Annotated in this window: 54 protein-coding genes, 1 pseudogene and 1 riboswitch; of the genes and pseudogenes, 40 read left to right on the top strand and 15 right to left on the bottom strand. The window is 42.8% G+C overall.

Annotation, left to right across the window (positions count from 1 at the left end; genetic code table 11):
- Window positions 1-274: 274 nt before the first annotated feature.
- From OCV47_RS13275 to OCV47_RS13240, 8 genes are all read right to left on the bottom strand, one after another.
- A complete protein-coding gene (locus OCV47_RS13275; RefSeq protein ID WP_317244421.1) occupies window positions 275-958 on the bottom strand; it encodes a M15 family metallopeptidase in 684 nt (227 codons plus the stop codon).
- Window positions 959-2,170 carry an ABC transporter permease gene (locus tag OCV47_RS13270; RefSeq protein WP_262655561.1) on the bottom strand — a complete coding sequence of 404 codons (1,212 nt, stop codon included), beginning with the start codon at window positions 2,168-2,170 and terminating at the stop codon, window positions 959-961.
- A complete protein-coding gene (locus OCV47_RS13265) occupies window positions 2,157-3,044 on the bottom strand; it encodes an ABC transporter ATP-binding protein (protein ID WP_235250896.1) in 888 nt (295 codons plus the stop codon). The genes OCV47_RS13270 and OCV47_RS13265 overlap by 14 nt, the downstream gene beginning before the upstream one ends.
- Window positions 3,028-3,789: a hypothetical protein gene (locus tag OCV47_RS13260; protein WP_235250895.1), complete on the bottom strand. Its 762-nt coding sequence runs from the start codon at window positions 3,787-3,789 to the stop codon at window positions 3,028-3,030. The genes OCV47_RS13265 and OCV47_RS13260 overlap by 17 nt, the downstream gene beginning before the upstream one ends.
- A 4-nt stretch (window positions 3,790-3,793) precedes the next feature.
- On the bottom strand, window positions 3,794-4,318 hold the full coding sequence (locus OCV47_RS13255) for an RNA polymerase sigma factor (protein ID WP_262655559.1): 525 nt from the start codon (window positions 4,316-4,318) through the stop codon (window positions 3,794-3,796).
- 188 nt (window positions 4,319-4,506) lie between these two features.
- Entirely contained in the window at window positions 4,507-5,409 is a 903-nt protein-coding gene (locus OCV47_RS13250) for a BRO-N domain-containing protein (protein ID WP_235250478.1), read from the bottom strand.
- Between the two features lie 30 nt (window positions 5,410-5,439).
- Window positions 5,440-6,342: a recombination protein NinG gene (locus tag OCV47_RS13245; protein WP_262655557.1), complete on the bottom strand. Its 903-nt coding sequence runs from the start codon at window positions 6,340-6,342 to the stop codon at window positions 5,440-5,442.
- Between the two features lie 90 nt (window positions 6,343-6,432).
- Complete coding sequence (locus OCV47_RS13240) at window positions 6,433-7,179, bottom strand: sigma-70 family RNA polymerase sigma factor (protein ID WP_227078340.1); 747 nt, start codon at window positions 7,177-7,179, stop codon at window positions 6,433-6,435.
- Window positions 7,180-7,419: 240 nt separating this feature from the next.
- On the opposite strand from OCV47_RS13240, the gene OCV47_RS13235 reads away from it, so the two are divergent.
- The 5 genes from OCV47_RS13235 to OCV47_RS13215 are packed head-to-tail and all read left to right on the top strand — an operon-like array spanning window position 7,420 to window position 10,441.
- A complete protein-coding gene (locus OCV47_RS13235) occupies window positions 7,420-7,614 on the top strand; it encodes a transposon-encoded TnpW family protein (RefSeq protein ID WP_235250476.1) in 195 nt (64 codons plus the stop codon).
- Window positions 7,615-7,630: 16 nt separating this feature from the next.
- Window positions 7,631-7,960 (top strand): DUF3847 domain-containing protein, encoded by a 330-nt coding sequence (locus OCV47_RS13230; protein WP_235250475.1) that lies wholly within the window; start codon window positions 7,631-7,633, stop codon window positions 7,958-7,960.
- Window positions 7,884-8,327, top strand: coding sequence for a hypothetical protein (locus OCV47_RS13225; RefSeq protein WP_235250473.1), 444 nt, complete (start codon window positions 7,884-7,886; stop codon window positions 8,325-8,327). Before OCV47_RS13230 ends, OCV47_RS13225 begins: the two co-directional genes overlap by 77 nt.
- Entirely contained in the window at window positions 8,302-9,771 is a 1,470-nt protein-coding gene (mobQ, locus tag OCV47_RS13220; RefSeq protein ID WP_262655549.1) for a MobQ family relaxase, read from the top strand. Before OCV47_RS13225 ends, mobQ begins: the two co-directional genes overlap by 26 nt.
- 13 nt (window positions 9,772-9,784) lie before the next feature.
- Window positions 9,785-10,441 (top strand): DUF6040 family protein, encoded by a 657-nt coding sequence (locus tag OCV47_RS13215; protein ID WP_262655547.1) that lies wholly within the window; start codon window positions 9,785-9,787, stop codon window positions 10,439-10,441.
- 97 nt (window positions 10,442-10,538) lie between these two features.
- Here the strand turns inward: OCV47_RS13215 and OCV47_RS13210 are convergent, their stop codons facing one another.
- Both OCV47_RS13210 and OCV47_RS13205 read right to left on the bottom strand, forming a co-directional pair.
- On the bottom strand, window positions 10,539-11,396 hold the full coding sequence (locus tag OCV47_RS13210) for a MerR family transcriptional regulator (protein WP_235250470.1): 858 nt from the start codon (window positions 11,394-11,396) through the stop codon (window positions 10,539-10,541).
- Window positions 11,397-11,522: 126 nt separating this feature from the next.
- Complete coding sequence (locus OCV47_RS13205; RefSeq protein WP_262655545.1) at window positions 11,523-11,735, bottom strand: DUF6061 family protein; 213 nt, start codon at window positions 11,733-11,735, stop codon at window positions 11,523-11,525.
- Here OCV47_RS13205 and OCV47_RS13200 point away from each other — a divergent pair.
- The 13 genes from OCV47_RS13200 to OCV47_RS13140 all read left to right on the top strand — a co-directional run bounded on the left by OCV47_RS13200 (window position 11,727) and on the right by OCV47_RS13140 (window position 23,203).
- Window positions 11,727-12,986 carry an IS110 family RNA-guided transposase gene (locus tag OCV47_RS13200; RefSeq protein ID WP_262655544.1) on the top strand — a complete coding sequence of 420 codons (1,260 nt, stop codon included), beginning with the start codon at window positions 11,727-11,729 and terminating at the stop codon, window positions 12,984-12,986. The genes OCV47_RS13205 and OCV47_RS13200 overlap by 9 nt on opposite strands.
- A gap of 260 nt (window positions 12,987-13,246) precedes the next feature.
- The gene (locus OCV47_RS13195) at window positions 13,247-14,029 is read left to right on the top strand and encodes an arylamine N-acetyltransferase family protein (RefSeq protein ID WP_262655543.1); all 783 of its coding nucleotides are present in this window, start codon (window positions 13,247-13,249) and stop codon (window positions 14,027-14,029) included.
- Window positions 14,030-14,057: 28 nt separating this feature from the next.
- Complete coding sequence (locus OCV47_RS13190) at window positions 14,058-15,881, top strand: glycerophosphodiester phosphodiesterase family protein (protein WP_262655542.1); 1,824 nt, start codon at window positions 14,058-14,060, stop codon at window positions 15,879-15,881.
- A gap of 25 nt (window positions 15,882-15,906) precedes the next feature.
- Window positions 15,907-16,737, top strand: a complete 831-nt coding sequence (locus OCV47_RS13185) for an HAD family hydrolase (protein ID WP_262655540.1) — start codon at window positions 15,907-15,909, stop codon at window positions 16,735-16,737.
- Window positions 16,738-16,752: 15 nt separating this feature from the next.
- Window positions 16,753-17,184 carry a hypothetical protein gene (locus OCV47_RS13180; RefSeq protein WP_262655539.1) on the top strand — a complete coding sequence of 144 codons (432 nt, stop codon included), beginning with the start codon at window positions 16,753-16,755 and terminating at the stop codon, window positions 17,182-17,184.
- Entirely contained in the window at window positions 17,184-18,443 is a 1,260-nt protein-coding gene (locus OCV47_RS13175; RefSeq protein WP_262655538.1) for a vWA domain-containing protein, read from the top strand. The genes OCV47_RS13180 and OCV47_RS13175 overlap by 1 nt, the downstream gene beginning before the upstream one ends.
- A 12-nt stretch (window positions 18,444-18,455) precedes the next feature.
- Entirely contained in the window at window positions 18,456-19,982 is a 1,527-nt protein-coding gene (locus OCV47_RS13170) for an AAA family ATPase (protein WP_262655537.1), read from the top strand.
- Window positions 19,983-20,042: 60 nt separating this feature from the next.
- Entirely contained in the window at window positions 20,043-20,561 is a 519-nt protein-coding gene (locus OCV47_RS13165) for a cysteine hydrolase family protein (protein WP_262655536.1), read from the top strand.
- A 21-nt stretch (window positions 20,562-20,582) separates the two neighbouring features.
- Window positions 20,583-21,482 carry an NAD(P)/FAD-dependent oxidoreductase gene (locus tag OCV47_RS13160; protein ID WP_262655534.1) on the top strand — a complete coding sequence of 300 codons (900 nt, stop codon included), beginning with the start codon at window positions 20,583-20,585 and terminating at the stop codon, window positions 21,480-21,482.
- 34 nt (window positions 21,483-21,516) lie between these two features.
- Window positions 21,517-21,828: a thioredoxin gene (trxA, locus tag OCV47_RS13155; RefSeq protein WP_256300469.1), complete on the top strand. Its 312-nt coding sequence runs from the start codon at window positions 21,517-21,519 to the stop codon at window positions 21,826-21,828.
- Entirely contained in the window at window positions 21,828-22,076 is a 249-nt protein-coding gene (locus OCV47_RS13150) for a hypothetical protein (RefSeq protein WP_117448386.1), read from the top strand. The genes trxA and OCV47_RS13150 overlap by 1 nt, the downstream gene beginning before the upstream one ends.
- 37 nt (window positions 22,077-22,113) lie before the next feature.
- Complete coding sequence (locus tag OCV47_RS13145) at window positions 22,114-22,836, top strand: HAD family hydrolase (RefSeq protein WP_262655532.1); 723 nt, start codon at window positions 22,114-22,116, stop codon at window positions 22,834-22,836.
- Window positions 22,826-23,203, top strand: a complete 378-nt coding sequence (locus OCV47_RS13140; protein WP_117448388.1) for a DUF3783 domain-containing protein — start codon at window positions 22,826-22,828, stop codon at window positions 23,201-23,203. The genes OCV47_RS13145 and OCV47_RS13140 overlap by 11 nt, the downstream gene beginning before the upstream one ends.
- Before the next feature lie 59 nt (window positions 23,204-23,262).
- On the opposite strand, the gene OCV47_RS13135 is transcribed toward OCV47_RS13140, so the two are convergent.
- Window positions 23,263-24,165 carry a cation diffusion facilitator family transporter gene (locus OCV47_RS13135; RefSeq protein ID WP_262655531.1) on the bottom strand — a complete coding sequence of 301 codons (903 nt, stop codon included), beginning with the start codon at window positions 24,163-24,165 and terminating at the stop codon, window positions 23,263-23,265.
- A 139-nt stretch (window positions 24,166-24,304) separates the two neighbouring features.
- Window positions 24,305-24,417: riboswitch (NiCo riboswitch) on the bottom strand.
- Between the two features lie 356 nt (window positions 24,418-24,773).
- On the opposite strand from OCV47_RS13135, the gene OCV47_RS13130 reads away from it, so the two are divergent.
- The 7 genes from OCV47_RS13130 to trpA all read left to right on the top strand — a co-directional run bounded on the left by OCV47_RS13130 (window position 24,774) and on the right by trpA (window position 31,952).
- A complete protein-coding gene (locus tag OCV47_RS13130) occupies window positions 24,774-25,442 on the top strand; it encodes an HAD family hydrolase (protein ID WP_416888020.1) in 669 nt (222 codons plus the stop codon).
- Window positions 25,443-25,968: 526 nt separating this feature from the next.
- Window positions 25,969-27,480, top strand: a complete 1,512-nt coding sequence (gene trpE / locus OCV47_RS13125) for an anthranilate synthase component I (protein ID WP_262655529.1) — start codon at window positions 25,969-25,971, stop codon at window positions 27,478-27,480.
- Window positions 27,477-28,052 carry an anthranilate synthase component II gene (locus OCV47_RS13120; RefSeq protein ID WP_256300484.1) on the top strand — a complete coding sequence of 192 codons (576 nt, stop codon included), beginning with the start codon at window positions 27,477-27,479 and terminating at the stop codon, window positions 28,050-28,052. The genes trpE and OCV47_RS13120 overlap by 4 nt, the downstream gene beginning before the upstream one ends.
- A gap of 18 nt (window positions 28,053-28,070) precedes the next feature.
- Window positions 28,071-29,081: an anthranilate phosphoribosyltransferase gene (gene trpD, locus OCV47_RS13115; protein WP_262655528.1), complete on the top strand. Its 1,011-nt coding sequence runs from the start codon at window positions 28,071-28,073 to the stop codon at window positions 29,079-29,081.
- A 14-nt stretch (window positions 29,082-29,095) separates the two neighbouring features.
- Window positions 29,096-29,911, top strand: coding sequence for an indole-3-glycerol phosphate synthase TrpC (trpC, locus tag OCV47_RS13110; RefSeq protein WP_262655527.1), 816 nt, complete (start codon window positions 29,096-29,098; stop codon window positions 29,909-29,911).
- 84 nt (window positions 29,912-29,995) lie between these two features.
- Complete coding sequence (gene trpB / locus OCV47_RS13105; RefSeq protein WP_262655526.1) at window positions 29,996-31,183, top strand: tryptophan synthase subunit beta; 1,188 nt, start codon at window positions 29,996-29,998, stop codon at window positions 31,181-31,183.
- Window positions 31,176-31,952: a tryptophan synthase subunit alpha gene (gene trpA / locus OCV47_RS13100; RefSeq protein ID WP_262655524.1), complete on the top strand. Its 777-nt coding sequence runs from the start codon at window positions 31,176-31,178 to the stop codon at window positions 31,950-31,952. The genes trpB and trpA overlap by 8 nt, the downstream gene beginning before the upstream one ends.
- 221 nt (window positions 31,953-32,173) lie before the next feature.
- On the opposite strand, the gene OCV47_RS13095 is transcribed toward trpA, so the two are convergent.
- Window positions 32,174-32,911 carry a hypothetical protein gene (locus tag OCV47_RS13095; RefSeq protein ID WP_262655523.1) on the bottom strand — a complete coding sequence of 246 codons (738 nt, stop codon included), beginning with the start codon at window positions 32,909-32,911 and terminating at the stop codon, window positions 32,174-32,176.
- A 223-nt stretch (window positions 32,912-33,134) separates the two neighbouring features.
- Between OCV47_RS13095 and OCV47_RS13090 the strand changes: the two genes are divergently transcribed.
- Window positions 33,135-33,572 (top strand): GatB/YqeY domain-containing protein, encoded by a 438-nt coding sequence (locus OCV47_RS13090; protein ID WP_262655522.1) that lies wholly within the window; start codon window positions 33,135-33,137, stop codon window positions 33,570-33,572.
- A gap of 78 nt (window positions 33,573-33,650) precedes the next feature.
- Here OCV47_RS13090 and OCV47_RS13085 read toward each other — a convergent pair whose 3' ends face one another.
- Both OCV47_RS13085 and OCV47_RS13080 read right to left on the bottom strand, forming a co-directional pair.
- Window positions 33,651-34,691 carry a uroporphyrinogen decarboxylase family protein gene (locus OCV47_RS13085; protein ID WP_262655521.1) on the bottom strand — a complete coding sequence of 347 codons (1,041 nt, stop codon included), beginning with the start codon at window positions 34,689-34,691 and terminating at the stop codon, window positions 33,651-33,653.
- A gap of 55 nt (window positions 34,692-34,746) precedes the next feature.
- Window positions 34,747-36,147, bottom strand: coding sequence for an MFS transporter (locus OCV47_RS13080; RefSeq protein WP_262655520.1), 1,401 nt, complete (start codon window positions 36,145-36,147; stop codon window positions 34,747-34,749).
- Between the two features lie 348 nt (window positions 36,148-36,495).
- Here OCV47_RS13080 and OCV47_RS13075 point away from each other — a divergent pair, with 348 nt between their 5' ends.
- Window positions 36,496-37,866: an MATE family efflux transporter gene (locus OCV47_RS13075; protein ID WP_262655518.1), complete on the top strand. Its 1,371-nt coding sequence runs from the start codon at window positions 36,496-36,498 to the stop codon at window positions 37,864-37,866.
- Window positions 37,867-37,892: 26 nt separating this feature from the next.
- Here the strand turns inward: OCV47_RS13075 and OCV47_RS13070 are convergent, their stop codons facing one another.
- On the bottom strand, window positions 37,893-39,389 hold the full coding sequence (locus OCV47_RS13070; RefSeq protein WP_262655517.1) for a PucR family transcriptional regulator: 1,497 nt from the start codon (window positions 39,387-39,389) through the stop codon (window positions 37,893-37,895).
- 156 nt (window positions 39,390-39,545) lie between these two features.
- On the opposite strand from OCV47_RS13070, the gene araA reads away from it, so the two are divergent.
- From araA to OCV47_RS13005, 13 genes and pseudogenes are all read left to right on the top strand, one after another.
- On the top strand, window positions 39,546-41,042 hold the full coding sequence (gene araA / locus OCV47_RS13065; protein ID WP_262655516.1) for an L-arabinose isomerase: 1,497 nt from the start codon (window positions 39,546-39,548) through the stop codon (window positions 41,040-41,042).
- A gap of 125 nt (window positions 41,043-41,167) precedes the next feature.
- Complete coding sequence (locus tag OCV47_RS13060; RefSeq protein WP_262655514.1) at window positions 41,168-42,769, top strand: xylulokinase; 1,602 nt, start codon at window positions 41,168-41,170, stop codon at window positions 42,767-42,769.
- 14 nt (window positions 42,770-42,783) lie between these two features.
- Window positions 42,784-43,470: an L-ribulose-5-phosphate 4-epimerase gene (locus OCV47_RS13055; RefSeq protein ID WP_262655513.1), complete on the top strand. Its 687-nt coding sequence runs from the start codon at window positions 42,784-42,786 to the stop codon at window positions 43,468-43,470.
- Between the two features lie 10 nt (window positions 43,471-43,480).
- Window positions 43,481-45,097: a response regulator gene (locus OCV47_RS13050; protein ID WP_262655512.1), complete on the top strand. Its 1,617-nt coding sequence runs from the start codon at window positions 43,481-43,483 to the stop codon at window positions 45,095-45,097.
- 18 nt (window positions 45,098-45,115) lie between these two features.
- Window positions 45,116-46,570 (top strand): sensor histidine kinase, encoded by a 1,455-nt coding sequence (locus OCV47_RS13045; protein ID WP_262655511.1) that lies wholly within the window; start codon window positions 45,116-45,118, stop codon window positions 46,568-46,570.
- Window positions 46,571-46,738: 168 nt separating this feature from the next.
- Window positions 46,739-47,725 (top strand): ABC transporter substrate-binding protein, encoded by a 987-nt coding sequence (locus OCV47_RS13040; protein WP_262655510.1) that lies wholly within the window; start codon window positions 46,739-46,741, stop codon window positions 47,723-47,725.
- 171 nt (window positions 47,726-47,896) lie between these two features.
- Complete coding sequence (locus OCV47_RS13035) at window positions 47,897-49,414, top strand: sugar ABC transporter ATP-binding protein (protein ID WP_262655509.1); 1,518 nt, start codon at window positions 47,897-47,899, stop codon at window positions 49,412-49,414.
- A complete protein-coding gene (locus tag OCV47_RS13030) occupies window positions 49,407-50,468 on the top strand; it encodes an ABC transporter permease (RefSeq protein WP_117448412.1) in 1,062 nt (353 codons plus the stop codon). The genes OCV47_RS13035 and OCV47_RS13030 overlap by 8 nt, the downstream gene beginning before the upstream one ends.
- A 1-nt stretch (window position 50,469) precedes the next feature.
- Window positions 50,470-51,486 carry an ABC transporter permease subunit gene (locus tag OCV47_RS13025; RefSeq protein ID WP_117448413.1) on the top strand — a complete coding sequence of 339 codons (1,017 nt, stop codon included), beginning with the start codon at window positions 50,470-50,472 and terminating at the stop codon, window positions 51,484-51,486.
- Between the two features lie 49 nt (window positions 51,487-51,535).
- Window positions 51,536-52,573: an ABC transporter substrate-binding protein gene (locus OCV47_RS13020; protein WP_262655507.1), complete on the top strand. Its 1,038-nt coding sequence runs from the start codon at window positions 51,536-51,538 to the stop codon at window positions 52,571-52,573.
- 104 nt (window positions 52,574-52,677) lie between these two features.
- Window positions 52,678-53,409, top strand: a pseudogene (locus tag OCV47_RS13015) (transposase); the annotation flags it as partial.
- A 427-nt stretch (window positions 53,410-53,836) separates the two neighbouring features.
- Entirely contained in the window at window positions 53,837-54,823 is a 987-nt protein-coding gene (locus OCV47_RS13010; RefSeq protein ID WP_262655504.1) for a diaminopimelate dehydrogenase, read from the top strand.
- A 78-nt stretch (window positions 54,824-54,901) separates the two neighbouring features.
- The coding region (locus tag OCV47_RS13005) for a helix-turn-helix domain-containing protein (protein WP_262655503.1) at window positions 54,902-55,268 on the top strand (367 nt) is incomplete at its 3' end.

The raw sequence follows: 55,268 nt of genomic DNA, 5'->3' as shown, positions 1-55,268 counted from the left end.
TTCTATTTTCAGGGAATTCCCTTTCTGATAACAGGGAATTTTGTTTCCGATTTCAGGTACTTTTATTATACGCTACACATATAATCTTGTGATTCGGGAACAGATTTTCTAAAAATGACCATAAAAATGACAGGGTATGTAACCCTGTCATAAAGTCAGAAATTGTTCCTTCACTTATAGGAGAAATTCGAGGGGATAAACGGAACTGTTTTTTATAGCTTTTAGAATTGTTGTCAGCATTTATACAACACTAATCAGCCTTAAACAGCTACATTTATTTATTGCGGTCTAATTCATCAATATACTCTTCAAGACATATACCCTGTGAATATATTTCTTTTGCTGCTTCTTTTCCAACATACCGATAGTGCCAGGGTTCGTTAATCACTCCGGTTATATCCGTTTTGTCAGATGGATAACGCTTGATAAAACCATATTTGTGTGCGTTTTCAGCAAGCCATGTATAGACAGCATCACTGGAATTAATTGTTTTATCAGCATTTATATCAACAGCAATGCCAATCTGATGCTCGCTTGTTCCCGGTATTGCCACCCATTGCTCTGCAAGTCGTTTTGCCTCTGAACTGCTATGACCCTCATTTTTATATGCGTCTATTTTCTCATCCATCAGTTGCTGTTGCTTTTCTGTTGTACGATAGCCAGCGGCAACAAACAGCCCATATCCTTGCGCCCTTGCATCATCAAACATATCCTGCAAGTCCGGATAGATTCGAGAATCAACTTTTTCGCCATTAGATAGTTCGGTCAGCTCCACCTTATAATTATGGGGAATGTAGTTTTCATGATTAACAAGCAATAAATTCCAGCCATAATCATTATTTGCAGCATGATGTGTAATTCCAATTCCCTTTACAGCCAGCACATAAAGTATAATAATCAAAGCAGAGAGAAGTAGTACCCATTTTCGCATTCTCTTTTTATGTTCATGCCGTTTCACTTATTTAATCTCCGTTCTCTTATAAACACGATATAATATAGGTTGAAGGATCAGACAAACTACGGCATAAACAGGCACAATTACCGTTGCAGAGGTCATAATTTTTCCTCCAATTTCAATCAAAGCTGATTCTTTTAAGTCATTATAAATATCCAACAATTGATCCGGGAAAAAGGAACAGAAACCCGGCAGCGTAATAATTCGACTTAAAAAAGGAAACACACACAAAACAATAAAAGGTACAATAATTGCGGTAGCAGTGGAGTGACTAAATGCAGATACTAACATAGCAAGTGTAGCTGCAAATAATGTACCGATATAACCGCCTGCTACAATAAAAAGATAAGCCCTGAAAAAAGTAATATTGTAAACAGACCGCCACATATCTAATTGAAGCGGACAACCTGCGCCATCTGCACCGAGTACGCAAATGATAGTCAGCGTATAAAGCACTACAAAGACTATATAGAAAACTGAGGTAATCAGAAAACCCGCACCTACTTTTGATACAATAGCCTTGTTCCTTCCCATCTTAGCAGAAAAAAAGATGGAATCTGCTTTTGTCTGAAACTCGTCTGAAAAAATACCTGAGACCAAAAAACCAATCATCAAAGCTAACATCAAAATAAATGTTGATATGTTTTGCAGCAATGCTGCCCAACCATCCGTATATTCATAGTAAAATGGAGTGTCCAACGCTTCATATCGTTGAATCAAAAAATCCTTTTCTTTCTGCGTATAATATTCCTTACCGGAATCCAACCAATTTTTCAACGTAGAAATCCGCTTTTCATACAGCTTATTTACATCGTCCTCGGACACGCTGTCAGCGGCAAAATAATTGTAGTCTCTGTAATCGCTCCATGCGGAATTGATAACATCAAGAATACCCAAAATGCCTTGTTTCTCTGAAAATGCCTGATCCTGTTTTGCAATGTCATCAGACTGTGCTTCATCGGAATTGTTAATTCTCCTGTTTTCGGCAATCACTTTTTTCAGCACATCATCGGTAAGATAGCCTGCCCATTCGTTCCTTGCGTTTCTTAGATTCTTAGCAGCCGTAAACCCAACCGAATGATTCCCGTTTTCATCCACATATTCCACTCTGTTAATAGTCAAAATGCTGGTAATTATCGTAATCACAACCATAAGCAAAATTACAATTTTGTTCCTGGATTTAGAAAACACTTTCTTCAACTCAAAATTCAGCATTTTTATCACCTGCCTTTTCTCCGAAATAATACAAAAATACATCCTCTAAAGATGCTTCCACGCATTTTGCTTCGGGAACCGGCTTTTCTTTAGAGATAATTCTTAATTCCACGCCATCGGACTCTGCTTTCATATTTGAAATCTTATATTTTTCAGCCATAGAAGAGACCGCACTTTTTCTTACAAAACATTTCCATACATCTACCGGCATGGTACGAATGAGTTCATCCGATGTTCCGCTGCGCACTAGTTTTCCGTCTTTCATCAACCAGATTTGGTTTGCGATATATTCAATATCTGATACGATATGAGTAGACAATAGTACCAATCTTTCTTCTGACAATTCACTAATCAAATTACGAAAACGAATCCTCTCATTTGGATCAAGCCCTGCTGTCGGTTCGTCTAATACCAGGATTGCAGGATTATTTAACATTGCCTGTGCGATTCCTGCTCTACGTTTCATGCCGCCTGACAATTTTTTCATCTTTCTGTTGGTAACTTTGGAAAGACCAACTTTAGAAATTAGCTCTTTCACCCGTTTCTTAGCAACAGCAGGGCGTACTCCTTTTAGAGATGCAATGTACATCAAATAGTCCTGCACCGTAAATTCGGGGTAAAACCCAAAATCCTGTGGCAAATATCCCAGTAAATTTCGATATTCACTATCCATTTCAAAAATGTCTTTTCCATTACAGGTAATACTTCCGCTTGTAGGTTTCAGCAATGTGCAAAGCATTCGCATCATCGTTGTTTTTCCCGCTCCGTTTACCCCCAGCAGCCCATATACGCCATTTGTCATAGTCATGGTCAGATGGTCTACAGCCGTAAAGTTTCCGAATTTCTTCGTTAAATCATTAAATTTCACTTCCATTTTGTAACACCTCCAAATAATGATTGCAATGATTCAATAAGCGATAGATTGCAAGAAACATATAAATAGCTGCGAATCCAATCAACAGTATCCAGACTGGAACAGCAATCTTTTCATAGATATTTTCATTTAGGACGATAAACAGCCATATAGCACTCCATAAGACGCATAAGATAATCGCAGATCCTTCGCTGAAAGAATATTTACTGCATAGCGTGCCAAAACAGATGCAGGCTGTTACACTTAACGGAAGCAAAAATTGAACCATCAGTTGAAGCAGCTCAAAATGCAGACCAACGGTTGCGGCACCGCAGAACACAGTCAATAAAAGAGTATCTGCAATGCCAAACAATAGTGTTCTTGCTGCATACACCTGTTTTAAGGAAAAATAGGAAACAGCTTCGATTTCCATAGATTTGTTTGAACTGTTTTTCCAAAATTCCGGGATAACTAAAATAACGAATAATGATGCAATTACTCCCAGACTTCTTTGGATATAAAAATCATCCTCCGCATTTTTCAAGATAAACCACAAACAAAAAAGAAGCAGAAATTGAAACAGCCACCATTTCTTTTCAATTACTTTTAACTGTGTCCATAGGAACTCATGATATGACAGTATTTTTTTCTCTTCCGCAGCATAGAAAGCTTCCAATGATTTCTTTACCGTCAATCTGATTTTCTGTTCATCAGAAATGACTGTATTATCGCTCTTATTCTCATTAGATTGCTTATTTGCGTTCATAAAATCAATCCTCCTTCAACAAATTCTTTAATAACAACCTCGCCCTTTGGATTCGATATTTCACAAGCGGTAATCCAACTTGCAGAAGCTCTGCTATTTCAGATAATTTCAAATCTCTAAAATAGTGGAAAATAATGACCTCCTGCAATTCATCAGGCAATTTTTTCAAAGCATCTTCGATTGCAATTTTATCAAAGATACCATCCAATTCCAAAATATCAGACATATCCCCTATCTCATTTGATGCACCATCCCACAAGTCATCCCTTGCCTTTTTATAATAATCACGACAAAGATTCCCGGCTATGGTATACATATAGTTTAGGGTTTTACCCATATAATGGTAATTGGAGAGTTTTTCAAAAAAGTGTACAAAGACCTCTTGCGTAAGATCCTCGGCGTATGATGTATCGGGACAGTGGTAGCAGCAGTAAGTTAATATAGATTCATAATATTTATGAACAAAAATATCAAAAGCTGCTTCATCGCCCCGCTTCATTCTCCTTATTAGTAAAAAATCTGCGTCCACTTACACCCTCCTTTCCCATTAGTGAAATCAAATTATCTTTCTATTATGTATAACGAATCAAATAAAGAAAAAGATAGGACAAAATAAAAAAAAGTTTGGTGCTGCCTGTCAAATCTTATCAATATGATACAAAAATAAGGGGCAGACCGTTAGCCTGCACCCTGTTTTAAGTTATTTTACGGTAATTATTATTTATTGTTTTCAGTATCATCTAACAATTCTGGTGTAGTTGCATTGGTTTCTGACAAAACACTGTGTCCAAGCTGTTCTTCAAGTGCCTTGCGTGCATCCCCGGCGATTTTGCCACCTGCAATCGTAACTTCTTTTGTCTGTGAAAAACCTTCTGGCTGTCTACTTCGTGATATTTCAGTTGCAGAAACTTCGGCTAGGAGGTTGAGAGCAAGTTCCGTGTTTGTCATATTGTCACGCAGATTCTCTTTCTTTAATCCCTTTAATTTTTTATATTCCTGAACGGATTTCCCAGACCATGCGATGGTAAGAATATTGGTAAGTGTTGCGAATTCTTTTGATTCCTTTATACCTGCATTTTGCCATTCATCTGTCAATTCTTTTCTAATCTCAATGGTTCTGAGACGTTGTGAAATCCATTTATCTGAATACCCTTTTGCTTTATATGTAGCAACCGCACGTTCCATTGCTTTCTCTGGATCAGCAATTTCTTCCAATCTTTCTGCACCGACTTTTGCCAGCCATGTTTTAAATGGCTCAGCTTTTGGTGAAGGAATTGACTGAATGATTCTAAGAATTCCTTCTGTGTTGGCGGCCTGTGTTTTTCGCATCTTCCCATCAGGTGCTAACATTTGAAGTGGGGTACAAATTGTACCCCACTTGGATTCAAGTGCTTTGTCACGGGCACGCATCTTCTTGATATATTGTTTGGGGTCAGAACTATCAGTCAGTACCTGTACGACATCAACAATCGAAAGATACCATTCTTCTTCGCCGGAGTGCCAAACTTTTCGGATACTGTGGTCATTAAAAAATTCCAAATCTTCATCCACCATGTTTTTTTTGTCTATGGAAATGGCATTTGTTTTTCCTTCTTTGTCATCATAAATATATACTATCATTATGTTCCTCCCTTGATATTTCTATGTTGTTTATTCCTCATCCTTTTTCGCCCGACACTTATATACATTATACTGATTTTTACATTGCGGAGAACAGAACTGCACATTGGAGCGGCTGGCTACAAATATCTTTCCACAGTGCTTGCACAGTTTCAGCGTAGAGTTTTCATCCGTTATCATAAAGGAAAACATCATCTGAATGGCAAGCATCAGGGAATTGAAATCCCATACGATGGCAGGCTTATCCAAAAGTTCTATGTGGTAAGTCGGGGCAATGCCGCCAAAACATTCCATTCCTTTTCGGTATACATTCCGTTCTGCTTCCTCCAACGTATCATAATCCTGATAATACAGAAAGCTGGTAACAAAGGTAAAAGCCCAGTCAGAGAATACCGTGGTAATCCATTCATAGCTTTCAGCATATTCCTTTTGAAAGCTCATAAGCACTGCTTGTGGCTTATCTTGTAAAGTCATAATTACCGCAAACATTTCCCGGCTATCTGTATTCCACGTAGATTCCCGACCTTTTTTTACAAAAGAGATCTTGTCAAAAGGAAAGAAGTAGGCGAGGTAATCTTCCGTAGAAAGCGTTTCCTGTTTGATGAAATGATTCTTGGGAAGATAGACTGCATCATAGGTGATAAATTCCGGTGTGGTTGGAAGTGCGGTCATCAGTCCAAGAAGTCCAAAATGTTCTGCAAAGCTCTGAATCCTCTGTTTCAATTCTTCCATAGAAGCTTTTTTCTGCATAACATCAAGACCAATTCCAAGAGCGGTCAGTACCAGCTCCTTATACTCCTTGATGGGATTGTAAAGTGACATTACGGCATCTTTTGCCGGAGTAAGGTACAAAACGCCGTCAGTCGATTCTTTCCATTCATATTTATCATAACGTACCCAGTGAGCACTGGTGCGTTTAAAAATGTTATCCATATTTCTGATACCTCTGTTTCGTCATAAATGTCTATTTTTATTGTGAGTAATTGCTATAAACAAAATTCGATTACATTCCAATCATATCATCTATCCATCCGTACTGCAATGTCTTTCTAAAAAGTTTCGTTCCTTCATAGTTGTTGACAGTCCGTTATCACATTTATACTGCAAAACCGGAATCAGCTTTTTGTGAATCTTCCTTAAAATGGTTGCTCTCACCTTACGGATATTCCGGTCAGACTGCTCATACATTTTCGCAAGACAGCATGTACTGTAATCCCTGATATATAAAAAATAGAAAAGTGCTTTGTGCTTTTCACTTAATTCACTTAGTATCTGTGAGATATTGCTGTCGCATACAAGCTCCTGCAATTCATAAGGACAGTCAAATATTACATCTAAAAATTCGCCCTTCATCATTTGCTGCCAGTACACACTTTGAATGGGTGCCGGAATAACAATCTCATCCGGAGACATGTTGTACTCAAACGGAACCTCGGCATCATCCCGGCAGACCTCGTGATAACGCTCACGTCTTTCACGGTTTTTATCCTCTTTGTCCCATGCGTCAATGACATCTTCAAAATCTCCCTGTGTTCTGGCAGCAGCTTCCATTCTTGCAATGGCAGCTTTTCGCAGGTCTCTTTTTAATATCAGCCGTTCGGCAACCTCAGGTTCTGCCTGTTCCAGTAAATCCTCTTCCGGGATGAAAGCATCTTCTTTAGTTTCCTCTTCCAGTGAAATCGTCCATTTATAATGCTCTTCTTTTTCTATCGTATCATCTGATTCTGGATTATCCGAATTATCAAAATAAAAATCTTCTCTGCTCTCCATATAAAAATCCTTTTTCAAAAAATCTTTTCAAAACAGTTCCGTTTTGCATCGGAATTTTCTCCTTTAGGTGAAGAAGTAATTGTTTTGATTGAAACAGATTACTCGAATTCAAGAAAGGAGAAAACGGAAAATGAAAAAAGGAACGATTCACATTGCCATTCGTGCCCCAACTGCTATGCATTTATTATAACAAACAAATGTTCGATTATCAATTGTTTATTGAAGGAATGGAGGGTTTTTATGGAGAAGAAACAGAATGGTGAAAAGTGTACCAGTACTTTTACAAAAAGAATTGGAAACACCACCTATCGTGTCAATGTGCATTTCGCAGAAAACACAACGGATACCGTAGAGGATAAGCTGCTACACCTGATGGGTACAGTGGCGCTTACAGATGAAATTTCATCAGCTACTGATGAAGCAGAAGCAGTTTAAAAGGAGGAACAATCTTATGGTTAGAACACAGAGAAGTATTGAGGAACGCATTTCTGAAAAGGAAATACAGTATGAGCAGGTAATGGAAAAGGCGAAACAGTATCAGGCGCAGATGAAGCGGCTCAAACAGCAGCAAAAAGCAGAGGAACGCAAGAAACGTACTCATCTGCTGTGTCAGATTGGAGGAATCGTGGAAAAGGTACTGGATCGTCCGCTGGTGGAGGAAGATGTGATGCGTCTTTTGAATTTCCTAAATCAGCAGGAACGAAATGGAAAATATTTTACCAGAGCAATGGAAAAATGCCCGGATACGGGCAGTGAAATGGAAGGTGCCAAGAATGAGTAATTTGGTATCTTCTTTTTATATGTTGGGAGTTGCAGAGGCAGAAATGCTTTTGCAATTCCCTTTTCTCGTAAGAGAGAAGGGCGCACTTATAGACAGGCAGAGCCTGTCTGATATAAGTTTGCCACAGGTGGCAACCGGTCTGCGCTTTGCTTGCCGGGCTCGTTCCGTCGGCGGGGCTTTCAGCCAGACCAAGTTGTGTACTTGGATGACAGCAACTTGTGCAGTTGCATCGCACTCTTCGCAGAGAGCGGTCTTGCAGACGGCTATTTGCCGGATACGGCAAAATGGTAAAGCAAAAACCGCCTATGCGGTTTTTCAATATCATACGGGGAGGTGGTACGATGGCAATTTTTCATCTTTCCATTAAGATAGTCAGCCGAAGCTCTGGAAAAGGTGCAGTTGCCGCAGCTGCTTACCGGGCGGGTGTCAAATTGGAAGAAAAGGAAACCGGATATACGCACGATTACACGAGGAAAAGAGGTGTAATCTATTCGGAGATTTTTCTCCCAGCCAATGCACCACAGGAATATCAGAACCGGGAAATTCTCTGGAACGAGGTGCAGAAAGTGGAAAAGAAATCGGATGCCCAGCTTGCAAGGGAAATTGAAGTGGCACTTCCGGTTGAACTTTCAAGGGAAGAACAGATTACACTTTTGCAGAATTATATTGCAGAAAATTTCACTTCCGCTGGAATGTGTGCGGATATGGCAATTCACGAAAAGCATGTGGATGGGAAAACAGTTTTGCACCAAAATCCCCACGCCCATATCCTGTTGACCACCAGAGGATTCAAGGAAGACGGAAGCTGGGCTCCAAAGGAAAAGAAAACTTATGCGCTTGATGAAAACGGAGAACGGATTCCACTGATGGATGAGAATACTGGTTTGCAGAAACTCGGAAAGCGGAATGAGAAGTTATGGAAACGTGTTACGGTTCTGTCCAATGACTGGAATAGTCAGTCCAATGCTGAAAAGTGGCGCAGTTCCTGGGCGGATATGTGCAACCAGTATCTTGCACCGGAGAATCAGATAGACCACAGGAGCTTTAAACGACAGGGCATTGAACGGATTCCCACGATTCACGAGGGATACGCAGCCAGACAGATGGAGCGGAGGGGGCTTGCTTCGGAACGGATGGAACTTAACCGTGAAATAAAGCGGCTGAACCAAATCATTTCCAAACTGAAAGATACTGTTTTGGGAATAGGGAAAAGGCTGATGGAACTAAAGGACAATTTAATGAAAGTGAGGATGCACTATGGAGAAAGAAATATTGCAAAACGAACTTCCAATACTGGAAGAGATGCTCGCACTTATGACAGAGCAGCAGGAACTGATACTGGAGATTACGGAGGAGCTGCAGGCGGCGAATCAGGACTTGGCACAGGCAGAGAAAGTAATCAGGGAAAAGGACAGACAGATCAATTCGTTGCAGTCATTGGTGCAGCAATTGAACGACGAAAACGAACAATTGACGAAGCTTTAGAGAGGAGAAAAGAGATTTACGAACGATTTGAGAGGTTACAGAGACTCAGATCTGCTGGCAATGCTGGAACAGATGGAGCAAATGCAGGCGGAACTTACGGAAAAGACCCAGACCATACAAGCATTAGAGAGCGAACTACAGCAGCTTCCGACCTTATCCGAATGGCAGAACGTGCAGGTGCTGATGCAAGAGCAAACGACGCAGCTTCAGGAGCAGTCATTAAAGATTCGCAGACAGGCAGAGCATATCGTGAAGTAGAACGAGAGCGACAGGATTCTGAAAGACAACGAAAGATTAAGGCTCGAAAACGAGGAATTGACCGATAAGGCAGATGCTGCTTTGCATAAGCAGAAACAGGCAGAACAGGATGCAGCTTATGCAAGAAGCCATATGAAGATTAAGGAAGTGGAGGTTGAGAGAAAAGTGCTGTATGAAAAGTGCAAAAACTGTAAACAGTCGTTGCTTGACAAGGCGATTGTTTCCTACCGTAACCGAAAAGAGTATTTGGAAAATTATTTGTTTCTTTTTATGATGCTTTGCACAACAACTATGATACTGACGGCTTTTCAGCAGGAGGCATTTTGGAAAGATACCGTGGATTTCTTTACCACTTTCTTGAATGGCTGTGGAAAAGTGCTGGTAATGATAGTTGACGCAGAATGTGGACTTGCACAACTGCTCGCCGACATGATTAGTCAGCCGATATGGGGCAATGTAGTATACTGGATTGCATTGACACTGTTCCTCATCTCAACTGGAATCCTGCTCTTTTTTATCTGTCATATGGCGTGGGATAAGAATAGAAAAAAGATACGGTCAGGAATCAATATGTGGACTGTATCCATTGCAATTCTGCTGTTGATGGTGGTTGTATATCTTGGAGATTATATCCGAATGATTTTACCGATTAACCTATTCCTGCTATGGTTGATAGGTGTTGGGGTATTGCTTGCGATTGGTATATATGTGGCTGAATGTAGTAAATATCACTATTAAGGAAGTACAGCCCGTCACGTTGATGTGATGGGCTGTATATTTCAGATTTGAAATTCTGTTTCACCTATAGAATGAGGAGATACATTTAGGCAAATATTTAGATTACCTGTCTGTTTGTGTAAAAAGACTCTATTGCCCGTGCAAAGAAATCAGAAGCCCCTTCACCGTATTTTTCGTCTATCATTGGTCTGATTTTTTCATTGCGGTAATATTGCGCCTGTGCCATCATAAAGCCTTTTTCTTCTTTTATCTGGGAAAACTGTTTCATAACAAAGCCATATTCTCCGACAAGCTCTTTTACTTCAAAAGAATCTATGTCACAATTCTGTTTTGCAATCAGTTTTTGCAAAATCGCTTCTATCCGTTTGTTATAGCTTTCTGCAACTTCTTTGCTGACGGGAGTTCGGGCAACAGACAGAAACTTGTCCTTTCCACCGTACCATTCAACTACCTTTGCATAGCCTTTCTGCATTTCTTCCGAAGATACGACTTCCATATAATGCTTTTTCCATTGTTCAATGCTACCAAATTCTTTAATTGCAATATTTCTCATATTCTCCGGCATATACTCAAGCATGGTTTGGAACATTTCTTCTACTTCTGTTTTGGTAAAAATTGTAAAATCCATTTTGTTCTCTCCTTTCAGAATGTCATCAATGCTGGCAATCAGACGTTCCATTCGTTCTTTCTTTGTTACCAACATTTTTCGCTGTACTTGTAAAATCTGATTTCTATCAAGAGCCGGATTGTCCAAAACAGCTTTGATTTCTTTCAAGGAGATATCAAACTCACGGAAAAATAAAATCTGTTGTAATGTTTCCAGTGCCTTATCGTCATAAAGCCGGTATCCCGCATCACTTTTTTCTGTTGGCTTTAACAACCCGATTTCATCATAATAGTGAAGCGTGCGAACGCTGATACCTGTTAAATCTGATATTTCTTTTACAGTTCTCATAGCTACTGACCTCCTGTTCTTGATAAGATAACTTTAAGCTATGACGCTCCGAGAGAGTCAATAGGTATTTTGAATTTTAGTATAACATTTTTCTGCTCTAAAGGAAAAAGGTTGTTTGATATTCAATTATAATAATTCAAGACTGTCCTCTGCATCTACCCACATCTGTAAATTTCCATCCAATGCCAATGTCGCATATTCCAGTGGCTCATCTATTGCCAGTGCATTTAAGGCGCATTGTGAACCGGGAGTTGTCCGTAAGCCATCTTCTGCAACATTGCAGTCAATTCTTAAAGTATATCCATTGAATGTTGTTACATCAATACTGTTATGATACATATCGTATTCCGCATGTCTATTGCACTTCCAAACCAACAGTTAGTAGGAAAGCCTTATAAAATCTTACATAGTAGTATGAATTCCCTTACAACTGCTGTTTCTAAAATAAAAGAAGCAGAAGAGTTGTATTCTTTGGAAAGTCGCATTTTCCTGGAATCCACGGGAATTTATCATTACCCACTCTTCTGCTATCTTCGTGATAAGGGTTTTAACTGCTCGGTTATAAATCCTATCATCACTAAGAATAGCACAAATATGAATATACGAAAAGTACATAATGACCGTTTTGATTCTAAAAAGGCTGCTTTAGTTGGTTTGAAACCTGATTTAAAGGTTTCTCTTATGCCATCTGACCTTGCCTTAAACTGCCGTAATCTGTGTCGTGAATACTACGACTTAATGGATAACCGCAGTGCTTACGTGAATAAACTGCAAGGTGAATTACGTATGGCATTCCCACAATATCTTGGTATTTTTTCCAAAGTAACTATCAATACATCTCTCACTTTATTGGAGACTTATACATCTCCAAACGCTTTTATTGAAGCTGACAAACAAGAGATTATTGATACCATTAAATCTACAGCTCACTTTGGACTTACATATGCCGAAAAGAAGTATAATGCCATTATTCAAGCTGCACATGATGCCAATGAATTCGGTTACATCATTGATAGTAATATCAAACGTATCCGTCTCTACATAAGTTTCATCCGCAAGTATGATGAAGAAATCGCAGGCATCATGGATGCTTTGCATAATCTTGTAGATTCCAACGAAGATACTGATTTTGTGAAACAAATCCACTTGATAGAAACATTTAAAGGTGCCGGTTTCTTATCTGCGGTATCTCTCATGGGTGAGATTGGTGATTTTTCAGCATTTACAAAGCCAAAACAACTCTTTGCTTACTTTGGTCTTGATCCAGCTGTCAAACAATCTGGTAAATTTGAAGGAACCAAAGTACAAATGTCAAAAAGAGGTTCCGCTATTGCCAGAAGAGTAATTCATGTATTAACACTTCAGAGCATCAGTACTTCCAGAACTGGGGAGGCTAAAAATCCTGTATTAAGGGATTACTACCTCAAAAAATGTGAATCAAAGCCTAAACTTGTTGTTATGGGAGCTGTCTCACATAAAGTATGCAACATGATATTTGCCATACTCAGAGATAACAAACCTTTTGAAATCATCACTCCACAGGAGCACATAAGACAATACAATGCGGCTAAATGCGACGAAGCTGCATAAAATACTGAATTACCCGAATCTATATCTTTTTTAAAACAAGATATTTTCACCAAGGGATAAGTGCGCCCTTTTTTAGTCCTAAAATATAATCAATATTTTTTAAATTTCTTATTGACATTTATTAGCTGGACTTTTTCTTTTTTGTTACGTATGCGAAATAATAAATATATTATACCCTGAAATGATTAGATTGTACACCGAAAAAGATTCGTGGTACAATAGTACCATATGAATTTTTGAAATTGTTGGGGGATAGTTTTATGAATGAGGTACAATGCAGAGAATATATAGACAGAATGGGATATACCGGTGAAATAGCGCACACACCGCAGTGTCTGAATCAGCTGATTCTGGCGCATCTGGCGGCGATTCCTTTTGAGAATCTGGATGTCTGTGAGGATCATCTGATTCCGTCACTGGATGTGGAAGATTTATTTGAGAAGATCATTCGACATAAGCGGGGTGGATGGTGTTTTGAACTGAATAAGCTGTTTTTTGAACTGCTGAAGAGTTGTGGATTTGAAGTGATGACGGTAGCGATTCGGATTACCTGGATGAAGGAGCAGACGGCGCCACTTCTTCACCGTGCGACTGTAGTGACTCTGGAAAGAAAGCAATATCTCTGTGACGTGGGTTATGGCGGACCGGGACCTAAAGGCCTGGTGGAATTAAGTAATGGGGAATATGAGATTCAGGGAGAATGGTACCGGGTACAGATGCATCCGTCTTATACGGATGGAACAGCAGTGATTGAAAAGCAATATCATGGAGCATACCATGAGATGATGCGTTTTGAGAATAAAAAGGCAGAAGATGCAGATTATGCTATTATGAACTTCTATTGTGCCAGATCAGAACAATCTTTCTTTTCCGGAAAACCAGTGATCAATTTGTATACTGCTGAAGGCAATCGTTCGCTGATTGATCAGAAGCTGATCATTCAGAAAAATGGAGAGACTGTGACAAAAGAATGCCATTCCGAAGGAGAAAAACGGGAATGGCTGAAGGAATGGTTCGGAATCGAAAAGCAGAGCCGTGAGTAACTATTAATATAGAAAGAACATATGCAGCATGCGAAAAAAGATCAAACTTGTTTTATTACTGTTAAAATATAACTGGAAATCGTTGATAGGATTTGAGCTCCTTTACAAATTGTTGGGAGGTGCTTTTGTAGTACCTTTCATCTATCGGACGAGCCAGTGGATCATGAAAATGATGGGATATCACTATCTGACGCTGGAGAATCTGAAGCATTTTCTGCGAAATCCTCTGACGATTGTAGCATTTGTGCTGGTACTGACAGCAGTCTGTCTGTACCTGATGTTTGATGCCAGCGCACTGTTGTTTCTGGCAGCGCATTCCTATGAGCAGGAGAAGGTGACGGTTCTGCAGACCACCCGATTTGCATGGCAGAATATGAAACGGGTATTTCAGAAGGGAAATAAAAGAATTATCCGTGAACAGATGATTCTGTTTCCTTATTTAAGTGCTGGTGTAATTGTGAATATACTGGGTACGGTAACTCTGCCGAATTTTATCAAAAATGGACTTCGGGCATCCAGAAATTACCTGTTGATACTTCTGGTACTTTTGCTGTTGGTTGGAATCTGGAGACTGCAATATCTTTTTACGTTCCCTTATTTTACTCTGGAGCATTGTACCAGCAGAGAAGCCAGAGAAAAGAGCCAGGCGTTAAGCAGAAAGAATAAATGGAAAGATGGCATGGTGCTGGTCTGGGTGCAGCTGATCTTTTATGCCAGTTACTTTGTGCTGGCAGCAGTAGGAATCATCATTGTACTTGGGGTGGCTAAGATCTTTTCCCAGCTGCATATTCTGAATTATGTCTATACTTCGGCGGTATGGGGCCTGCTGGAGGCTATTATGTTGATTGTGGCTGCCGTGGGGACACCGATTGGCTATATTACCATCAGTTGTCTCTATTATCTTCATAAAGAAGGAAATGGAGAGCCGGTCTGTCATAAAGACATTGATATCCAGCCAGTCGATGCCAAAAGCCGCAGAAAAGTGCGTATGACAGAAGGGCTGATTCTGATTGCAGCGCTAAGTGGATGTACGATGCTGATCTATAATTCGGCAACGGAGCACATGAATCCGCAGGTGGAATATTTGCGGACGATAGAAGTGACAGCCCATCGTGGAGCATCAGCATTCTATCCGGAGAATACGATGTCAGCCTTTGAAGGTGCCATTGAATTTGGAGCTGACTGGATCGAACTGGATGTACAGCAGAGCAAGGATGGCAAGCTGTTTGTTATGCATGATCACAGCTTTTATCGCACCACCGGACTGCGGGAGTTTAGCTGGAATCTGACCTTTGATGAGATCGAACAGCTGGATGCAGGCAGCTTTTTCAGTGATGCTTATGCAGGAGAAAAGATCCCAGGTCTGGAGGAAGTGATTCAGCTGGCAAAAGAGAATCACGTTCGACTGAATATAGAGATTAAGCCATCGGCCAATGATAAAGATATTGAAAAAAGCGTGGTGGATCTGGTGCGGGAAATGGATTTTGCAGATTCCTGTGTGATTAGTTCGCAGATGTACGGATCACTGCAGAAGGTAAAGGACTACGATCCGGAGATCTCCACCCTGTATGTGATGAGTCTGGCCTATGGCAATATCAACCGTCTGAAGGCCGCAGACGGCTTCAGTATGGAGGCAGGGAACGCCACACCTTCTATGGTATCCAGAATCCATAATGCAGGAAAACAGATTTATGTCTGGACGGTGAATAACCGTAAGACCATCAATCGTATGATTGATCTGAATGTGGATAATATTATTACAGACCGTGTGGCACTGGTGCAGGAGTGCATCTATGACAGCAAGACGAATGATGTTATCAGGCAGTATGTAAAATTCTTAAGAGAATTATAGAAAATCTAAAGGAACAACAAGAAGTATGAAACAAGATATCAAAGTGATTGCGATGGATCTGGACGGAACGGCTTTGAACCATCAGAAGCAGCTCACAGAACGAACCAGAGCGGCGATTCAGAATGCAGCAAAGTCAGGCATTCAGATTGTAGTAGCGACCGGAAGAACCTTTTCTTCGCTGGCTCCTGAAGTACTGGCGATGCCGGAGATCACCTGTGCCATTACTTCAAATGGCGCTGTGGTGAATCAGATTCCGGATGGAGCTGTGCTGTTACATAATTATCCGAACCCGGAAACCGTATCAGAGATTGCCGGGATGATTCAGGAAGAAGAGATTGATACCGAAGTGTGCACTGGCGGGCAGGCCTACATCGGCCAGAGTTATTATGACCGTGTGCTGGAAGGAAAAACCAACCGGGATGTGCAGTATGTGAAGACAACCAGACATCCGGTACCAGATATCTATCAATTCCTGTTGGAACACAGGGTGGCAATTGAGAATATCAATCTGAATTTCAAGACACTGGAAGAAAAACAGCAATGGCAACAAAGATTTCAGAAACTTCCGGGGGTAACCCCGACTTCTTCTTTTCTTTTTAATGTAGAATTGGGGGGAGCAACTACCAGTAAGGCCCATGCTCTTCAGGCATTGCTGGATGAATGGCAGATGACAAGCCAGCAGGTAATGGCATTTGGCGACAGTGAGAATGATCTTGGAATGATTCAGATGGCCGGTATCGGAGTAGCGATGGCAAATGGAATGGAAGAAGTAAAGCAGGCCGCAGATCTTCTGGCAGAGAGCAATGAAGAAGATGGAGTAGCGAAGATCATAGAACAGCTGATAGTGGACATTTGAAAGAAGGCAGATAAGATGCGGGAAAAAAGCAGATATCAGATGAATGTGTCAGTAGTGACGGAGAGTCTTAGAATGAGGGCAGGGAAAGATGCCCCAGAAGAGGAGGCTGCCAGAGTATGGAAGAAGTTCTCTGAGACCCGGCAGGAACCGGTGAAGATGGCCATGGCATTGTGGGGATATTTTTTAAAAGAAGGGATATCTGTACAGCAGCACCAGGAGATGGCAGCCTATCTGAAGCCGCGGGTGCGCAATGCTGTGGAGGCACTGATTGAGGAAGATGAGCCGGAGAAGATTGCCGTGCTGGAGCAGGCAGGCTGGTTTGGCGAAAAAGAACTGGATGACTTTATCCGAACAGCCAGAGAACGTCAGAAGCTTCAGGCACTGGTATATCTGATGAAAGAAAAAGATGCCCATTATGGGTACCGGGAAGAGATGCTGGAATTATAATGGAAGAACAGAAAAAAGCCAGACTATGTATTGAAATTCTGCAGAATTGCAGAAATGAATTATATCATGATTTCCCTTATCTGGACGGGGCATTTGCCAGCGTGGGCTATCGCTGCGTAGAAAAGCCGGTGGGAATTTCCACAGATGGGGACTATTTTCGGACAGAATGTGGATATCTCATTGATCTCTATCGGGAGAATCCGGCCAGAGTGACAAGAGGGTATCTGCATATGCTGCTACACTGTCTATATCTGCATATTTTTCCAGAAAAAGATGTGAAACCGCATCTGTGGAATCTTGCCTGTGATATTGCAGTAGAACTGGTGATCGAGGGAGAAGGAGTCCGGGAGCTGGCGCTGCCGGAAGATCTGACAAGGAATCGTTTCATCTATCGCTTTGGCGGAAAAAAGTGCAGTGCCCAGCAGATCTATCAGATGCTGGAAAAGCAGGATTTTCATGAATCAGTGGAGCAGATGCAAAAGTGGTTTGCTTTCGATCTGCATGATGACTGGTATACAAACGGATCCGGAGAACATCGGGCAAAGACAAAGCGGAAATGGGAGAAGATATTAGCTTACACCGGGCAGAACAGGCAGGATCAGAAGAAAAAGCGGGGTTCCCGAAAGGGAGAAAAAGAAGAGTATCTGACACCGATGGCAAGGAGCCGTTATGATTATAAGAAGTTCCTGAAGCAGTTTACTGTACCGAGAGAAGAAGTGGAACTGGATCTGGAAAGCTTTGATTATATTTTTTATCATTTTGGAATGGAAGAATATGGAGATATGCCTCTGATCGAACCACTGGAATACAAAGAGGTAAACCGGATGGAAGAACTGGTGATTGCCATTGACACTTCCGGCTCCTGCAGCAGTGAGATTGTGCAGCAGTTCCTGGCAGAGACATACAGTATTTTAAGTAACCGGGAAAATTTTTCCCACAAGATGAAAGTATATATTATTCAGTGCGACTGTTGTATTCAGGATGTGGTTGTGATACATTCAGAAGAAGAGTGGAAGGCGTATAGTCGGAATATCCGGATACAGGGCAGAGGAGGAACGGATTTTCGCCCGGTGTTTACATATGTGCAGGAACAGCGCCAGAAAAAGGAACTGAAAAATCTGAAGGCACTGATTTATTTTACAGATGGAGACGGCATTTATCCCAGAAGTGCGCCAGATTATAAAACGGCATTTGTATTTCTGGAACGGACACAGAAGATGGATCTGGTACCGTCATGGGCGGTAAAACTGCTGGTGTAGGGAGAAAAGAACATGAATATTAAAGAAGCAAAACAGGAGATCAGTCATACATTAAAAGCATATCTGGAAAAGGATGAGCTGGGAAATTACTGCTACGCCCTGGTACGTCAACGGCCGATTCTTCTGATGGGACCTCCTGGAATCGGAAAAACAGCGATTATGGAGCAGGTGGCCAAGGAAAATCAGGTAGGACTTGTGTCTTATACGATTACTCATCATACCAGACAGAGTGCCATCGGTCTGCCACGGATCAGGGAGAAGCTCTATGATGGAAAACCGATGAGCGTTACGGAATATACCATGAGTGAAATCATTGATTCGGTCTATGCCTGTATGGAAAAGACCGGGAAAAAAGAGGGAATTCTCTTTATTGATGAGATCAACTGTGCCTCAGAGACACTGGCACCGACCATGCTGCAGTTCCTGCAGAATAAGACGTTTGGAAGTCATAAGGTTCCGGATGGATGGATGATTGTGGCAGCAGGGAATCCACCGGAATATAACAAATCTGTCAGGGAATTCGATATTGTAACCCTGGACCGTGTGAGAAAGATTGATATTGAGGCAGACTGTGATATCTGGATGGAATATGCCTGGAAACATCAGGTGCACGGGGCGATTTTATCCTATCTGAATATTCGAAAGGAAGATTTTTACCGGGTGGAAAATACGGTGGATGGCAAGTTCTTTGTGACGGCCAGAGGCTGGGAGGATTTATCAGAGCTGTTGAAAAGTTATGAGCGGCTTGACATTCCGGTTTCGAATCAGCTGGTGATCCAGTTCCTGCAGCAGGAGGAAGTGGCAGGAAGATTTACCGCCTATTATCAGCTGTATACCAAATATGGACAGGACTATGGCATCTCTGCGATTCTGGATGACAGTCTTTCCAAAGAGGACAGAGAACAGAAGCTGGATCTGGCAAAAGCGGGCGGTTTTGAGGAAAGGTTTACCGTAACAGGACTTCTTCTGGATGCGTTAAATGGTCGGTTTGAGATCTGCGCCGAATGGGAAAAACAGATCCATATGCTGTATGTAGCACTGAAATTCTGGAAAAACTATCAGCCAGAACAGAATACAACAGATAGTCTGACAGAGTTTATACAGGAACGAAAGAATCAGAGACAGGTGCGGCAGGATGCAGGAATGCTGACCGTGCAGGAGGCGAAGAGGGAGCACTGGCTGATCCGGCAGCTGGAGACTTATGAACAGCGGCTAAAGGAAGCACACATTCGTAATCGGGAAGAAGGATTTACACGGATTAAGGCCTGGTTTGCCGAAGAAGTAGAGGCGCGCAATGCCATTGGAGCCAAATCAGGGGATGCATTGAAATGCGGATTCGCATTTCTGGAAGAAGCCTTTGGAGACGGGCAGGAAATGGTGTTGTTCGTCACAGAACTGTCAAAAAATGAGCGTATTATGGAATATGTCAGCAGTCATGGATGTGAGCCATATTTCCGCTACAGTGACAGGCTGCTGTATCGCAGAAGACAGGAAGAACTGCAAAAAGACTGTGAAGAACTGAGTGCAGATCAGAAATAGATGCCGGAGCGGGCAAAATAAATAGCAGATTCTGGATATAATAAAAACGGGAGGATATCGATGAATATATTAGTGGTAATAGATATGCAGAATGACTTTATTGATGGGGCACTGGGCACACCAGAAGCGGTAGCCATTGTGCCGAAGGTCATGGTGAAGATGATGAATTTTGACGGGCTGGTGCTGGCCACCAGAGATACCCACGGGGAGGATTATCTGGAAAGACAGGAAGGAAAGAAGCTTCCGGTGGTGCATTGCATCAAGGGAACTCATGGATGGGAGATCAAAGACGAGATTCAGCAGCTGCTGATCTCACAGCCAATTGACAAACCGACGTTCGGCAGTGAGGCACTGGGAAAAGTATTGAAAGACTTGAACAATGATGTGGAGCCGATAGACAGTATTACTCTGGTGGGACTGTGCACAGATATCTGCGTGATTTCCAATGCCATGCTGTTAAAGGCATTTCTGCCGGAGGTGCCGATCATGGTAGATGCATCCTGTTGTGCAGGAGTCACACCGGAGAGTCATGAACGGGCACTGGAAGCCATGAAAGCCTGTCAGATCGAAATCATCTGATAGAAAGAAGGTGTGTAAGATATGGACAGATATGATATTGCGATTATCGGTACCGGCCCGGCGGGGGTCTCTGCTGCGATCACAGCGAAGGTGCGCAATAAGAATATTCTTCTCTTTGGATCCAGAAAAAGCAGCGAAAAGGTATATCGGGCCACGCAGATCCAGAACTATCCGGGACTGCCCCAGATCAGTGGGGAAGAACTGGCAGAGCAGTATCAGAAGCAGCTGGATCAGCTGGGAATTGCAGTGACGGAAGAACGAGTCAGTGCCGTATATGCCATGGGATCTTATTTCGTCATTCAGGCATCCGGGAAGATGTATGAAGCATCCAGCGTGATTCTGGCCGCAGGCGTGGTACAGGGAAAGACATTTCCGGGAGAAAAAGAGCTTCTGGGAAGAGGCGTCAGCTACTGTGCAACCTGTGATGCAATGTTGTATCGTGGGAAAACGGCAGCAGTGATTGGCTATACAAAAGAAGCCGAAGGGGAAAGTGAATTCCTGGCGGAGCTGGCAGAAAAGGTGTATTATCTGCCAATGTACAAGGAGGAGCCAGAGATCACAGAGGAAACCGGAAAGATCCAGATTATCAGGGAAAAGCCACAGGCCATTACCGGAACTGATCAGGTAGAGATACTTCAGACCGATAAGAGGGAATATCATGTAGATGGTGTCTTTATTCTGCGGGACAGCATCTCAGCAGAACAACTGGTTCCGGGACTGGAGATCGAAGATGGTCATGTGAAAGTCAATCTGCAGATGGAGACTAATATTCCGGGATGTTTTGCCTGTGGAGACGTGGCTGGCAAGCCATATCAGTATGTGAAAGCAGCCGGACAGGGAAATGTGGCAGCATTGTCTGCCGTGAACTGGCTGACCAGGCAGAGACTGGAAAAGCAGCAGAGTGGAATCATTACAAAGTAGAAATGAATCAGAATAAGATACAGGAGGAATTATCATGGTAAAGATTATTTCAAATAACGATTTGAGTGAAGCAAAGAAAGAAAAACTGGCACTTTTGGACTTTTCTGCAACCTGGTGCGGACCATGCAGTATGCTGGCACCGGTTCTGCAGGAACTGTCAGAAGAACTGGACGGAAAGGTCGGTGTCTACAGCATCGATGTGGATCAGAATCCAAGTCTGGCTATCGACTACAAGATCATGAACATCCCGGCACTGGTACTGCTGAAAGATGGAGAAAAGGTCGGCATGACCGTAGGATTCCAGCCCAAGGCAAGCCTGAAAAAGTTCATTGAGGAACACCGATAATGATTGAACGGGTATTACCATTTCAGTTTATTAAAAAATCACCCTTATACGGCAGCTATCAGGGTATGAACTATCGGGTGACAGAGATGAAGGGACAGCTGGAGGTCTGCACTTTTCCAGGTCCTTTTGCCTTCTGGCATACTCCGGAAGAAAAAAAGACCTATCAGTATTTTGATTATACAGAAGAGGGATATGAGCAGGCCATCCAGTATCTGAATGAAGCCTGGGAAGCAAAAGACTGGCGGTAGGCCAATGACACTCACGAAAGAGAGGAACAGAAAGTATATGGCATTGATTTTTGACCTGGACGATACCTTATATGACCGGTGCGCACCTTTTGTGAAAGCACTGGAAATGGCGCTGGGAAAAGAGATTCCGGGTAACAAAAGGGAATGGTATCATATCTACAGTATCTGCAGTCAGGAGATGTTTGAGGCACAGGCCAGAGGAGAAGTCTCTCTGGCAGATTCCCGTATTTTACGAATTCGCAAGGCCATGAAATATTTTGAAGTTCCTTTTTCAGAAGAACAGGAACAGGTCTATCAGGATGCGTATGCAAAAGAACAGGGAAATGTGTGGATGAGCGATACCATCAAAGAACTGATGGATCTTGGCATGCAGATGGGAACTACCATGGCAGTGCTGACCAATGGACCAGTGGACCATCAGCTGAAAAAAGCAGCAACTCTGCATCTGGAAAACTGGATTCCCAGGGAGAAGCTGTTTATCTCGGAAGAGATCGGGTATACAAAACCAGATGTGGGAGCATTTCACTGCGTGGAGCGAGTGCTGAACCAGAATCCAGGGGAGCTCTGGATGATTGGAGATTCCTTTTCCAGCGACATGGAAGGAGCCAAAAAAGCGGGATGGAAGACCATCTGGCTGAATAAGAATCTGGAGACCGTACCGGAAGGGAAAGAAGCACCGGACTACATAGCACAGACCGAAGAGGAACTTCTGGAGATTGTAAAGATACTGGTGATGAAGGAGAGCAAAGATGAGCAATAAAACAGTACTGGGATTTTGCATCGGTGGAGGAAAGGAAAAACTGATTCGTCAGTGCTGCAGATCAGCCTGTGCGGAGTATCGCAGTATGGTACCATCTGATTCTAAAAAGAGTCTGGGAAGCCTGGCCGGAATTGCCGGTATTTCACCCAAAGCAGTTGTAGCCGCAGAGGGAGAAAAGATACAGAGCGAAATGCTGGTATTCTCTGGATTTGACCAGGAAGCACTGGATGAATTCCTGGATCTGTATCGGACGATGGGGATCGAGAAGATTGATTACAAGGCCATGGTAACCATGCATAATATTTTCTGGACGCCGGAAAGCTTATATCAGGAACTGAAAAAAGAACATGCAAGTATGAAGCGGTAATGCTGTCATAAAAAGACCTTCGTGAATTTCACGAAGATCTTTTGGAAATCACAGGATACTTAAACCATAGGATTGACATGAATCATGATGTGCTTGATATTATCAAAGTGTTTTTCCACCTGAGTATGAACGCTCTCTGCAATCTCATGAGCATCTGTGAGGGACTTATCTCCATCGACGGAGATCTCTGCATCAATATAGATCTTATTGCCGAACATTCTGGTATGAAGCACATCCAGCCGGTCTACCCCATCCTGAGCAGAAATAAAATCTGCCAGTTTTTTCTCGTATTCACTGCTGCATGCGGTATCCAGCATTTTGGAAACAGCATCTTTTAAAATATCATAAGCAACTTTGATGATACATACAGCAATCGCTACACTGGCCAGTGGATCCAGAATCGGGAATCCCAGCATGGCGCCGCCGATACCGATCAGAGAACCAATGGAAGACAGAGCATCGGATCTGTGATGCCATGCATCTGCCATAAAAGCTGCGGAGTTCAGAACTTTGGCATAATGTCTGGTGTACCAGAACATGCCTTCTTTCGTGGCAATCGATACGACTGCGGCAATCAGCGCAATACATTCAGGAGCCTGAAGTTCCTCATAATGTCCTGCCAGGATGGTTTTCAGTCCACTGAGACCGATCATGAGACCAGTACCGAAGAGAATTGTGCCCAGAAGCAGGGAAGCTACACATTCCAGACGTTCATGTCCGTAAGGATGCTCCCGGTCCGGAGCCTGCATGGAAAGCCTGATGCCAAGCCAGGCGATAAAAGTAGCCAGTACGTCTGACAGTGAATGAATCGCATCGGATACCATAGCACTGGAATGTCCGAAGATTCCTGCCAGGAATTTAAATAAAGATAAGATGACGTTACCAATAATACCAATCGAGGTAACGCGGTTTACAATAGTCTGTGGATTCTGCCTGGAATCCTGTGTCATCGTGTTTGTCATAGATAAGACTCCTTTTTTATAGTTGATTCATACAATAGTGGGTGATACTCTTTTGTGTCACATTCGCTTTCGCAGAATTATTTCAAAAAGAAAAGCTGGAATCCATCTCCCAGCTAAAAAAATTCTGCGGAACCGTATCTACTGTCCCACAGATATCGAAGTTTATCTATCGAATGATCTGTTGCCGCATCAGCGGCCCGGCTTTCTGAATACGAATGAATCATGATTCAGTGCCTGCTCAGTTTGTACTGTTGATCGCGCATTTCATAAGAAATGTAATGCAGTGCAAAGAGATCTTCTATAAAATAGCACAGACGAAAAGTGATGTCAACAGCTTCAAAAACTAATCTTTCTTATGATATTCTGACAAAAAATTGCAGGTGCTAACTATGGATAGAGAATATGAAATCGCGAAGAAATTACAGGAAAAACGGATTGTAATATTCCAGCTGTTCTTATATACTAGTACATCATACTGCAAATAACTGTACCATATTACTTGCGTGAATTTTCATTCTGCGTTATTAGTCCAGTTAATTTTTGTATGCTGTACTGGCTGTTAAGTGACAAAAATAAAAAGAAAGGTTTGAACTATGAATACACAAAAGATTACACTGCCAGATCATGAAGCAGTGATTTTTGATATGGACGGAACCCTGGTAGATTCCATGTGGATGTGGAAGAAGATCGATATCGAATATCTGAAGCGCTATGGGGTGGACACACCTCATGATCCATGTCAGATCGAGATCATTCAGAAAGAGATCGAGGGAATGAGCTTTACAGAGACCGCCATATATTTTAAAGAAAAGTTCCAGATCAGTGATTCACTGGAACAGATTAAGCAGGACTGGAACGAAATGGCATATGAAATATACTGCACAAAGGTACCTTATAAAAAAGGCGCACTGGAGTTCCTGAAATATTGCAAAGCACATGGCAAAAAGCTGGGGGTGGCTACCAGCAATTCCAGAGAACTGGTGGATGCAGTAGGAGAGATCCTTCACTTTGATGAATATTTTGACTGTATTATGACTTCCTGTGAAGCCAGGAGGGGTAAACCGGCACCGGATGTGTATCTGGCGGTGGCAGAGCGTCTTGGAGTAGAGCCGTCTCGTTGTCTGGTGTTTGAAGATATTCCGGCTGGTATTAAAGCGGGAAATGCAGCAGGTATGACTGTGATTGCCATAGAAGATGATTATTCCAAAGAGATGAAAGCAGAGAAACAGGAACTGGCCAGATATTTTATCAATGACTATGAGGATCTGAGATTATGACATATACGGGGTACCAACTTCTCTTTTGTGGGGAGCCTGCGGTGTGGGTAACAGATAATAAAATGGCACAGCTGATAGATGAACGATTTCCGGATGAACGGATGGTGAAGCGGTACCCATATATGAGATTTCAAAGATAAGAAAATTCATACTTGACAAATTGGTTAGTTCGTACTATATTATGGTAAAGCGTTGAATTGAAAAAGAACAAACCGTTGAAGCGGAGATAAAAGCAGCAGATGCGCACACAGAGATTCCGGGGTGCTGAGAGCCGGATTGAGATGCAGGCAGCTAAATGGACCGCTGAGGGCATAGTCAAAGATCAGATTGGATCGAGTATTCTATGACGTAGGGCATACGTTAGTTGCCAGAGATATGTTAGTATCTTGGAAAGTGTACGGCTTGCCGTGAATCGAGGTGGCACCACGGGATTAGAATTTTACCCGCCCTTGACAGAATCAGAGGATTTTGTCGAGAGCGGGTTTTTTGTATTTGTAAATACCCAGAAAAAACAGGAGGTTCAGATATGTATCCATCTTTGGAAGAAGTAAAGCTGATTGCATCACAGGGAGAGTACCGGCGGATCCCGGTTTGCAGGGAACTTTATGCAGACCGTTTTACTCCGGTAGAAGTTATGAGAACATTACGGGCAGCCAGCAGGCATTGCTATCTGCTGGAAAGTGCAGAGAATGACCAGAAATGGGGACGCTATTCCATGCTTGGATATGAACCGATTCTGGAACTGTCCTGTCTGGATGGAAAGGTACGGATTCGAACCGAGGAAGAACAGATTGCTCCGTCCATGAAGGAGTCTTTCTTAAAAGAAGAATATACCGAGGTGGTTCATCCGGGAGAGCTGATCCGTAAGGTCCTGGCAGAGTATAAGAGCCCGAAAATCAAGGGAATGCCCCCATTTACCGGCGGCATGGTGGGATATTTTTCCTATGATTATCTGAAATATGCAGAGCCAACATTAAAAAAATATCTGTCAGGGAGTGAAGACTTCCGGGATGTGGATCTGATGCTGTTTACGAAAGCACTGGTATTTGATCATTATCGTCAGAAGTTGATTCTCATTTCGGGTGTAGATACTTCCGATATCGAAGCCTCCTATCAGAAGGCAGAAGAAGAACTGGAAGAGATGAAGAAGCTGCTGAACAGCGGCGCCAAAGCCATTTTCAAGCCGATTCGTCTAAAGGAAGAACTGACACCGGATTTTTCACAGGAACGTTACACGGAGATGGTGGACAAAGCAAAACAGTACATCCACGAAGGTGATATTTTCCAGGTGGTGTTATCCAATCCTCAGACCGCCAAAGCAGAAGGAAGCCTGTTTGATACCTACCGGGTACTGCGGACCAGCAATCCGTCCCCGTATATGTTTTACTTCTCCAGTGATGATGTGGAGATTGCAGGAGCATCCCCGGAGACATTGGTGAAACTGGAAGATGGTAAGTTATTCACATTTCCATTGGCTGGAACCAGACCAAGGGGGAAAACAGAGGAAAAGGATCTTCAGTTGGAAAAAGAACTGCTGCAGGATGAAAAAGAACTGGCAGAGCATAATATGCTGGTGGATCTGGGAAGAAATGACATTGGAAAAATCAGTCAGCTGGGCAGTGTGAAAGTGGAACAGTATTGTACGATTCACCGTTATTCCTGTGTGATGCACATCGGGTCTACGGTATCGGGCAAGATTCTGGAAGATATGGATGCGGTGAATGCAGTGGATTCTATCCTTCCGGCAGGTACCCTTTCCGGGGCACCGAAGATCCGGGCATGTGAGATTATTCAGGAACTGGAAGGAAGAAAGAGAGGCATCTACGGAGGAGCTGTGGGATATCTGGACTTTACCGGCAACCTGGATACCTGTATTGGCATCCGGCTGGCTTATAAGAAAAACGGAAAGGTATGCGTTCAGTCAGGAGCAGGAATCGTGGCGGACAGTGTACCGGAAAAGGAATATCAGGAATGCTGCAACAAAGCAAGAGCCGTGGTACAGGCGATCCGGCTGGCAGAAGGAGGACTGGACGAATGATACTTCTGATTGATAATTATGACAGTTTTACTTACAATCTGGTGCAGTATATCGGAGCGTTGGAACCGGATATCCGGGTCGTTCGAAATGATGTCTGCACCCTGGCAGAGATCGAAGAGATGCATCCACAGGCGATAGTGATATCGCCGGGACCGGGGAAACCGTCTGATGCAGGTATCTGCATTGAGGCAATCCGGTATTTCAAAGATAAAGTGCCAATTCTTGGTGTGTGTCTGGGACATCAGGCCATCTGTGAAGCCTTTGGAGGAACGGTTTCTTATGCAAAAGAGCTGATGCATGGAAAAAGCTCTGTGGCAAAAATTTTGTCAGAGTCACCACTTTTCCGAAATATGGGAACAGAAATGCAGGTGGCAAGATATCATTCACTGGCGGCTATCCGGAATACACTCCCAGATGAGTTAAAAGTTACCGCAGAGACAGCTGACGGAGAGGTGATGGCAGTAGAACACAGAGACTATCCGGTGTATGGATTACAGTTCCATCCTGAATCCGTACTCACACCGAAAGGCATGACGCTAATTGAAAACTTTTTGAATATCAGTAAAGAATAATAGCAGGAGGAAAAGATCATGATCAAAGAAGCAATTATCGCACTGGCGAAGAAACAGGATTTAACTTATGAACAGGCTGAAAAAGTCATGGATGAGATTATGAGTGGGGAGACCAGCCAGATTCAGATGGCATCTTACCTGACGGCACTGGCGCTGAAGGGAGAAACCATTGATGAAATCACTGCTTCTGCAGCGGCTATGAGAGCACATGGAACGAAGATTCTTCATGACATGGATGTGCTGGAGATCGTAGGAACCGGCGGTGACGGATCTAATTCTTTTAACATCTCCACCACATCTTCACTGGTCATCGCAGCAGGTGGCGTGCCGGTGGCCAAACACGGAAACCGCGCTGCATCTTCAAAGAGCGGGGCAGCAGATGTACTGGAAGCCCTTGGCGTGAAGATTACACTGGAGCCTGAGGAGAGCCTGGCCTTATTGAAAAATATCAACATTTGTTTCCTGTTTGCACAGAAATATCATACTGCTATGAAGTATGTGGCTCCGGTTCGAAAAGAACTGGGTATCCGTACTGTATTTAATATCTTAGGTCCACTGTCCAATCCGGCAGGTGCCAACATGGAACTGATGGGTGTCTACGATGAACTGCTGGTAGAGCCTCTGGCACAGGTCATGGCAAATCTTGGTGTAAAACGCGGCATGGTAGTTTTTGGAAAAGAAAAGCTGGATGAGATCTCTGCCTGTGGACCGACAGTTGTATGTGAAATCAAGGATAGAGGATTCACTTCTTATGAGATTACACCGAAACAGTTCGGTTACGCAGCAGGCAAACCGGAAGAACTGACCGGTGGCACACCACAGGAAAATGCAGAGATTACAAAAGCCATTTTAAATGGAACGGAAAAAGGAACCAGGAGAAATGCCGTCTGCATGAATGCGGGAGCAGCATTATATATTGCGGGAAAAACTGAGACACTGGAAGAGGGCGTGCGCATGGCAGAACAGCTCATTGACAGTGGTGCAGCGATGAAGAAACTGGAAGAATTTATTGCCAAAAGTAACGCATAGCAGAGGACAGCAATATGAATATTTTAGACGAGATCGCAGCAAAGACCTGTGAACGTACCGAGGCAGAAAAGAAAAAGGTACCATTGGAGATGGTCAGACGGATAGCAGAAGAGAAGGCAGCTGCTGAAAAAGCAGCCGGGAATGGGAAGTTTCACTACCGTTTTCAACAGGCACTGGCAGGGGAAGACATTTCCTTTATCTGTGAGGTAAAGAAAGCATCTCCATCCAAGGGGATTATCGCAGAGGATTTTCCGTATCTGCAGATTGCCAGAGAATACGAACAGGCAGGAGCGTCAGCCATTTCCTGCCTGACCGAACCATTCTGGTTTCTGGGAAAGGATGCATATTTAAAAGAAATCACAGACCAGGTACAGATCCCGGTACTGCGGAAGGATTTTACTATTGATGAATATATGATCTATCAGGCTAAGAATCTGGGAGCCTCAGCCATCCTGCTGATCTGTGCAATCTTAGATGATGTACAGCTTGCAGCATGGCATCAGCTGGCAGCAGAACTTGGGCTGTCCGTACTGACAGAAGCACATACGGAAGAAGAAATCGATCGTGCTTTGAAAGCTGGGGCAAAGATCCTGGGAGTCAATAACCGGAACCTGAAGAACTTCACAGTGGATGTGGAACAGAGCAGAAGGCTTCGCAGCATGGTACCATCTGATGTGCTTTTTGTATCAGAAAGTGGTATTAAAAATCATGCAGATATACAGGCACTTCGGGACAACGGAACCGATGCAGTGCTGATCGGAGAGACCCTGATGCGGGCAACAGATAAAAAGGCTATGCTGGAGAATCTGAAAAACGGAGCTACAATATAGCTATGATATAGAGATAACCGATTGTGCAAAGCCATATGGTAACATGGCCAGAGATAATTTTAAGAACAAAAGGAGCAAGAGAAGATGTCTAACAAAGGAAGATTTGGCGTCCACGGCGGACAGTACATTCCAGAGACACTGATGAATGCAGTGATTGAACTGGAAGTAGCCTATGAACATTATAAAAAAGACCCACAGTTTCAGGCAGAACTGACACAGCTGCTAAATGACTATGCGGGAAGACCATCCCGTCTGTATTATGCAGAACGTATGACAAAGGATCTGGGCGGGGCAAAGATCTATCTGAAGCGAGAAGATCTGAACCATACTGGAGCACATAAAATTAATAACGTGCTGGGACAGGCACTGCTGGCTAAGAAGATGGGAAAGACCCGTCTGATTGCAGAGACCGGAGCCGGTCAGCATGGTGTGGCTACCGCAACCGCAGCAGCGCTTCTGGATATGGAATGTGTGGTATATATGGGGGAGGAAGATACCATTCGCCAGGCATTGAATGTATATCGTATGAGACTTCTGGGAGCAACGGTTATCCCGGTCAAATCCGGTACCGGAACTCTGAAGGATGCGGTATCAGAAGCATTCCGTGAATGGACCAACCGTATTGATGATACGCACTATTGTCTGGGATCAGTTATGGGTCCTCATCCATTCCCGACCATTGTGAGAGATTTTCAGGCTGTGATTTCCAAAGAAATCAAAGAACAGATGCTGGAAAAAGAGGGCAGACTTCCGGATGCTGTACTGGCCTGCGTGGGCGGCGGCTCCAATGCCATTGGAACATTTTATAATTTTATTGAAGATAAAGATGTGCGTCTTATCGGTTGTGAGGCAGCAGGAAGAGGTGTCAATACCGCAGAGACAGCGGCTACGATTGCTACCGGTCGTCTGGGCATCTTCCATGGTATGAAGTCCTACTTCTGTCAGGATGAATATGGACAGATTGCTCCGGTTTACTCTATTTCCGCAGGACTGGATTACCCGGGTATCGGACCGGAACATGCACACCTTTATGATATCGGAAGAGCGGAATACGTGCCAGTGACAGATGATGAAGCAGTGGAAGCATTTGAATATCTTTCCAGAACCGAAGGAATTATTCCAGCCATCGAGAGTGCTCATGCCGTAGCTTATGCAAGAAAACTGGCACCGACCATGAGCAAAGATCAGATCATTGTCATTACGATTTCAGGAAGAGGAGATAAGGACTGTGCGGCAATCGCCAGATACAGAGGGGAGGATATCCATGAGTAACGTAAAGAAAGCATTTGAAAACGGAAAAGCATTTATTCCATTTATTACCTGTGGAGATCCGTCTCTGGAAGTAACCGAGCAGCTGGTCTATGCAGCAGAAGAAGCAGGTGCAGATCTGGTGGAACTGGGCATTCCATTCTCCGATCCGACCGCAGAAGGCCCGGTTATTCAGGCAGCTAATACCCGTGCTTTAAGCGGCGGTGTGACCACCGACAAGATCTTTGATATGGTACGGAAAATCCGTAAAAACACGCAGATTCCGCTGGTGTTTATGACCTATGCCAACGTGGTCTATTCCTACGGAACCGACCGATTCCTTCAGACAGCTGCTGAGATCGGCATGGACGGACTGATCCTTCCGGATGTGCCATTCGAAGAAAAAGCAGAATTTGATGAACCGTGTAAAAAATACGGCCTGGATCTGATCTCCCTGATAGCCCCGACCTCCCATGAACGCATCTACATGATCGCAAAAGAAGCCAGTGGATTCGTTTACTGTGTATCCTCTCTGGGGGTAACCGGCGTGCGAAAAGAGATCACTACCGACATCGGTGCCATGGTAAAACTGGTCAAAGAAGCAAAAGACATTCCATGCGCCATCGGATTCGGGATCTCCACACCAGAGCAGGCGGCAAAGATGGCAGCCGTGTCAGATGGAGCTATTGTGGGAAGCGCGATCGTTAAGTTGTGCGGGCAGTATGGAGAAGAATGCCTGCCATATGTGAAGGAATATATCAGGGGAATGAAGGATGCGGTAAGGAACAGCTGAGGAACGATGGTGCGTGGCAGGAAAATCTGTGTTTTCAGATAAAGAAACGGTACTTCGCAAAAGACAAAATGCGAAGTACCGTTATTTAAATATGGATGTGTTTGCCAGTGCTTAGCCTGCAACAGAGATCGAAGTATGTTTCACCATTTTTTTATTAGATGTATTTAACTTGATCCATCCTGTTTTGCTTCCGGCTTTTACCTGAATGTAGATGTTCTTTTTCACAACGGCCAGTTTTTTACAGCGAATTTACTGTTCTTCTTAATAACAAATGCTTTTTTGGAAGAACCTGCAGCTTTGTATGTCTGAATTTTCTGAGCTGCGGTAAAGGTTCTTGTAAAGTCTCCACTTTTGGAAGGAATGATACCAACATTTGCAGAAACTGCTGTTGATTTCAGTGTGAATTTCTTTCCGGAATAAGAAAGCGGAAGTTTGAAGGCATTTACCTGGCCAAGATTCTTGGTTCCGAACCATCCACGCAGATAAATGGTATTTCCTTTTACGCTTGTTGCCTGGAAACCACCCCAGCAGCCGTTACTGGTGATAAAGTTGTTTTTCACATACTGTTTCAGGTTCACCAGTTTTTTGTAATCCAGAACACGTTTCAACTTATTGTTGTTCATTTCATATAAGCCACAGTTAATCTTATCACCCTTTTCATAGGTAGTGATTTCGAAAAATGCTTTTTTGGAAAGCTGTACAACCTGGATATTGATGCTGCCGGTAAGATACATTCTGACGATCTTATCATTTACCTTCAGTTCAATTTCATCACTGGTAGTTACGGTTTCGATTTTGTCGGTTTTACCATCACCGGTGATATCAACGGAAGTAAGTGTGTCTGTTTCAGCACCTTCATCTGCCCAGGTAGACATTTCATAGACACCATTTCCGACCTTCGTTGCAGCCTGAGTGGTGGCACCGAGACCGAAGCAAAGCATACCAGATAAGATATACATGGATAATTTTTTGAATGCTTTTATAATTCATTCCCTTTCTTTTCGGTAATTTGGTCAGTGTGTATTCTGACAGTTTTAGTGTAGCAAATATGTTACCTTAATACAAGGGAAATAAGCTTGTATATAAAATAATACTGAAAGAGATTGAACATGTAGTATTGAAATACAGGAAAACCTGTGGTAGATTAAATTCAGAACATATAGAGAAAAGAGGTTGGATAATATGGAATTAGCAACATTACAGTCTGCAATGATCGCAGCAATGAAAGCAAAGGACAAGTCACGCAAGGATGCTATTTCCGCACTGGTTTCCGCAGTGAAAAAAGCAGGAATCGATGCAGGATGCAGAGAAGATATTCCGACATCTATGGTAGATCAGGTAATCTTAAAAGAGCTGAAGTCTGTAAAAGAGCAGATTGATACCTGCCCGGACAGCAGAGCAGACCTGAAGGAAGAATATCAGTTTCGTTATAATGTAATGCAGGAATTTGCACCTCAGCAGATGTCAGCAGAAGAGGTAAAAGCAGTGCTGCAGGAAAAATTCGCAGAGGTACTGGCCACAAAGAATAAAGGTATGATTATGAAGAGTGTTATGGCTGAACTGAAAGGAAAAGCCGACGGCAAGGTGATCAATCAGGTGGTTGCAGAGTTGTGTAAATAGGAAAAAGATAGGTTGTTTATGAACAGCAGATCATAAGAGAAGGCTGTCGGTTTTGAAAACCGACAGCCTTTTGAAAGTTTAGAACATGATTACTTCTGGTAAACGTGCTGCTTCAATGTCTTCTTTTTTCAGATTGAAATGTTCACAGTTGTAAGCATCAATTTCTTCGCCAAGTGTAGCATATACGCCTTTGAATACAGAACCAGGGCCACCTTGTGCAATACAAGGGATAAAGTATTTATTTCCGCATTCTGCTAAAGTTTTATCTACTACTTTTCGGATATCTTCGCGGTTCCAGCCTTCGTAATCAACGAGACAATTTTCAATACCACCCATGAAAGAAATCTTTCCACCGTACTTCTTGATTAATTCTGGAAGATTGTTGGTAGAGAAGCATCCCTGCCAGATATCAATACCCATTTCGATCATAGCTGGAACCAAAGTTGCTGCATAACTGTCAGAATGATGGATAACAATATCTACACCATGATCATGATAGTATCCGTAAATTTCTTTGTACGGTTCTACAAAGAATTCTTCAAACATAGCCGGTGACATAAAAGTAGTTTTCTGACCACCCCAGTCATCATGATGGAAGAGAGTATCAGGATGTAATTTATCACAGATCAGTTCTGCGAGACGAAGTTCGTATTCTGTCAGATATTTGATCAGATCATGCATTTCATCCGGATATTCAATCAGGTTCTGAAGAGTGTTTACGATTTCGCCAAGGTGATGGCACTGTTCAAATAATCCAGGAGCTACGAAAGCTGCTTTTAATGCTTTTGTCGTATCTACAGCATCATACTGAGCTTTGAACATATCCCATTCTTCATTTGAAAAATCAAGAGATGGGGCATGCACATATTTCTGCCATTGTTCAATATCCTGAATAACAACTTTGTCCGGAGTATGTACAGGGAAACCAGCTGGAACATTTACAGGAAAACTATATGTTACACCCCAGGCATTCTTGCAATCCGGTTCACCTCTTTTTGGACGAGGACTGTGCAGTCCGGATGGATTCATAAGCAGTTTGACAAATTCATATTGGTTTACAAAACGATCAGGATTTCCACCGTGAATACATTCTAATAAGTTTTCTTTTGCTGTTAACATATGGTAATTCCTCCTTATTATTTACTATTATTTACTTTTTTTGTTTTTGGGTTGATCAGGCTCTTCTGCTTGCAATTTCGGCTGAATATGTTTCAATATCGCTGTCTTTTAATCGGTAACCAAAGGTAATGATGACCAGAGCAACTAACAGAAGAATTGCCGGGATTACGGTAAAACCGACTGCAATACCATTTTTAACGGAATCAGAAGCCTCTTCTACAGCGATAGCCGGGCTGAATCCTGTAATACCAAGTACAGTAGAGATAAAAATACCTCTGGTGATAACTGCAAGTTTAATTGGCACATTCAGAAATCCCATAACAGCACCGGTACAGTTGACACCGGTTTTGTATTCACTGTAGATAGAGCAGTTTGCCAGCATCGGGATAGTCATGGAGGTCACAAATGCTGCAAAGAAACCACCGATTGACATCAGTATAATGACGATAGTTGGGGTATTTCTGAAAACATAGGATGCAAAATACAGTACAGAAATACAAATCAATGCAATAGAGAAAGTTCCTTTTGAGGAAAGCTTCTTTGCAACTTTTCGACAAACAACAGAACCGAGAACTCCGGTAATGTTAGAGAATAACAGGAATCTTGTCAGGAATTTCGGATCCAGTGCAATATAATTTCCGTAATAAACTGCGAATGCCGAGAAACAGAAACTGTACATCATATAAAACAGATAAGCACCAAGAACACCGAGAACCTGTGGATTGGATGCGATAGCAGTTCCAATACCAGCCTGTTTACCACCGCTTTCTTTTTTGGCAGCGGCTTCTTTTGCCATACGTTCCATCTCTTCTGCACCGGTTTCCTCATATCCGCTGAACATGATAAAGTGTGCGAAATAGAATGCTGCCATAATAGCACCAAGTGCGAATGCTGTAGCTGCATAAGCATTATGTTCGCCAAGTTTTGCAGTAAAGAATGCAACAAGACCAGGACCGACATAAGAGTAAGTCATTCTTGCTATATAAGTCCAAAGAGTTCGAACAGATGAAAGAGCATTTCGATCATCGGCGGAACTGGAAGCAATATTGACCATTGCCATGTTTGCAACATATGGGATATTCCAGGCAATGTGACTGGATACAGTACCAATGATAATGATGGCAGCAGCACCGACGCCGGTTCCTATATTTTTAAATTGGAAAAGATACAGGAATGGAACAACCCATGGCAGAATCACCAGCCAGGAACGATAACGGCCCCATTTCAGAGGTTTCATTTTGTTTAACATAATGCCATATGTCCAGGATAAGGCTGCATCAATTACACTTCCGATGGTCTGAATAACAGTTACAAGAGCTAATGGAAACTGTGCAATATTTGTCAGGAAATATGCATAATAATAAGTCTCAATATTTGTCATCCAGTTAAAACCGAGATCACCAACACCAAAGAATGTTTTTAATCCTTTACTGATCGGTTTTTTTTGTTTTGCCATAACAACACCTCCTAATACATTTCTCTCTTACGTCTCTTTTATTATGTTAAGAATATTCTTAAGTACTGTCACTATTTTATAAAAAATGTAAAAAATACACCTTGTGTTTTGGTACAAAAAAATAAAAAAATAAAAGGTATAAATTCGTACTGTGATACCAAAAATGGATAAATGAGAATGCATTACAATAAGAGTGAAGAAGTGACATAATCGTCATATTCAAGTCTCGCGGAGCGTTTATCTCAGTCGGAGATTGGACTCCCACTGAGACGAACTTGCTGTTACTCACCACCTGAAAGAGGTGGGAGTCGTCTCGACTGAGATAAAAAATAAGCAGGAGAAATCAAGATGGAGAGAAAAAGCGAAGGGCAGGTTTCTATAGTACGTGATCTGACAAATGGAAGTGTTACAAAACTGATCGTCATGTTTGCCATGCCGCTGTTTGTGGCGAATGCGCTCCAGGCGGTTTATAATCTGGTGGATATGATAGTCGTTGGGCAGGTGATAGGAGGAAGCGGTATGTCAGCAGTATCCATAGGAGGGGATGTACTGCATTTACTGACATTTCTTGCGATGGGGTTTGCTTCTGCCGGCCAGGTTATCATATCTCAATATGTGGGAGCTAAAAAACACGATATGATCAGTAAAATGATTGGAACGATGTTTACGTTTTTGTTTGCAATTGCACTACTGATGGCGGTTGTTTGTTATCTGTTTCGTTATCAGATCCTGGATCTTCTGAATACACCGGCGGAGTCATATCAATATACGATGGATTATATGGTAATATGTATTTGCGGGCTGGGGTTTATATATGGATACAATATTGTGTCTGCCATTTTAAGAGGAATGGGAGATTCCAGAAGACCGTTTGTCTTTATTGCGATCGCAGCGATTATCAATACCATACTGGATATTTATTTCGTGGTATTCTGCAAAATGGGAGTTGCGGGAGCAGCCCTGGCAACAGTGATAGGACAGGGAATCAGTTTTTTGATTTCTCTGATTTATTTATACAGGAAAAAAGAAGAGTTTGGATTTGATTTTTGCAGAAAAAGCTTTCGGATAACAGGTGAAGTATTAAAGCCTCTTTTAGTTTTGGGGATTCCAATGGCCATTCAGTCTGCTGCAATCAATATATCAAAAATCGTACTGACAGCATGGATTAATGCAGAAGGTGTTATTTATTCGGCTTTAGCAGGAATTTATAACAAATCTTCTATGATGATGGGGATTGTATCGAATTCTTTTACCACAGCAGGAAGTACTATGACAGGTCAGAGTATTGGTGCAAAAAAATATGACAGAGTGCCGAAAATACTGAAAGTAGTATTAACCATCAGTCTGGTCATTGCAATGTCTGCATCTGTGGCGTTATTCTGTTTCCCGGATGTCATTTTCACTTTGTTTACCAACGATCAGGAGGTGTTGGAAAAGGCAACATTGGTAGTAATGCCGATTATTTTAAATTTCTTTGGATGCGCAACAAGGGCAGGAGCCTTTTCGTTGATTAACGGCTCAGGTAATTCCAGATTGAATCTGTTAGTTGCACTGATTGATGGAATCATGGGGCGTATTGGACTGGCTGCCTTGTTTGGATATGTGCTGAAATGGTACAGTACAGGATTTTGGTATGGTGATGCGGTGGCCGGATTTGCACCGATTCTGATAGGAACCATATTTTTCCTGTCGGGAAGATGGAGAAAAGGTGTGCAGTAAAAAGTGCACACCTTTTTGACAGAGATTCAGATGTTTATGTTTAATGGAATCCCTCTCTTTTCTAAAATATGTAAGATACGGATGGAAAGCCGGATATAATCCATCGTATAAGAATCATTCGAATGGTAATGTAGAGATTCCTGAATTTTATTAATGCGGTATACCAGAGTGTTTCGATGAAGATGCAATTGTTCAGCGGCCGTTTTCAGAGAACGATTGTTTTCAAGGTAACAGATGTAAGTATCAAGTTTATGATCATTATCCTGTTTCCGCTCCCGCCATAGACGAAGAATATCAGGATGAATCGCATACATATTTTTTCCAAGATTACCAGAAGTAATCAGATATTCGATGGCACAATCATAAAAAGATACACACTGCTTTTCAGAGTTTGCGTCAGAAGAATGGTAAAGCAGCATCAGATCCATTGCATAATCAGCCTGTTCTCGAAGATAACACAGATGATAGATTCCCTGGAATTCCAGACTTTCTGTGAGAAGAAAACGATTGTATCTGGAAAGATTAAAAAGTCCGTCTTTTATAAGGCTGTCAGGAGTCAGGTTTAGATTTTCCACAACATAGAGTTCTCCGCCTTTTTCTCTTTTTAAAACACAGCAGCCAAATGTATTTCTTCGCAGTGTTTCCAGAAAGAAACGTTCTTTGACAGCAAGGTTATCGCCCTGTTCCTGAATTTTGATTTTATAAATTTTATAATAATCGTCGCTTTTCCAGTTCATGTAGGAAAGAAGGAAAGACAGACTTTGGATATTCGTGCCTGTGCCATCCAGAAGATTTCCGATACAGTCGAAATTATTGTCAGACAGTGGGTGATCTTTTGACTTTTGCTCTGCCAGTGGCAGGCGTAATTCGTTTACCAGAATATTCAGGAGCTGCACATCTCCCTGATTAAATTTTCGTTCTTTTTCCAGAATCATAAGGCGACCACAGATTTTGTCACGGAAACGAATAGGACTGGACATGGTATGATCCATATCATTCTGAGTAAAAGAAGAAAGCTGGGCATATTCGATATCTCTCAGCGTATTATTATGTCTCATACTCTGGAAATTTTCCATGGACGGATAACCAAATTCTTTTAGATATTGCCATTCTTTACCCATTTCTTCGTTGGAATATTTTCGACTCATAGCAAGCACCTGATGCCCACCGTTAAAAAGCAACATTGGATTATGGAATACATTCCATGAAAGATCAATGACTTTTTGATAATAATATCCATTCAAATAATGTTTGATATCATCTATCCAATCCTGATAAAAATCAAATACGCTCTGAATCAGTTCCAGTCCCTGCGTCATGGACATGTTTTTAATGATAATCTGATTGGTAATATCAGAAGCATCATAACAAATCACATTGGAGCCACGTGTTGTGACAACAGCACAATCATTGGCATATACCTGGCGAGCACTTTTTAACACTTGTTTTGCATCGTTTTTTATATGAAGTTCCAGGTCAAAGGAAGTCAGTCGGTTTGCAATCATCCACATACTCAATTTCATAACGATACCACCATACTTTCGTGTTTATTTTTGCAGTATTACAAAATTATTCAACCAAATTCACAAAATCGTCCCTTGTGAAAAAAAAATAATAAAGTTATAGTTAGTATATCATTTGATACAGAATTATTGTAAAATAAATGGAGGATAGCATCAATGAAAACAATGAAAAATTACAAATTCTGGTTTTGTACTGGTTCACAGGATCTGTATGGTGACGAATGCCTGGCACATGTAGCGGAGCATTCACAGAAGATTGTGGAAGAACTGAATAAGTCCGGAGTACTTCCTTATGAGATTGTATGGAAGCCGACTCTGATTACGAATGAGCTGATTCGTAAGACCTTCAACGAAGCAAATGCAGATGAAGAATGTGCAGGGGTGATTACCTGGATGCATACATTCTCTCCTGCAAAGTCATGGATTCTTGGTCTGCAGGAGTACCGCAAGCCGCTGATGCACCTTCATACACAGTTTAACCGTGAGATTCCATATGATACCATTGATATGGACTTCATGAATGAGAATCAGTCTGCACATGGTGACAGAGAATATGGCCACATTGTTTCCAGAATGGGAATCGAGAGAAAAGTAGTCGTAGGTTACTGGGCTGACAGAGAAGTGCAGGAACGAATCGCCAGCTGGATGCTTACTGCAATCGGTATCATGGAGAGCAGTCACATCCGTGTATGCCGTGTGGCAGATAATATGAGAAACGTAGCCGTTACCGAAGGCGACAAGGTAGAAGCTCAGATCAAGTTTGGCTGGGAAGTAGATGCTTATCCGGTAAACGAAGTAGCAGAATATGTATCTGCTGTTCCACAGAATGAGATCGACACTCTGGTAGAAGAGTATTACAGCAAGTACGATATCATTCTGGAGGGAAGAGATCCTCAGGAATTTAAGAAACATGTAGCAGTGCAGGCTGCCATTGAGATTGGTTTTGAAAAGTTCCTGGAAGAGAAGAATTATCAGGCAGTCGTTACTCACTTCGGTGATCTGGGAGCATTGCAGCAGCTTCCTGGTCTGGCTATGCAGAGACTGATGGAAAAAGGTTATGGATTCGGAGCGGAAGGCGACTGGAAGACAGCAGCTATGGTTCGCCTGATGAAGATCATGACCGCCGGTGTGAAGAATCCAAAGGGTACTTCCTTCATGGAAGACTATACATACAACCTGGTTCCTGGAAAAGAAGGTATTCTGGAAGCACATATGCTGGAAGTTTGCCCGACTATCGCAGATGGCCCGATCGGCATCAAGGTTTGCCCACTTTCCATGGGTGACAGAGAAGACCCGGCGCGTCTGGTTTATACCTCCAAGACAGGTCCGGCGATTGCCACTTCACTGGTTGACCTGGGTAACCGTTTCCGTCTGATCATCAACGATGTAGACTGCAAGAAGGTAGAAAAACCAATGCCGAAGCTTCCGGTGGCAACTGCATTCTGGACACCTCAGCCGAGTCTGGCAACTGGTGCAGAAGCATGGATCCTGGCTGGTGGCGCTCATCATACTGCATTTTCTTATGACCTGACTGCAGAGCAGATGGGTGACTGGGCAGCAGCAATGGGCATCGAAGCAGTTTACATTGACAAAGACACCAAGATCAGAGACTTCAAGAGAGATCTGCAGATGGGAAGCATTTTCTACAGATAAATATCATGATTACAGGGGTGCGAAGCATGGAACAAATCGTGTAATCATTATAAACAAAGTAAAAATTACCGAGGACAGAGCAAAAATCTGCCCTCGGTACTATGGGTTAAAGGAGAAGAAGAAAAATGGGTATTAGAGAAGATATTTTAAATGCAAAGACAGCACTTGGCATCGAATTCGGTTCCACCAGAATCAAAGCTGTTCTGGTAGATTCCACAAATGCACCGATCGCATCCGGAAGCCATGAATGGGAGAATCGTCTGGACAACGGTATCTGGACTTATACGCTGGAAGATATCTGGGGTGGACTGCAGGATGCCTACGCAGACATGGCAGCAGATGTGAAAAAGCAGTATGATGTAGAACTGGAGAACATCGGTGCTATCGGATTTTCTGCTATGATGCATGGATATATGGCATTTGGCAAAGAGGATGAACTTCTGGTTCCGTTCCGTACCTGGAGAAATACGATCACAGCAGAAGCATCAGAGAAACTGTTTAAAGAGTTTAATTACAACATTCCACAGAGATGGAGCATTGCACATCTGTACCAGGCAATCTTAAATGAAGAAGAACATGTAAAAGATATTACATACTTCACCACACTGGCGGGTTATATTCACTGGCAGCTGACAGGAGAAAAGAATCTGGGTATCGGCGATGCATCTGGTATGTTCCCGATTGACTGCAGCAAGAAAGATTACGATGAGACTATGGTACAGAAGTTTGATGCACTGGTAGCAGATAAGCACTTCCCATGGAAACTGAGAGATATCCTTCCGAAGGTTCTGGTAGCTGGTGAAAAAGCCGGAGCCCTGACAGAAGAAGGTGCAAAGAAGCTGGACGTATCCGGCAAGCTGAAAAGCGGTATTTTGGTTTGCCCGGCAGAAGGCGATGCAGGTACCGGTATGGCAGCAACGAACAGTGTCAAACAGCGTACCGGTAACGTATCAGCAGGTACTTCTATTTTCCTGATGGCAGTTCTGGAAAAGGATCTGTCTAAGGCTTATCCGGAACTGGATATGGTAACCACACCAGACGGCAGCCTGGTAGCTATGGTTCACTGCAATACTTGTACTTCAGATCTGAATGCATGGGTAGGTCTGTTCCGTGAGTTCATGGAGACCATGGGTATGGAAGTAGATATGAACAATCTGTACGGAACTCTGTACAACAAAGCACTGGAAGGTGACAAGGACTGCGGCGGTCTGGTATCTTACAATTACTTCTCAGGAGAACCAATCTCCGGACTGGAAGAGGGACGTCCATTATTCGTTCGTACTCCGAATGCACACTTTAACCTGGCCAATTTTATGAGATCTCACCTGTATTCTTCCGTAGCTACTCTGAAGATGGGTATGGATATTCTGACACAGCAGGAAAATGTAGAACTGGATCGACTCATGGGCCACGGTGGACTGTTCAAGACCAAAGGCGTTGGACAGAGCATCATGGCAGCAGCTATGAATACACCGGTTACCGTTATGGAGACAGCCGGAGAAGGCGGCGCATGGGGTATTGCACTTCTGGCTTCTTATATGAAGAATAAGGCAGAAGGTCAGACACTGGATGAATATTTAAGTAAAGAAGTGTTTGCCGGACAGGAAGGATCCACTATGGCTCCGGATGCAGCAGATGTAAAGGGATTTGAAGACTTTATGGCATCCTATGTACCTGTACTGGCGGCAGAAAAAGCTGCCGTAGAGACATTAAAAGTAAACAGCTAAGGAGAATACAGACTATGTTAGAAGAATTAAAAAAACGGGTATATGAAGCAAATATGCTTCTCCCAAAATACGGACTGGTTACATTTACCTGGGGAAATGTAAGTGAAATTGACCGGGAAAATGGTATTTTCGCTATCAAACCAAGCGGTGTGGATTATGACAGGCTGACACCGGATGATATGGTACTGATGGACTTAAATGGCAATAAAGTAGAAGGAAGATATAACCCATCTTCAGATACTGCCACCCATCTGGAATTGTATAAGGCATTCCCAAAGATTGGCGGTGTGGTACATACTCATTCTCCATGGGCTACCAGCTGGGCGCAGGCAGGAAGATCCATTCCATGCTACGGAACCACCCATGCAGATTATATGTACGGTGAGATCCCGTGTGCAAGATGTCTGACCGGACATGAATTTGATGAGTACGAGAAAAATACCGGCCTTCTGATCGTAGATGTATTCAAAGATCGTGATTACGAAGCTGTTCCGGCAGTCCTGTGCAAGAACCATGGACCATTCACCTGGGGAAAGGACGGACACGAAGCAGTACACAATGCAGTCGTTCTGGAAGAGGTAGCCAAGATGGCAGCCCGTGCAGAACAGATCAATCCGAGAATTCAGCCGGCACCGCAGGAACTTCAGGATAAGCATTATTATCGCAAGCATGGTGCCAACGCATATTATGGACAGAGGTAAGTAACAGTACATGTTGAAGGTTTTTTTAGTAGAAGATGAAGTGGTAATGCGAAACGGAATCAAGAACAATATTCCGTGGGAGCAGGAAGGATTTGAATTTGCAGGAGAGGCCAGCGACGGAGAGCTGGCCTATCCGCTTATAAAGAAGGAAAAGCCGGATATTCTGATCACAGATATCCGTATGCCATTTATGGATGGTCTTGAACTTAGCAGACTGGTAAAAAAAGAACTGCCACAGATCAAGATCATTATTTTAAGTGGATATAATGAATTTGACTATGCCAAGACGGCTATCAATATCGGTGTGACCGATTATCTGCTGAAGCCGATCAGTTCAGCAAAGCTTCTGGAAGCAGTAAAAAAAGTGGCAGATATGATCGAAAAAGAGCAGGATAATGCCCGTCTGATCAAACGATATGAAAAAGAGATGGAGGAAAATATCCTTCAGGAAAAACACAAATTATGGGGAGCACTGGCATCCAACCGATTATCCACTATTGAACTGCTGGAAAAAGGACAGCGCCTGGGAATCGATTTTACCGCATCAGCCTATCGGGTATTTCTGTTTAAGCTGATGCAGGAAGGAGATTCCACAGGATGTTCCGAGAAACTGAACCGTGCTTCGGAGAAGGTCAATGATCTGGCAGGAAGCTGGGAGCGTGTGTTGAGTTTTGACAGAAGTCCGGAGGGATGGGCGTTTCTGATCAAGGGAGAATCCGAAGAAGAAGTGCAAAGCACCTATCTGGAGACCAGAAAAGAACTGCTGGAACTGGTAGAAGGTTATCCGAAGGTTGAGTATTTTGGTGGAATTGGCAATGTGGTACACCGAATTGGTGACATCCAGACTTCTTATAAAGAAGCTGCACGAGCATTTTCCAGCCGTTTTTTCCTGGATGCCAATCAGATCGCAGACAGTGCAGAGAGGGTGAAGGTGCAGACGGAACAGGATGGAAAAATTGATGTCAGTAAAATGTTGTCGAAAAAGCGGGAACATGAGCTGGTAGAGAGATTCTTAAAAAACGGAACCACAGAAGAAGTAGACAGTTTTCTGGATGAACTGTTTCAGAATATCGGGGAACAGAACTGCAAATCTCTGCTGTACCGTCAGTATGTGGTGATGGATTTGTTTTTCTGCGCATCAGATTTTCTTGGAAATCTGGAGATGGATATTGAAAATCTTCCAGAGGAATGCAGGGATATTAATCAGATTGTGGAAATGGCGGAGGATGCAGAGAATTTGCGTTACCAGATCGGAAATCTGTTCACTGAGACCATGCAGCTTCGAGACAGTCATTCCAAGAAGAAATACAGTAAGCTGCTGGAGGATGCCAAAGCCTTTATCGATGAAAACTATAAGCATGATGAGATGTCACTGAATACGGTAGCGGCACAGGTGAATATTAGTCCCAGCTATTTCAGTACGATTTTCAGCAGTGAAATGGGGCAGACGTTTGTGGAGTATCTGACCCATGTACGTCTGGAAAAGGCAAAAGAACTACTGATGTGTTCTAACATGCGGACAGCAGAGATCGGATATGAAGTTGGATATAAAGACTCCCACTATTTTAGCTATATTTTTAAGAAGGTGGTGGGCTGCAGCCCAAAAGAGTACCGTAACCGAAAGTAGCAGGAGTATGGAAACAATATGGAAAAGAGAAAAACATCACTGAACAGTCGCCTGAACGTACTGGTAGCAGTTTGTTTTATCCCTCTTCTGGTCATTGCCATGTATCTGGTTATTATGTTGTATCGCTTTTCAGAGCGATATGATGAGACGGTTCAGAATATCACGACAGCCAATGCATACAATCTGGATTTGAAAGAACAGGTAGATTACACTATGTATATCATTGTGGTCAATTCAGAACGGGCAGAGGAGCTGGTTGATATCGATGCACCTCAACAGCTGATCGGGCAGGCCAGAGAAGATTTTAAAGAACTGTATGATTCGGCTGGTGCGTCTTATGCCAGGAACAATCTCCAGCGTATTCTCAAATCACTGCAGTCGCTGGAGACAAGTGTAGATGAGATCCGCCAGGATGCTACCGTTACCGGCAATTATGACCGCAATCTGGAACGTCTGGATCTGGATATCCGGGTGCAGACAGAACTGATTCAGGAACAGATTCAGGAGTATATCTATCATGAAGCCAGTGATCTGGAATCTCTGAGAGAGGGCATCCGCAAAGATGTAACGACTGCGATCGTCATAACGATCATGATAATTTGCATTATTCTGATCACGACACTGTTATTGAGCCGGAAAATCAGTCACAACCTGACCAGTGGAATTGATCAGCTGCGCATGGTGACACGAAAAGCAGGACATGGAGATTTCTCTGTCCAGGCTGATATGCAGGACGGGGATGAGGAACTGGAGGAACTGGCAGAAGGCTTCAACCAGATGGTGGAACGAATCGGCAATCTGGTGGAAGATATTCAGATTGAACAGCTCAATCTGCGGACAACAGAGCAAAAGCTCCTCCAGGCACAGATCAATCCACATTTTCTTTATAATACACTGGATGCCATTATCTGGCTGGCTGAGGCGGGGGAAAAAGAACAGGTGATCATGATGGTGACGGCTTTGTCGGATTTCTTCCGCACAACGTTAAGCAAAGGGCGGGATTATATTACCGTAGAAGAAGAAGAATCCCATATCCGCAGTTATCTGCAGATTCAGCAGTTTCGTTATCAGGATATCCTGGAATATGAGATTGATATTCCAAAAGAGATGCATGAATATCAGATCCTGAAGCTGACCTTACAGCCTTTGGTGGAAAATGCCCTGTACCATGGAATTAAGAATAAACGTGGTATGGGAAGAATCAGGGTGTCCGGTCATATCGATTCCGGTTATCTGGTATTTCTGGTAACAGACAATGGCATGGGAATGATACCGGAGAGACTGGCAGAAGTTCAGCGTGAAATGAACAGTGAACATCTGGATGAACACAATGCTGATCCGTCAGGATTTGGACTATATAATGTAGTACAGAGAATCAGGCTGAACTATGGCCCTCAGTATGGAATCTGGCTGTCCAGTACCTATGGAGAGGGGACGGAAGCCAGAGTAGAGATACCGGCAATAAAAAAATAACCATTTTCCAAAAAAAATATACTTTTTTATGCTTGACTGAAAAATGTAGCAAAAAAAACGAACTGTTTTCAAAATTCTATCTGTATTCAACAAAAGAAAAAAGCGATAGAATACAGACATAGTCAATAAGGACTAAATAGTTCGTGAAAAATCAGGAGGATGGTAAAAATGAACAAAAAAATTATCGGTGTGGTAGCTTGTAGTGCAGTTGCAGCTTCTATGGCAATCGGAGCATCTGCTTCAGACGAACTGATCAAAGTTGGATATGCTCAGGTTGGTCATGAATCTGACTGGCGTACCGCTAACACACAGAACTATCAGGATGTATTCTCAGAAGAAAACGGATATGAACTTTCTTTCGTAGACTGTGACAACGATAACGCAGCTCAGATCGAAGCAGTTCGTAACTTCATCAACCAGGAACTGGATTACATCGTAATCGCTCCAATCCAGTCTGCAGGATGGGATACCGTACTTCAGGAAGCACAGGATGCAGGAATCCCTGTTATCATCGCTGACCGTGAAATCGAAGCATCTGAAGATCTGTATGATGCATGGGTAGGAACAAACACCACAAATGAAGGTATCACAGCAGGTAACTGGCTGGCTGAATACATGGATGGCAAAGAAGCAAACATCCTTGTAATCGAAGGTTCTGTTGGAGCTTCTGCAGCACTTGGACGTACAGATGGATTCAATCAGGTGGCAGCAGATCATGATGAATGGACAATTCTTGATTCTCAGTCTGGTGACTTTACACAGGATGGTGGACAGGAAGTTATGGAATCCTTCATCAAATCTTATGAAGGAAAGTTCAACGTAGTTGTTTGCCAGAACGATAACGAAGCATACGGTGCAATGGATGCAATGGATGCAGCAGGTATTACATATGGTGTTGACGGAGATGTTACTCTGATTTCTTTCGATGCTACACATGATGGACTTCAGTACACACTGGATGGCAAGATCAACTGTGATGTTGAATGTAACCCAATTCAGGCAGAAGTTGTTGCTGGTGTAATCCAGAAGATGGAAGCTGGAGAAGACTATGACAAGACTACTCTGGTAGAAGACTCTGCATTCGTAGCTCCTGGTATCGAAAGCGAATATGCAACAACAATGACAGAAGATATCCTGGCAGGTCGTGCATACTAATCCACTTGTTTATCAGGTAAATTAGCGTTACTTTCGCAATCAATTAGCCAAATAAGCAGGAGGGAGAAATTCCCGAAAGGGTGTTTCTCCCTCTTATTGTTTGATGATGAATAAAATATAACCCGGCAAAACTGTGTGCCATGTACACAGACAGCGAAGGGAGGAGAAACTTTGGAAGCAGACGTAGTATTAAAAATGAAAGGAATCTGCATGGAGTTCCCTGGAGTCAAAGCTCTGGAAGATGTAGGTTTCACGCTGAAAAAAGGAGAAATCCGGGCACTGATGGGTGAAAATGGTGCCGGTAAATCAACACTGATCAAATGTCTGACCGGTGTCAATAAGTTCCAGAAAGGTGAAATCTTCCTCGATGGACAGCAGATTGTAAATAAAGACACGATGGATGCCCAGAACAAGGGTATTTCCACTGTATATCAGGAGGTCAACCTTTGTCCGAACCTTTCCGTAGCGGAAAATCTTTACATCGGACGTGAACCTCTGACCAAAATCGGAACGGTAAACCGAAAAGAAATGAACAAACGTGCAGCGACTTTGATGAAAGAACTGGATCTGGACGTAGATGTAACAAGGAATCTTGAAGAATATTCACTGGCATTGCAGCAGATGATTGCGATTGCCCGTGCTGTAGATATGGATAGCAAAGTACTGATTCTGGATGAACCGACATCTTCACTGGATGAAAATGAGGTAGAAAAGCTGTTCACCATGATGCGGAACCTGAAGGCAAAAGGAGTAGCGATTATCTTCGTAACCCATTTCCTGGAGCAGGTATATGCTGTCTGTGACGGTATCACCGTATTGCGAAACGGTACTCTGGTTGGAGAATATGAGATTGCAGATTTACCTAGAGTAAAGCTGGTAGCAGCAATGATGGGTAAAGACTTTGATGATCTGGCAGCTATTAAGCCGGAAAATACAGGAGATAAGAGAAAAGAGCCGATGGTCATTGAAGCGAAAGGTATCAGCCATGCAGGAACCATCAAGCCATTCGATCTGGAGATCCACAAAGGTGAGGTAATCGGTCTGACAGGTCTTCTGGGATCTGGACGAAGCGAGCTGGCCCGTGCTATCTACGGAGCTGACAGAGCACAGACCGGTACTCTGAAAGTAAAAGGAAAAGAAGTAAAGATCAAACAGCCAATTGATGCCATGAAGCTTGGTATGGGACTTCTCCCGGATGACCGTAAAGCAGAAGGTATTATCGGAGATCTTTCTATTAGAGAGAATATTATTCTTGCCATTCAGGCTAAGGCAGGAATCATGAAACGTATTCCGATGGCAAAACAGATTGAGATTACTGATAAATACATAGATCTTCTTCAGATCAAGTGTGCAAGCCGCGAGACTCTGATCAAACAGCTCTCCGGTGGTAATCAGCAGAAGGTTATTCTGGCTCGTTGGCTGGCTACCAATCCGGATTTCCTGATTCTGGATGAGCCGACCCGTGGTATTGATATCGGAACGAAGACTGAGATTCAGAAGCTGGTTCGCCAGCTGGCAGATGAAGGTAAGAGTCTGATCTTCATTTCTTCCGAGATCGAAGAGATGCTTCGTACCTGCAACCGTATGGCGGTTCTTCGTGACGGTGCCAAGGTTGGAGAAATTGATGAATGTGACATGAACCAGATGAATGTCATGAAAGCAATTGCAGGAGGTGATAAGAATGAGTAGTCTGAAAAAACTGACACAGAAGCGCTTGTTCCTGCCGATCTTCAGTATGATTTTAGTCATGCTCATCAACGTGATTTACGATATCGCATGTGGCAATATGCCATTACAGTTCTTCGTAATTACCATTAAGAATGGCGTTTTATATGGACGTCTGATCGATGTACTGAACCGAGGCAGTGAGATTGCCATTCTGGCAATCGGTATGACACTGGTTGTATCTTCTTCCGCAGGAACGGATATTTCCGTTGGATCTGTCATGAGTCTGTATGCAGGGGTCTGCTGTATGATCCTGGCTGGCTACGGTAATGTCAATGTTTCCAATTATGCACATCCGCTTCTGGTTGGTATCCTTGGCGGTCTGGCAGTCACTACCATCTGTGGTCTGTTCAATGGTCTGCTGGTAGCGTATCTGAATATTCAGCCGATGGTTGCCACGTTGATCCTATGGTCGGCGGGACGTGCAATAGGACTTCTGCTCTGCAACAGCCAGATCGTATACGTACGTGTACCTTCTTTCCAGAAACTTGGTGCATACACAGGAATTATCCCGACACCAATCATTGTTGCAGCAATCTGCATTGCCATTGCAGCATGTGTACTGAAGTTTACTGCTCTGGGAACTTATATCCAGAGTGTTGGTATCAATAAAAAAGCATCCAGAATTGCCGGATTTAACTCTTCCAAGATTATTCTGCTGACCTACATCATCTGTGGTCTGTGTGCAGGTCTTGCAGGTATGGTGGCAACATCACGTATCTATTCCGCAGATACCAATAACATTGGTCTGAACATGGAAATGGATGCCATCCTTTCCGTAGCTCTTGGCGGTAACAGCCTTGGCGGTGGTAAATTCAACCTGGCAGGTTCTATTATCGGAGCTTACACTATTCAGGCAATTACCACAACTCTGTATGCACTGGGTGTGTCCTCTGCACAGGCACCGGTATTTAAAGCTATCGTAGTTATCCTGATCGTAGTTATTCAGGCTGAGCCATTTAAGGCTTATATGAAGAAACTGACAGCAAAAAGAACACAGGCAAAGGAGGCAGCATAAGATGAAGAAATCAAAAATCAGCAGTAACAATTTGCTGCTCCTGATTACAATCGTACTGTTTTTCGTAATGTACCTGGCTGGATGCGGAGTCTATGCAGGCAAAGGTTTTACAAAAGTACAGAACTTTATGAACATTCTGATTAACAATGCCGGTCTGATCTGTGTGACTGCCGGTATGACCTGTGTAATGCTGACCGGTGGTATTGATATTTCGGTTGGTTCCCTGATTGCCATGGACTGTATGATCCTGGCAGTTGGTATTGAACGCTGGCACTGGAGCAGCCCGGTACTGATGCTGTTCATTCTGGCCATCGGTATCGTGTTTGGATTCGTACAGGGCTTCTGTATCGCTTATCTGGACATTCAGCCATTCATCGTTACCATGGCGGGATTGTTCTTTGCCCGTGGTATGACAGCAGTGATCTGTAAGGAACAGGTAAGTATTGTATCTGACAAGATCTTTACGGCACTGTCCAACTTCAAGATTCAGTTTCCATTTGGTGGAGCTGTAAATAAAAAGGGTGTACTGGTGCTTCCTTATATCCGTATCACGGTAATTGTGGCATTGATTGTAGTAGTTGCAATTTATCTGATGCTGAAGTATACTAAATTCGGCCGCAGCATTTATGCAATTGGCGGAAATCAGCAGTCTGCAACCCTGATGGGACTTGATGTAAAGAAGACAAAACTGAAGACCTATATGTTATCCAGTTTCCTGACATCTATCGGCGGAATCTGCTTCTGCCTGAATACTATGGCAGGAACCACTACACAGGCAACCGGACTGGAAATGGATGCCATTTCCTCAGCTGTCATCGGTGGAACACTTCTGACAGGCGGTGTGGGAAATATCATCGGATCACTCTTTGGAGTGTTGATCAACGGTACCATTTCCGCACTGGTAAAGGCGAACGGTAAACTGATCAGTTCCTGGGCGAATATCGTAACAGCGATACTGCTTTGTTTCTTCATTATTCTGCAGAGTATTTTCGCTAAGATCAAAGAAAGTAAAAAATAAGACATATCAAAAGGGGCCTGACAACAGGTCCCTTTTTTTCGGAGGATTCATGAACAGACAAATAGCAGCAGGGGGAATGATACTTGGAAGCGCAATATTATTAAGCGGATGCCAGGTGACAGAGGAACGGCAAAGGGAAACAGCTTATACATCAGCAATCAGTCAGACGGAAACAGAGATTGATGAGAACCTGATAGTCGTGGGAGTATCCCAGGTAGGGGCAGAATCAGACTGGAGAATTGCGCAGACGAATTCCATTAAAGAGTCTCTGACTGCTGAGAATGGATTTTATATGATTTTTGATAATGCGCAGCAGAAGCAGGAAAATCAGATAAAGGCGATACGAAATTTTATTCTTCAGGAGGTAGATTATATCGTTCTGGATCCAATTGTTATGAGTGGTTGGGATAATGTGCTGCAGAATGCAAAAGAGGCGGAAATTCCCGTGATTCTGGTCGATCGCGATGTGGAAGTGGACGATGATAGTCTGTACGTCACCAGTGTGGTGACGGATATGGTGGCAGAAGGGCGCAATGCCGGCTACTGGCTGGAGGACTATCTGGAAAAACAGGGAAGAGAAGATGAGGATATTCAGATTGTCATGCTGCTGGGAACGGAAGGGGCATCTGCACAGATCGGCCGTACGAAAGGATTTACAGAAATAGCAGGTCAGCATGAGAACTGGAAAATACTGGAACAGCTTGACGGTGATTTTACGCAGGCCAAGGGACGGGAATCTATGGAAACGCTTCTGAAGAAATATGATGACATTGATGTGGTAATCAGTGAAAATGATAATATGACATTTGGCGCCATAGATGCAATACAGGATGCCGGCAGGAGCTGTGGTCCGGGAGGAGATATGATTATGATCTCCTTTGATGCAGTTCGGGCAGCACTGGAGGCTATGCAGGCGGGAGAAATCAATGCAGACTTTGAATGCAATCCGCTTCAGGGACCAAAGCTTGCGGAGACGATCAAACGTCTGGAAAATGGGGAAGAAGTAGAAAAAGTGCAGTATATTGAAGAAACTTATTTTGACACAACGATGGATCTGGAAACGTTAATTAGAGGAAGAGCGTATTAGAAAACTGAAAAAGGGACTGTGAAAAAAGAATAGTCCCGAAAAAAAGAAAGACCAAGAGTTTATAATGAACTCAAGGTCTTTCTTTCTGTTATAATCAACTTGCAATGAAAATTAATAACATAATCTATTCTAACTCAAAACAGGCAGTTTTGCCAATGCTAATTCAAGATTATTTGGACATCTGTGATCCAGTGCTGACTTTTGACAGATTTATGGGAGAAATCGAACTGGAGAAATATCTGAAAAATATTCCTCAACATTATACAGGAAGACTCAGGTATGACCCGGTCAGCATGCTGAAAACAGTTTTGTTTGGATTTATGGCGAATGGCTATATATCATTGCGTGAACTGGAGGATCAGTGTAAAATCAATCTCCGCTTCATGTATCTTATGGATCATCAAGCACCTTCTTACCGTACTTTCGGCTACTTCATCAACGAAGTACTTGCTGATTCCATTGAAGAAATATTTCAAGATATAAACAAAAAAATATTCGAGACAGAGCATGTGGATCTTCAACATCTATACATTGATGGATCCAAGTTTGAAGCAAATGCGAATAAATACTCCTGGGTATGGAAAAAAGCAACCGAAAAATCCAGATGCCGTCTCTTTGGTAAGATCACTACACTCTTTGAGGAAACTACACAACAACGTCATTATGAGAAACTCAAAGAGTATGCTGCTAAGTTGGAAGAATATGTGGAAAAAATCAAAATCTGTGGAGAAGATCGCAACAGCTACTCGAAAACAGATCATTCAGCCACTTTTATGCGAATCAAGACAGACTACATGGGAAATGACCAGTTGCTTCCAGCTTATAATGTACAGGTCGGTGTTGCAGATGAATATATTGCTGTTGTTGATGTAAATCAGTATCGCTCAGATATGGATTGTTTTATTCCATTAATGACAAGAAATACCATGAAGATCCATTTTGTGCAGTAAATTTTCCAATCGGGGAAGACGGAATCATGCGTTGCCCAAACAGGAAAAACTTTTATCTTCAGTATCGAAAAAACGTAAAAGGGAACAAGTAAGCTATGCTCAGGCAATCGAAGTGGGCGATACGGAGCCTTATTCCGAAAAAGAGATTCTGATCAACTGACAGCGTAATGAATAAAATGAATCACAGCCACACATTTTCTTAATTTGCATGACGCATGTGATTGTGATATGATAAATCCCGTAAAGAGGACAGAAAAGCCGAAAACTGGACAATTTTCGGCTTTTAGATTGGATAAAAAGGAGATTTAGGGATATGAGCAAAGTAAGAATTGGTATCATTGGCTATGGAAATATCGGACGCGGTGTAGAAGCTGCGATTAAGCAGAATCCGGACTGTGAGATGGCCGGAGTCTTTACAAGACGTGATCCGTCTACAGTAAAGATCACTACAGAAGGCGGAAAAGTATATCCAGTCAGCGAACTGGCAGATCATAAGGATGACATTGATGTCTGCATCGTATGCGGTGGAAGTGCAACCGATCTGCCAAAGCAGACTCCGGAAGTGGTAAAAATGTTCAATGTGGTAGACAGCTTTGACACTCATGCAAGAATTCCGGAGCATTTTGCAAATGTAGATGCAGCTGCAAAAGAAAGCGGACATGTGGGAATTATCTCAGTAGGCTGGGATCCGGGAATGTTTTCATTGAATCGTCTTTATGGCAATGTGATTCTTCCAGAAGGAAAGGATTACACATTCTGGGGACGCGGTGTGAGCCAGGGACATTCTGATGCCATCAGACGTGTGGAAGGCGTACAGGATGCAAGACAGTATACGGTACCGGTAGAGGCCGCAGTAGAATCAGTTCGTAATGGAGAGAATCCGGAACTGACTACCAGACAGAAGCATACCAGAGAATGCTATGTGGTAGCAAAAGAAGGCGCAGATCTGAAGCAGATCGAACATGATATTGTAACAATGCCGAACTACTTTGCAGATTATGATACAACGGTTCACTTTATTTCACAGGAAGAACTGGACAAAAACCATAAAGGAATTCCACACGGTGGATTCGTGATCCGCAGTGGTGCAACCGGAGATGGAACAAACAAGCACATCATCGAATACAGACTGAAGCTGGATTCCAATCCGGAATTCACATCCAGCATTCTGGTAGCATACGCAAGAGCAGCCAAGAGACTGGCAGGTGAAGGCGTATCCGGATGCAAGACCGTATTTGATATCGCACCGGCCTATCTGTCTGCAATGAGCGGAGAAGAGATCCGTGCACATCTGCTGTAGAAAAAGTAATAACCACATGCTATGATATGATACCCTCAAGTAGGACACAAAAATATAAAAACCTACTTGGGGTATTTTATGTCCAGAAAAAGTAAAATTGATGCAGTTAAAAAGGTAGAAATCGTAGAAAAGTACCTGAACGGAGAACTTAGCCAAAAAGGTGCCGCAAAAATGTTCGGTGTAAATAAGCGGAGTGTTCAGGATTGGATTAGGATCTATAAGACAGACGGACCAGAAAGTTTACTGTCCCCTAAGACAAATAAACGCTACTCAAAAGAATTGAAATTGCAGGCAGTTCATGCGTACCTTTCCGGAGAGGGCTCGTTAGATGAAATATGTGTAAGATTCGGAATCCGACAGCATCCTCAACTTTCAAGTTGGATCAAGGCGTATAATGAAGGTAAGGAATTAAAAGAACTTACCGGAGGTAGCGCTATGAAGAAAG

This window comes from Muricoprocola aceti (genome assembly GCF_025567005.1).
In the GTDB taxonomy this organism is placed as follows: domain Bacteria; phylum Bacillota; class Clostridia; order Lachnospirales; family Lachnospiraceae; genus Marvinbryantia; species Marvinbryantia aceti.
Note: the sequence above shows the minus strand (reverse complement) of the source record. Positions and strands in the feature narration are given on the sequence as shown.

Bases quoted from the DNA above. Each gene is read 5' to 3' on its own strand.
- OCV47_RS13270 (WP_262655561.1), bottom strand. From the start codon at position 2,170: ATGCTGAATTTTGAGTTGAAGAAAGTGTTTTCTAAATCCAGGAACAAA.
- OCV47_RS13265 (WP_235250896.1), bottom strand. From the start codon at position 3,044: ATGGAAGTGAAATTTAATGATTTAACGAAGAAATTCGGAAACTTTACG.
- OCV47_RS13260 (WP_235250895.1), bottom strand. From the start codon at position 3,789: ATGAACGCAAATAAGCAATCTAATGAGAATAAGAGCGATAATACAGTC.
- OCV47_RS13250 (WP_235250478.1), bottom strand. From the start codon at position 5,409: ATGATAGTATATATTTATGATGACAAAGAAGGAAAAACAAATGCCATT.
- OCV47_RS13245 (WP_262655557.1), bottom strand. From the start codon at position 6,342: ATGGATAACATTTTTAAACGCACCAGTGCTCACTGGGTACGTTATGAT.
- OCV47_RS13240 (WP_227078340.1), bottom strand. From the start codon at position 7,179: ATGGAGAGCAGAGAAGATTTTTATTTTGATAATTCGGATAATCCAGAA.
- OCV47_RS13235 (WP_235250476.1), top strand. From the start codon at position 7,420: ATGGAGAAGAAACAGAATGGTGAAAAGTGTACCAGTACTTTTACAAAA.
- OCV47_RS13230 (WP_235250475.1), top strand. From the start codon at position 7,631: ATGGTTAGAACACAGAGAAGTATTGAGGAACGCATTTCTGAAAAGGAA.
- OCV47_RS13225 (WP_235250473.1), top strand. From the start codon at position 7,884: ATGGAAAATATTTTACCAGAGCAATGGAAAAATGCCCGGATACGGGCA.
- mobQ (WP_262655549.1), top strand. From the start codon at position 8,302: ATGGCAATTTTTCATCTTTCCATTAAGATAGTCAGCCGAAGCTCTGGA.
- OCV47_RS13210 (WP_235250470.1), bottom strand. From the start codon at position 11,396: ATGAGAACTGTAAAAGAAATATCAGATTTAACAGGTATCAGCGTTCGC.
- OCV47_RS13200 (WP_262655544.1), top strand. From the start codon at position 11,727: ATGATACATATCGTATTCCGCATGTCTATTGCACTTCCAAACCAACAG.
- OCV47_RS13205 (WP_262655545.1), bottom strand. From the start codon at position 11,735: ATGTATCATAACAGTATTGATGTAACAACATTCAATGGATATACTTTA.
- OCV47_RS13195 (WP_262655543.1), top strand. From the start codon at position 13,247: ATGAATGAGGTACAATGCAGAGAATATATAGACAGAATGGGATATACC.
- OCV47_RS13190 (WP_262655542.1), top strand. From the start codon at position 14,058: ATGCGAAAAAAGATCAAACTTGTTTTATTACTGTTAAAATATAACTGG.
- OCV47_RS13185 (WP_262655540.1), top strand. From the start codon at position 15,907: ATGAAACAAGATATCAAAGTGATTGCGATGGATCTGGACGGAACGGCT.
- OCV47_RS13180 (WP_262655539.1), top strand. From the start codon at position 16,753: ATGCGGGAAAAAAGCAGATATCAGATGAATGTGTCAGTAGTGACGGAG.
- OCV47_RS13175 (WP_262655538.1), top strand. From the start codon at position 17,184: ATGGAAGAACAGAAAAAAGCCAGACTATGTATTGAAATTCTGCAGAAT.
- OCV47_RS13170 (WP_262655537.1), top strand. From the start codon at position 18,456: ATGAATATTAAAGAAGCAAAACAGGAGATCAGTCATACATTAAAAGCA.
- OCV47_RS13165 (WP_262655536.1), top strand. From the start codon at position 20,043: ATGAATATATTAGTGGTAATAGATATGCAGAATGACTTTATTGATGGG.
- OCV47_RS13160 (WP_262655534.1), top strand. From the start codon at position 20,583: ATGGACAGATATGATATTGCGATTATCGGTACCGGCCCGGCGGGGGTC.
- trxA (WP_256300469.1), top strand. From the start codon at position 21,517: ATGGTAAAGATTATTTCAAATAACGATTTGAGTGAAGCAAAGAAAGAA.
- OCV47_RS13150 (WP_117448386.1), top strand. From the start codon at position 21,828: ATGATTGAACGGGTATTACCATTTCAGTTTATTAAAAAATCACCCTTA.
- OCV47_RS13145 (WP_262655532.1), top strand. From the start codon at position 22,114: ATGGCATTGATTTTTGACCTGGACGATACCTTATATGACCGGTGCGCA.
- OCV47_RS13140 (WP_117448388.1), top strand. From the start codon at position 22,826: ATGAGCAATAAAACAGTACTGGGATTTTGCATCGGTGGAGGAAAGGAA.
- OCV47_RS13135 (WP_262655531.1), bottom strand. From the start codon at position 24,165: ATGACAAACACGATGACACAGGATTCCAGGCAGAATCCACAGACTATT.
- trpE (WP_262655529.1), top strand. From the start codon at position 25,969: ATGTATCCATCTTTGGAAGAAGTAAAGCTGATTGCATCACAGGGAGAG.
- OCV47_RS13120 (WP_256300484.1), top strand. From the start codon at position 27,477: ATGATACTTCTGATTGATAATTATGACAGTTTTACTTACAATCTGGTG.
- trpD (WP_262655528.1), top strand. From the start codon at position 28,071: ATGATCAAAGAAGCAATTATCGCACTGGCGAAGAAACAGGATTTAACT.
- trpC (WP_262655527.1), top strand. From the start codon at position 29,096: ATGAATATTTTAGACGAGATCGCAGCAAAGACCTGTGAACGTACCGAG.
- trpB (WP_262655526.1), top strand. From the start codon at position 29,996: ATGTCTAACAAAGGAAGATTTGGCGTCCACGGCGGACAGTACATTCCA.
- trpA (WP_262655524.1), top strand. From the start codon at position 31,176: ATGAGTAACGTAAAGAAAGCATTTGAAAACGGAAAAGCATTTATTCCA.
- OCV47_RS13095 (WP_262655523.1), bottom strand. From the start codon at position 32,911: ATGTATATCTTATCTGGTATGCTTTGCTTCGGTCTCGGTGCCACCACT.
- OCV47_RS13090 (WP_262655522.1), top strand. From the start codon at position 33,135: ATGGAATTAGCAACATTACAGTCTGCAATGATCGCAGCAATGAAAGCA.
- OCV47_RS13085 (WP_262655521.1), bottom strand. From the start codon at position 34,691: ATGTTAACAGCAAAAGAAAACTTATTAGAATGTATTCACGGTGGAAAT.
- OCV47_RS13080 (WP_262655520.1), bottom strand. From the start codon at position 36,147: ATGGCAAAACAAAAAAAACCGATCAGTAAAGGATTAAAAACATTCTTT.
- OCV47_RS13075 (WP_262655518.1), top strand. From the start codon at position 36,496: ATGGAGAGAAAAAGCGAAGGGCAGGTTTCTATAGTACGTGATCTGACA.
- OCV47_RS13070 (WP_262655517.1), bottom strand. From the start codon at position 39,389: ATGAAATTGAGTATGTGGATGATTGCAAACCGACTGACTTCCTTTGAC.
- araA (WP_262655516.1), top strand. From the start codon at position 39,546: ATGAAAACAATGAAAAATTACAAATTCTGGTTTTGTACTGGTTCACAG.
- OCV47_RS13060 (WP_262655514.1), top strand. From the start codon at position 41,168: ATGGGTATTAGAGAAGATATTTTAAATGCAAAGACAGCACTTGGCATC.
- OCV47_RS13055 (WP_262655513.1), top strand. From the start codon at position 42,784: ATGTTAGAAGAATTAAAAAAACGGGTATATGAAGCAAATATGCTTCTC.
- OCV47_RS13050 (WP_262655512.1), top strand. From the start codon at position 43,481: ATGTTGAAGGTTTTTTTAGTAGAAGATGAAGTGGTAATGCGAAACGGA.
- OCV47_RS13045 (WP_262655511.1), top strand. From the start codon at position 45,116: ATGGAAAAGAGAAAAACATCACTGAACAGTCGCCTGAACGTACTGGTA.
- OCV47_RS13040 (WP_262655510.1), top strand. From the start codon at position 46,739: ATGAACAAAAAAATTATCGGTGTGGTAGCTTGTAGTGCAGTTGCAGCT.
- OCV47_RS13030 (WP_117448412.1), top strand. From the start codon at position 49,407: ATGAGTAGTCTGAAAAAACTGACACAGAAGCGCTTGTTCCTGCCGATC.
- OCV47_RS13025 (WP_117448413.1), top strand. From the start codon at position 50,470: ATGAAGAAATCAAAAATCAGCAGTAACAATTTGCTGCTCCTGATTACA.
- OCV47_RS13020 (WP_262655507.1), top strand. From the start codon at position 51,536: ATGAACAGACAAATAGCAGCAGGGGGAATGATACTTGGAAGCGCAATA.
- OCV47_RS13010 (WP_262655504.1), top strand. From the start codon at position 53,837: ATGAGCAAAGTAAGAATTGGTATCATTGGCTATGGAAATATCGGACGC.